At 39.4% G+C, this 53,780-nt stretch carries 44 protein-coding genes and 2 pseudogenes (1 of these 46 cut by a window edge); 25 read left to right on the forward strand and 21 right to left on the reverse strand.

Annotated features, from left to right (window positions below; translation table 11 throughout):
• On the forward strand, positions 1-704 hold the 3' portion of the coding sequence (locus tag AAA970_RS25755; protein ID WP_060690166.1) for a RepB family plasmid replication initiator protein. The gene continues 769 nt to the left of window position 1, outside the view; the window shows 704 of its 1,473 coding nt (coding positions 770-1,473); its start codon lies off the left edge, out of view; the stop codon is at positions 702-704.
• Positions 705-962: 258 nt separating this feature from the next.
• On the opposite strand, the gene AAA970_RS25760 is transcribed toward AAA970_RS25755, so the two are convergent.
• The 3 genes from AAA970_RS25760 to AAA970_RS25770 all read right to left on the reverse strand — a co-directional run bounded on the left by AAA970_RS25760 (position 963) and on the right by AAA970_RS25770 (position 3,710).
• Positions 963-1,181 carry a hypothetical protein gene (locus tag AAA970_RS25760; protein ID WP_338239799.1) on the reverse strand — a complete coding sequence of 73 codons (219 nt, stop codon included), beginning with the start codon at positions 1,179-1,181 and terminating at the stop codon, positions 963-965.
• A gap of 167 nt (positions 1,182-1,348) precedes the next feature.
• Positions 1,349-2,476, reverse strand: a complete 1,128-nt coding sequence (locus tag AAA970_RS25765; RefSeq protein ID WP_338235849.1) for a transposase — start codon at positions 2,474-2,476, stop codon at positions 1,349-1,351.
• Positions 2,477-2,843: 367 nt separating this feature from the next.
• Positions 2,844-3,710 carry an AraC family transcriptional regulator gene (locus AAA970_RS25770; RefSeq protein ID WP_338239800.1) on the reverse strand — a complete coding sequence of 289 codons (867 nt, stop codon included), beginning with the start codon at positions 3,708-3,710 and terminating at the stop codon, positions 2,844-2,846.
• 131 nt (positions 3,711-3,841) lie between these two features.
• On the opposite strand from AAA970_RS25770, the gene AAA970_RS25775 reads away from it, so the two are divergent.
• From AAA970_RS25775 to fbp, 6 genes are all read left to right on the forward strand, one after another.
• The gene (locus AAA970_RS25775) at positions 3,842-4,870 is read left to right on the forward strand and encodes an L-rhamnose/proton symporter RhaT (RefSeq protein ID WP_338239802.1); all 1,029 of its coding nucleotides are present in this window, start codon (positions 3,842-3,844) and stop codon (positions 4,868-4,870) included.
• Positions 4,871-4,905: 35 nt separating this feature from the next.
• Positions 4,906-6,192: an L-rhamnose isomerase gene (locus AAA970_RS25780; RefSeq protein WP_338239803.1), complete on the forward strand. Its 1,287-nt coding sequence runs from the start codon at positions 4,906-4,908 to the stop codon at positions 6,190-6,192.
• Between the two features lie 341 nt (positions 6,193-6,533).
• Positions 6,534-7,913, forward strand: a complete 1,380-nt coding sequence (locus AAA970_RS25785; protein ID WP_338239804.1) for an FGGY family carbohydrate kinase — start codon at positions 6,534-6,536, stop codon at positions 7,911-7,913.
• 4 nt (positions 7,914-7,917) lie between these two features.
• Positions 7,918-9,072: an iron-containing alcohol dehydrogenase gene (locus AAA970_RS25790; protein ID WP_338239805.1), complete on the forward strand. Its 1,155-nt coding sequence runs from the start codon at positions 7,918-7,920 to the stop codon at positions 9,070-9,072.
• Positions 9,073-9,121: 49 nt separating this feature from the next.
• Positions 9,122-10,405 carry a class II aldolase/adducin family protein gene (locus tag AAA970_RS25795; RefSeq protein WP_338239806.1) on the forward strand — a complete coding sequence of 428 codons (1,284 nt, stop codon included), beginning with the start codon at positions 9,122-9,124 and terminating at the stop codon, positions 10,403-10,405.
• Positions 10,406-10,745: 340 nt separating this feature from the next.
• Positions 10,746-11,753 (forward strand): class 1 fructose-bisphosphatase, encoded by a 1,008-nt coding sequence (fbp, locus tag AAA970_RS25800; protein WP_338239807.1) that lies wholly within the window; start codon positions 10,746-10,748, stop codon positions 11,751-11,753.
• Positions 11,754-11,903: 150 nt separating this feature from the next.
• On the opposite strand, the gene AAA970_RS25805 is transcribed toward fbp, so the two are convergent.
• Together AAA970_RS25805 and AAA970_RS25810 are read right to left on the reverse strand one after the other, a co-directional pair.
• Positions 11,904-13,031 (reverse strand): transposase, encoded by a 1,128-nt coding sequence (locus tag AAA970_RS25805; protein WP_338236619.1) that lies wholly within the window; start codon positions 13,029-13,031, stop codon positions 11,904-11,906.
• Positions 13,032-13,420: 389 nt separating this feature from the next.
• Positions 13,421-14,452, reverse strand: a complete 1,032-nt coding sequence (locus AAA970_RS25810; protein ID WP_338239808.1) for a LacI family DNA-binding transcriptional regulator — start codon at positions 14,450-14,452, stop codon at positions 13,421-13,423.
• 342 nt (positions 14,453-14,794) lie between these two features.
• On the opposite strand from AAA970_RS25810, the gene kduI reads away from it, so the two are divergent.
• Complete coding sequence (gene kduI, locus AAA970_RS25815) at positions 14,795-15,631, forward strand: 5-dehydro-4-deoxy-D-glucuronate isomerase (RefSeq protein WP_338239809.1); 837 nt, start codon at positions 14,795-14,797, stop codon at positions 15,629-15,631.
• Between the two features lie 43 nt (positions 15,632-15,674).
• Positions 15,675-16,466, forward strand: coding sequence for a gluconate 5-dehydrogenase (locus AAA970_RS25820; protein WP_338239810.1), 792 nt, complete (start codon positions 15,675-15,677; stop codon positions 16,464-16,466).
• 545 nt (positions 16,467-17,011) lie between these two features.
• Here AAA970_RS25820 and aldA read toward each other — a convergent pair.
• On the reverse strand, positions 17,012-18,478 hold the full coding sequence (gene aldA, locus AAA970_RS25825) for an aldehyde dehydrogenase (protein ID WP_338239811.1): 1,467 nt from the start codon (positions 18,476-18,478) through the stop codon (positions 17,012-17,014).
• Between the two features lie 1,039 nt (positions 18,479-19,517).
• Here aldA and AAA970_RS25830 point away from each other — a divergent pair.
• From AAA970_RS25830 to AAA970_RS25860, 7 genes and pseudogenes are all read left to right on the forward strand, one after another.
• Positions 19,518-20,288 carry a (Fe-S)-binding protein gene (locus AAA970_RS25830; protein ID WP_338239812.1) on the forward strand — a complete coding sequence of 257 codons (771 nt, stop codon included), beginning with the start codon at positions 19,518-19,520 and terminating at the stop codon, positions 20,286-20,288.
• Complete coding sequence (locus AAA970_RS25835; RefSeq protein WP_338239813.1) at positions 20,278-21,654, forward strand: lactate utilization protein B; 1,377 nt, start codon at positions 20,278-20,280, stop codon at positions 21,652-21,654. The genes AAA970_RS25830 and AAA970_RS25835 overlap by 11 nt, the downstream gene beginning before the upstream one ends.
• Positions 21,632-22,216 (forward strand): LutC/YkgG family protein, encoded by a 585-nt coding sequence (locus tag AAA970_RS25840; RefSeq protein ID WP_338239814.1) that lies wholly within the window; start codon positions 21,632-21,634, stop codon positions 22,214-22,216. The genes AAA970_RS25835 and AAA970_RS25840 overlap by 23 nt, the downstream gene beginning before the upstream one ends.
• Before the next feature lie 847 nt (positions 22,217-23,063).
• Positions 23,064-24,650, forward strand: a complete 1,587-nt coding sequence (locus tag AAA970_RS25845) for a BNR-4 repeat-containing protein (protein ID WP_338239816.1) — start codon at positions 23,064-23,066, stop codon at positions 24,648-24,650.
• A gap of 513 nt (positions 24,651-25,163) precedes the next feature.
• Positions 25,164-26,936 carry a sulfatase family protein gene (locus tag AAA970_RS25850; RefSeq protein ID WP_338239818.1) on the forward strand — a complete coding sequence of 591 codons (1,773 nt, stop codon included), beginning with the start codon at positions 25,164-25,166 and terminating at the stop codon, positions 26,934-26,936.
• 65 nt (positions 26,937-27,001) lie between these two features.
• Entirely contained in the window at positions 27,002-28,891 is a 1,890-nt protein-coding gene (locus tag AAA970_RS25855) for an ulvan lysase-like protein (protein WP_338239819.1), read from the forward strand.
• Between the two features lie 259 nt (positions 28,892-29,150).
• A pseudogene (locus AAA970_RS25860) lies at positions 29,151-30,107 on the forward strand (glycoside hydrolase family 2 protein); the annotation flags it as partial.
• A gap of 344 nt (positions 30,108-30,451) precedes the next feature.
• Here the strand turns inward: AAA970_RS25860 and AAA970_RS25865 are convergent.
• The 4 genes and pseudogenes from AAA970_RS25865 to AAA970_RS25880 form a co-directional block, all read right to left on the reverse strand.
• Positions 30,452-31,204: pseudogene (locus AAA970_RS25865) on the reverse strand (IS256 family transposase); the annotation flags it as partial.
• Positions 31,205-31,390: 186 nt separating this feature from the next.
• On the reverse strand, positions 31,391-33,736 hold the full coding sequence (locus AAA970_RS25870; RefSeq protein WP_338239820.1) for an nSTAND3 domain-containing NTPase: 2,346 nt from the start codon (positions 33,734-33,736) through the stop codon (positions 31,391-31,393).
• Positions 33,737-33,916: 180 nt separating this feature from the next.
• Positions 33,917-36,052, reverse strand: a complete 2,136-nt coding sequence (locus AAA970_RS25875) for an AAA family ATPase (RefSeq protein ID WP_338239821.1) — start codon at positions 36,050-36,052, stop codon at positions 33,917-33,919.
• Between the two features lie 203 nt (positions 36,053-36,255).
• Positions 36,256-36,378 (reverse strand): hypothetical protein, encoded by a 123-nt coding sequence (locus tag AAA970_RS25880; protein ID WP_338239822.1) that lies wholly within the window; start codon positions 36,376-36,378, stop codon positions 36,256-36,258.
• A gap of 40 nt (positions 36,379-36,418) precedes the next feature.
• On the opposite strand from AAA970_RS25880, the gene AAA970_RS25885 reads away from it, so the two are divergent.
• Both AAA970_RS25885 and AAA970_RS25890 read left to right on the forward strand, forming a co-directional pair.
• Entirely contained in the window at positions 36,419-36,853 is a 435-nt protein-coding gene (locus AAA970_RS25885) for a recombinase family protein (protein WP_338239823.1), read from the forward strand.
• 148 nt (positions 36,854-37,001) lie between these two features.
• Complete coding sequence (locus AAA970_RS25890) at positions 37,002-37,262, forward strand: hypothetical protein (RefSeq protein ID WP_338239824.1); 261 nt, start codon at positions 37,002-37,004, stop codon at positions 37,260-37,262.
• A gap of 73 nt (positions 37,263-37,335) precedes the next feature.
• On the opposite strand, the gene AAA970_RS25895 is transcribed toward AAA970_RS25890, so the two are convergent.
• The 8 genes from AAA970_RS25895 to AAA970_RS25930 all read right to left on the reverse strand — a co-directional run bounded on the left by AAA970_RS25895 (position 37,336) and on the right by AAA970_RS25930 (position 46,957).
• A complete protein-coding gene (locus AAA970_RS25895; RefSeq protein WP_338239825.1) occupies positions 37,336-38,577 on the reverse strand; it encodes a type 2 periplasmic-binding domain-containing protein in 1,242 nt (413 codons plus the stop codon).
• Between the two features lie 424 nt (positions 38,578-39,001).
• Positions 39,002-40,249: a leucine-rich repeat domain-containing protein gene (locus AAA970_RS25900; protein WP_338239731.1), complete on the reverse strand. Its 1,248-nt coding sequence runs from the start codon at positions 40,247-40,249 to the stop codon at positions 39,002-39,004.
• Positions 40,212-42,137 (reverse strand): hypothetical protein, encoded by a 1,926-nt coding sequence (locus AAA970_RS25905; RefSeq protein WP_338239826.1) that lies wholly within the window; start codon positions 42,135-42,137, stop codon positions 40,212-40,214. The genes AAA970_RS25900 and AAA970_RS25905 overlap by 38 nt, the downstream gene beginning before the upstream one ends.
• Positions 42,125-43,165 carry a LysM peptidoglycan-binding domain-containing protein gene (locus AAA970_RS25910; RefSeq protein ID WP_338239827.1) on the reverse strand — a complete coding sequence of 347 codons (1,041 nt, stop codon included), beginning with the start codon at positions 43,163-43,165 and terminating at the stop codon, positions 42,125-42,127. The genes AAA970_RS25905 and AAA970_RS25910 overlap by 13 nt, the downstream gene beginning before the upstream one ends.
• Positions 43,153-43,878 (reverse strand): hypothetical protein, encoded by a 726-nt coding sequence (locus tag AAA970_RS25915; protein ID WP_338239600.1) that lies wholly within the window; start codon positions 43,876-43,878, stop codon positions 43,153-43,155. The genes AAA970_RS25910 and AAA970_RS25915 overlap by 13 nt, the downstream gene beginning before the upstream one ends.
• Before the next feature lie 213 nt (positions 43,879-44,091).
• On the reverse strand, positions 44,092-44,391 hold the full coding sequence (locus tag AAA970_RS25920) for a hypothetical protein (protein WP_338239829.1): 300 nt from the start codon (positions 44,389-44,391) through the stop codon (positions 44,092-44,094).
• A gap of 717 nt (positions 44,392-45,108) precedes the next feature.
• Positions 45,109-46,014: a ParB N-terminal domain-containing protein gene (locus AAA970_RS25925; RefSeq protein WP_338239736.1), complete on the reverse strand. Its 906-nt coding sequence runs from the start codon at positions 46,012-46,014 to the stop codon at positions 45,109-45,111.
• On the reverse strand, positions 46,007-46,957 hold the full coding sequence (locus tag AAA970_RS25930) for an AAA family ATPase (RefSeq protein WP_060690540.1): 951 nt from the start codon (positions 46,955-46,957) through the stop codon (positions 46,007-46,009). The genes AAA970_RS25925 and AAA970_RS25930 overlap by 8 nt, the downstream gene beginning before the upstream one ends.
• A 547-nt stretch (positions 46,958-47,504) precedes the next feature.
• On the opposite strand from AAA970_RS25930, the gene AAA970_RS27890 reads away from it, so the two are divergent.
• Positions 47,505-47,600, forward strand: a complete 96-nt coding sequence (locus AAA970_RS27890; protein WP_420916755.1) for an ATP-binding protein — start codon at positions 47,505-47,507, stop codon at positions 47,598-47,600.
• 102 nt (positions 47,601-47,702) lie between these two features.
• Here the strand turns inward: AAA970_RS27890 and AAA970_RS25935 are convergent, their stop codons facing one another.
• From AAA970_RS25935 to AAA970_RS25945, 3 genes are all read right to left on the reverse strand, one after another.
• Positions 47,703-48,362: a replication initiation protein gene (locus tag AAA970_RS25935; protein ID WP_420916756.1), complete on the reverse strand. Its 660-nt coding sequence runs from the start codon at positions 48,360-48,362 to the stop codon at positions 47,703-47,705.
• The gene (locus AAA970_RS25940; protein WP_338239831.1) at positions 48,281-48,661 is read right to left on the reverse strand and encodes a RepB family plasmid replication initiator protein; all 381 of its coding nucleotides are present in this window, start codon (positions 48,659-48,661) and stop codon (positions 48,281-48,283) included. Before AAA970_RS25940 ends, AAA970_RS25935 begins: the two co-directional genes overlap by 82 nt.
• A gap of 413 nt (positions 48,662-49,074) precedes the next feature.
• Positions 49,075-49,377: a helix-turn-helix domain-containing protein gene (locus tag AAA970_RS25945; protein ID WP_338239738.1), complete on the reverse strand. Its 303-nt coding sequence runs from the start codon at positions 49,375-49,377 to the stop codon at positions 49,075-49,077.
• 519 nt (positions 49,378-49,896) lie between these two features.
• Between AAA970_RS25945 and AAA970_RS25950 the strand changes: the two genes are divergently transcribed.
• The 6 genes from AAA970_RS25950 to AAA970_RS25975 all read left to right on the forward strand — a co-directional run bounded on the left by AAA970_RS25950 (position 49,897) and on the right by AAA970_RS25975 (position 53,737).
• The gene (locus AAA970_RS25950) at positions 49,897-50,676 is read left to right on the forward strand and encodes a hypothetical protein (protein ID WP_479531374.1); all 780 of its coding nucleotides are present in this window, start codon (positions 49,897-49,899) and stop codon (positions 50,674-50,676) included.
• Between the two features lie 40 nt (positions 50,677-50,716).
• Positions 50,717-51,160 (forward strand): hypothetical protein, encoded by a 444-nt coding sequence (locus AAA970_RS25955; protein ID WP_338239740.1) that lies wholly within the window; start codon positions 50,717-50,719, stop codon positions 51,158-51,160.
• A 1,132-nt stretch (positions 51,161-52,292) separates the two neighbouring features.
• Positions 52,293-52,514, forward strand: a complete 222-nt coding sequence (locus tag AAA970_RS25960; RefSeq protein WP_338239833.1) for a hypothetical protein — start codon at positions 52,293-52,295, stop codon at positions 52,512-52,514.
• Between the two features lie 31 nt (positions 52,515-52,545).
• The gene (locus AAA970_RS25965; RefSeq protein ID WP_338239834.1) at positions 52,546-52,914 is read left to right on the forward strand and encodes a hypothetical protein; all 369 of its coding nucleotides are present in this window, start codon (positions 52,546-52,548) and stop codon (positions 52,912-52,914) included.
• Positions 52,911-53,468, forward strand: a complete 558-nt coding sequence (locus AAA970_RS25970; protein WP_338239835.1) for a relaxase/mobilization nuclease domain-containing protein — start codon at positions 52,911-52,913, stop codon at positions 53,466-53,468. Before AAA970_RS25965 ends, AAA970_RS25970 begins: the two co-directional genes overlap by 4 nt.
• Positions 53,423-53,737: a hypothetical protein gene (locus tag AAA970_RS25975; protein ID WP_338239836.1), complete on the forward strand. Its 315-nt coding sequence runs from the start codon at positions 53,423-53,425 to the stop codon at positions 53,735-53,737. The genes AAA970_RS25970 and AAA970_RS25975 overlap by 46 nt, the downstream gene beginning before the upstream one ends.
• Positions 53,738-53,780: the final 43 nt, after the last annotated feature.

The raw sequence follows: 53,780 nt of genomic DNA on the forward strand, positions 1-53,780 counted from the left end.
TTTTTCATGTTCGCTATAAGCAGGGCAGGCATTTTAAGGCGGATAGCGCCATGAAGGATCCGGAAGTCGGAGAGCTTTCGGTAGTAACGGATCAGTTGGTAGAAAAGTGGGTGCGTGCGCTGGTGGCTCGTTTTAAGCGTATTGGCCGAAGCAATTGGCATCAATTAGTGCTTCAGTTAAAGAATGAATATGATAATGATCGTATTGAGAAAAATATTGATTATTTATTATGCCAACAACAAAGGATTAAAAATCCTCAAGGCTATTTAAGAACTGCTATTAAGGAAAATTACGCAGAATCCGTACCACAGACAGAATTATTCGCCGTGGCACCAAAAGCTACAAAAGCGCCGGTTTATGAGGCGCCTAAACCTAATTTGGAAAAGCGGGAGTGGGAAGTACATAAGGAAAGAATTGCGGAGGAGTTTAATCAATATTGGAAGGATTTGTGTTTTCAGTATTATAATCAGTTAGGAGAGGATTGTTTGGATGATTACCTGGAGTATTTGCAGAATGAAGCTCCTGCACTGGAGCGAAAAAGTTTGTCTTCCTGGGAGATGCAAACGCCTTCTGAGGAAGCGATCCGTTTTTTTGGCCGATATTTAATAAAGAACTTTGGAACGCCGCAGGAAAGGCTTTATCAGGTAAAAGGCCTGAAGGCTTATGCCAAAAAAGTCTATCAGTTTGATGTGGACGCTTTTTAGGGAGCAAGAAAAATTTTGGCTACTGTAAGCGCTTATAGTATATGTTTTTAGTCGCCTTTATTCGTTCCTCAAAAAAGAAGTCCAACAGTTATTTCACTTGATTCTCTTCCTCCATTGGAGGTCCCCGACACATAAATGAAATATGATAAAAAAGGATTTAGCTTTAGGCTAAATCCTTTTTTATTCATCATAGGTGGTATGATGGCGGTGTATTCAAACTCCAAAATTCAAAATAGATCCTGCGGATATTAATATCTTCTAAGATTGCTCACCCTTTAGCCTTTTTTGCTCCGCAATCGCCCAGGCTTTGTTCTCCTCCGAGGTCATTGGTCGCATTTCTCCAGTTTCATTTTGCATCAGAAAGGTGGAGATATACAGCGGTTCTTTGGGGAATTTTTCTCCTTCCTTTTGCATTTTTTCTAAAAACAGATCCAAATTCTGATAAAAATAAGAATTGATTAAATTATCAGGAATCATGCCGTTAAGTTTTTCTGCCTCCGCAATATTGGCAAAGGTATCCTTCTCAAAATCTATTCTTTTTGCGGACTGATAATCAGCTTCTGCTACGGATTGAAGTGCCGTAAACTTCTCATCATCACTACCGGAAAGCTGATAAGATTTAAATAATGCCGCTGATCATACAGCTAGACATTTATTGATTTGGGGCAAATTTTCCGATCATGGCTTAAGAAGTGAATCAGGATATACTCGCCCCAATTTTCTATTCTGTAATCAGCTTCTGCGATGCATTCGACTCCTTTTCGAAAAACGGAAATGGATCTGTACCTTTTACCATTGGCATAAGTTTTCAGACGAACATTTTTGTACTTTTTTAACCCATGAGCTATGGATACCGAATATGCAAAAACGACAATAGCCATCATTAACCGACATCTATCTGCTCCCTGAACATTCATTTTTTCAAGGTCAAAACCATTGGTCTTCAAATGTCTGAAACATGTCTCAATTTGCCATCGCTTCCGATAGTCCTCAGCTACTTTATATGCGTTTTTAGATAGATTTGTCAGAAGGAAAATCACAGGTTCCTTTTCCGCATCTTCACTTTTCTTGATGACCATCCGGCAATTGTCTCCGGCTTCAAACTTCATCTTAGCGGACATCGTTTTGCCCTTCACCTTACTATTTATGACTTTTGAAATCATTTGCGCTTTCGTCATAGATTTTTCATTCCACTGATTCTTAAAGTTGCATTCTTTTACCCGAAGCACATATTTAAAGCCGTTATCCTCAAGGTATTTGATGAATTTCTGTCCTGCGTATTCACGATCAGCCAAGAGAATTTTGCCTTCAAGATTGAATAACTTTGACGCCTCTTCAAGCAACTGAATTCTTTCTTCCTGATTACTGATGCCCTTCTTTTCCAGATTCATGAAATAGATCGGCACCGCTACTCCATTATACAAAATGGCCAAGGTCATGAAATGAAAAGTACGATCCCCTTGCGTCCAGCTGGTGCCATCGACCATCAAAAAATCCCCACCTTTGTGCATATGCATGGCGGATAATTGCAATAGATCACTCCATAAATGGGTGTCAGAATATTCCGTAAATATGCGGGTTAAGCGTTTGTAATGGCCAGAGGCGGAAGTACGCTGATTATCTAAAATGCTACCGATGGAATCTTTCACTTTATTAAGACAAACGGTTCCTTTTCGGATGATGCCTAAACTTAGGGCGAGTACATTTTTCCAGCAAGCTTTACCCCATTTTGGAAATTCTTGCGTAAGTTTGCTGTGAAGCGAATTGAACATAGATCTTTGTTGGCGTTGGAACCCAAAGTTACTATTGTTGATTCGCTTTTTACGTTTTTAGGCAAAAATGTCTAGCTGTATGGGCCGCTGATGATAAACCGGTTTTAATATCAACGATAAACCAAATATTGAATACAAGTTCAGTATTTTTCATAGTGTTCTTATTCTAAAAAAAGTCCTACAATACTAGTGATAAATGAGCAAAAAGGAGCTGTTGTGAATCATTTTAATAGCAAAAGTAAATTGTTGAAAATTAGCCAAAAAATGCATAATAGTGACAGATCTGAAATTTGTTGAGTACCTGATTTAGGCCTGAAAAACCATCGTTTTAGTTTTTCAGCCAGTTTGAGGCGGATTATTCATGCTCTTAATTTGATCTGAGTTGAGAAGGGCTTTGCCCCGTTTTTTGTTTAAATAAGCGGCTGAAGTAATGAATATTCTGAAAGCCCAGCATATAGCTGATTTCTTTCACGGATTTATTCGTGCTCAGGAGTAATTCTTTCGCTCGTATTAGTTTTAATTGTAAGTGATACTGGTGAGGGGACAGGCCGGTAAGATTTTTAAATATTCTTCTGAAATAGTCAAAACTGATGCAGTGCTTTTCACACAGCGCTTTTAAGTCTACCTCTCCGTCTACATTCGCTTTTATTTGAAATTTAGCCTGATCGATTAATTTTTCAATGGGCTTTCCCTTAATGGGTTTTTGTCGGTTAAAGGCCCTGACATATCCTAATAATTTCAATACCAGACCGGAAGCGATTTGCTGACAGGCAGGCAGATCATTTTTCAACAGGTCTGCAATTTTTTGATAACACTCCAGTATTTCTTCATGGTGCCCACATTGTATAAGCCAGGAGCTTTTTAAGTCAAAGGTTTTGGCAATGAAATGCGGGACAAGCGCTCCGCTGATACCGATATAATTCTCGGTCCAGCCGGTAGATTTTTCGGGTCGATAGCGATGCCATTCTCCCTTGGGAATAATCATCAGTGTGCCGGATTGAATCGGATATTTACCATAATTATTCTCCAATATCCCCTGACCCTCTGTGATATATATAAATTGGTCTTCATTTAATATCCTTCCTTTTTCCCATGTAAAATAATAGCCCAGGGGATGATCCTTCGCAGGATAATCCATCCCCTGCGTGAGTATCGCTTTACCTACCACATTTAAGCACATTCCCCACGCATGATCCTCTTCACTGATAGTGGTATAGATTGAATAGTCTTCCATAAAAGTTCAAAAAGTATAAATGATTGCTCATTTTGTGTATTGAGATAGCCTTGGCTTCCTGATACATTTGGTATATCAAAGAAAACAAATTCTTGGATTTATATATTTTTTGAAGCGTTAATTTTTTTATCATGAATGAATTTGGTGCAATTGGGTTAATCGCTGTTGGAAGTTTTGGAGCCGCCAGCTTCTATGTTCCATTGAATAAAGTACAAAAATGGTCATGGGAGGTTTATTGGATCATTCAGGGGATAGCGGCCTGGATGGTGGCGCCTTGGTTGTTTGCAGCCCTTACTGTTCCCACAGGAAACTTATTAACTATTTTAACGGAAGCTCCGGCAGATGCCTGTGCCTGGGCCATATTTTTCGGAATGCTTTGGGGAGTAGGAGGCCTTACCTTTGGCCTGAGTATTCGATATCTGGGCATCGCCATGGGACAAAGTATCGCCCTGGGTTTTTGTGCGGCCTTCGGTACATTGATTCCACCATTAGTGGCTGGGGAAAATTTGCTCAGCTCGAAAATGGGTATTCTGATGATTGCAGGAGTGGCGGTTTGTCTGTTGGGAATTTCTTTAATTGGTTATGCCGGTGCATTGAAAACAAAGGGTCTGAGTGTTGAAGAGCAGAAAGAAGCGGTGAAGGAATTTGCACTGAAAAAGGGACTATTAATTGCCTTTGTAGCCGGTTTAATGAGTGCAGCCTTTAGTTATGGATTTGAGGTAGGAAAGCCCATTGAAAATATTGCCTTAAAGTATGGGACCAACCCATTATTCCAGAGCAACCCAACTTTAATATTTATTCTTGCGGGTGGATTTATGACCAATTTTATCTACTGTATTTATTTAATGGTTCGTAATAAAACTTATCAGGATCTTTTGCAGATGCCGTTGAATAATAATTTATCCAATGTATTTTATTGTGTGGTGGGCGGAATGTTGTGGTTTTTACAGTTCCACTTTTATGGCATGGGAAAAAGCCAGTTATCTTCCGGATTTGCTCCTTTTGCATGGAGTATTCTAATGGCATTAAATATTGCACTGGGGAATTTGTGGGGAATGTTTTTGGGGGAATGGAAAGGCGTTAATTTCAAAACTACTGTCATGCTGATTCAGGGAATAGTGGTACTTATTCTAAGTACCTTCATTATCAGCTTTGGCTAATTTTTTTATATCATTTTTTATCAAATTATACAGTTATGTCTAATAAGGAACAATATATTCACGAGGCGTATGAATTAGCAAAAAAACAATATGCAGCCCTTGGGGTGGATGTGGAAGCAGCCATCAAAAAAATGGAAGAAGTAGTAGTGAGTCTTCATTGCTGGCAAACGGATGATGTGGGTGGTTTTGAAACCCCTGATGCCGAGCTTTCAGGTGGTGGCATTCAGGCTACCGGTAATTACCCGGGCAAAGCGACCAATATTGCTGAAATGCGTGCCGATCTGGAGAAGGCCATTAGTCTGATTCCGGGGAATTTGCGTCTGAATCTTCATGCCATTTATGGTGATTTTCAGGGAGAATTAGTGGATCGTGATCAAATTGAACCAAAGCATTTCCAGAGCTGGATTGACTGGTGTAAGGAGCATAATCTGGGTATGGACTTCAATGCTTCCAATTTTTCGCACCCCAAAGCTGATGGTGGTTTTACTTTATCGTCTAAGGATCCTGAAATTCGTGCATTTTGGGTGGAGCACCTGAAGCGTTGTCGTGAAATTTCTGCGGAGATCGGCCGTCAATTGGGCTCTCCATGTGTACATAATTCATGGATTCCGGATGGGTCGAAGGATATTCCGGTTGACCGGAATTCGCATCGTGCCTTATTGAAGCAATCACTGGATGAGGCTTTGTCGATCAAGTATGATGCAGACCATATGCTGGATGCTGTTGAAAGTAAGCTTTTTGGAATTGGTGCTGAATCCATGACGGTGGGGTCTCATGATTTCTATTTGGGATATGCCATCAAGAATAACACCTTGATTTGCCTGGATAATGGCCATTTCCATCCAACCGAAGAAGTGGGTGATAAGATTTCAGCCTGTTTACAATTCGTAGACCAGTTATTGTTGCATATGACCAGACCCGTTAGATGGGATTCTGATCATGTGGTGACGTTGAATGATGATATTAAGCTGATTGCTTCTGAGATTATCCGCAATAACTTTTTGGGGCGTGTAAAACTAGGTTTAGACTTCTTTGATGCATCCATCAACCGAATTGGTGCCTATGTAGTCGGAACGCGAGCGGTTCAAAAAGCTTTTATGATTGCGATGCTGGAACCAACGGAACAATTGGTTCGCCTGGAAGAAGAGGGTAAAGGCTTTGAACGCCTGGCGATGCTGGAGGAATTAAAAAGCAAACCATTTGGAGCAGTGTGGGATTACTATTGTTTAAAAATGGGTGTTCCGGCAGGGGAAGATTATATTCAGGATGTGCAGGAGTACGAGAGAGAAGTACTTGCGGCCCGTTCGCATGAGTTAGTTTAATCCATAGCTTTTTATCAATAAGGGTTCCCTTAGCGTGTGTTAGAAGATCCAAATTCCCTAAGAAAATTAGATTAATGCCGCAGTGATATCCGGTTATTTTGAGCGGATAGCATCTGCTATTGTTGAAAAATAATCTAAAATCACAGCTAATAGTTGGCGTTTGTTTTGTTTGGTATGACTTTTAACACACGCTTAAATATCAAAATTACTCGAATTAATTTTTGACATCATAGTCGATAGCTCATCATTAATGAATCATTCAGTCGGTCCCAATTTATATGAATTGAATTTATTGGGTGAGCAATATTTTGATCGGGGAACCCTTTTTAACAGCTTTCGATATGCAAGAAAAAGTAATCGCAATATTTGATATTGGTAAAACCAATAAAAAAGTATTACTGTTTGATAGTGCCTTTCAATTGATTCATCAGGAAGAAAGCGTTTTTGCTCCTATTCAAGATGAGGATGGGGAAGAATGTGATGATATTCAGTTGATCACAGACTGGATGGAAGCAACGCTTCAGCAGCTGATTGATGAGGGGTATTTAATTGCCGGGGTAAATTTTTCTACCTATGGAGCAAGTTTATTACATCTGGATCAGAATGGAAAGGTCTTAAGTCCTTTATACAATTATCTGAAAGAAATTGACCAGAGTGTTCAGCAATATTTCTTCGATAATTATGGGGGAAGTGCAGCATTTTGCCGGAGAACTGCCAGCCCGGCATTAGGTGCCATGTTGAATTCCGGCGTTCAGCTATTATGGTTGAAAAACCAAAAACCTGAAATCTGGAGCAAGAGAGTGGATAGTTTGCACTTTCCTCAGTATTTATCTTATTATTTCACCAAGCAACTTTGTGCAGATCCTACTTCTAATGGTTGTCATACGTTTTTGTGGGATTTTGATCAGATGGAATATCACCCATGGTTGCAGCAGGAAGGGATCATTTTTCCATCGCCTTTACCCAATAGCACCTGTTTTCCGGTAAAATTCGGGGGGCAGGAAATTCTTTTCGGAATCGGTATTCATGACAGTTCAGCGGCTCTGGTTCCGTATTTAAGTTCAGAAAAAGAGGCCTTTGCATTAATTTCTACCGGAACCTGGTGCATTAATATGAATCCTTTTAACAACGAGCCCCTTACAGAAAATCAGCTGAAGGAAGATTGTCTTTGTTTCTTAACTCCGGAACAAAAACAGGTGAAGTCCTCCAGGGTTTTTCTTGGTCATTTTCATAATGTCTGGACGCAAAGGCTAAGCGAATATTTTGAGGCGGATCCTAAATTTTATAAAGTATGTGATGCTTCTGAACGCCAAATAGCGGAGGTAAAAAATATGTTTTCTAAGGAATTATATTTTTTCCCTTCAGGAACGGAAGCGGTAGAGGAAGCGCTGAAGCAGGTCGATCTATCGGTCTTCAAGAACATTGAAACCGCCTATATCAGACTGGTGTCGGAATTAGCCACCCTTTGTGTGAATGCCATTCAGCATATTTTACCGCAGCAGGACGAAACCAAAAAATTCTTTGTAACTGGTGGCTTTGCCAGAAACCCCATTTTTATTAAAGAAATAAAAACGGCTTTCCCTGAGAAAAGAATTTGCCTTTCTGAAATAGATAATGCCAGTGCCTTAGGGGCGGCCCTGGTGCTCGCACCTGCCTTGAGAGGATTTAGTACAGATGCTGTTCAGTTGGAAAAAGAAATTTCTGAAGCGGAAAAGGTATAATTTTATGAATACTTCAAGAAGAATATATTTACCACCATTAAGTATTGTGGGGCCGGATGCCCTTCAGGATCTGAAATCAGAGTTGGAGGAAAGCACTTTTCAAAAAGCTTTATTGGTGACCGATAAAATACTAGCGGACATTGGGCTTGCCGGAGAAGTAGAGCAGATGCTTTCGGCGGCAGGTCTGGAGTATGAGCTGTTTACCGATGTAAAGCAAAATCCCACCGTGGAAAATGTACACAAGGGTTTGGAAAAGCTTCAGCAAAGTGCCTGTGATTGTATCATTACCCTTGGAGGCGGATCTCCACAGGACTGTGGGAAAGCCATCGGGATTTTAGCCACAAATGGAGGAAATATCCGAGATTATGAAGGTATTCACCAATCAGCAAAACCTTCTTTGCCCATAATTGCCATTAACACCACCGCCGGTACGGCCAGTGAAATCACGATTAATTATGTGATCACTGATGAGGAACGCAAGGTGAAAATGGTGATGGTAGATAAACATTGCCTGGTTCAAATTGCGGTAAATGACCCAAAGCTGATGATGAAAAAGCCAGCGGCTTTAACCGCTGCTACGGGTATGGATGCGCTTACGCATGCTATAGAAGCTTATATCACCAAAGGGGCTTTTGAGTGGTCAGATACCCTTGCATTAAAAGCCATTAATCTAATCTCAGAAAGCCTGGCAGATGCCGTAGCGGATGGAGACAACTTAGATGCCCGTTCCAAAATGGCCTGGGGACAATTCATTGCAGGGCAGGCTTTTTCCAATTGCGGCCTGGGTTATGTGCATTCCATGGCTCATCAGTTGGGGGGAACCTATGATTTACCTCATGGGGTGTGCAATGCTATTTTATTGCCACATGTCATTTCCTTTAATGCGCCTTCTTGCTCTGAGAAATTAGGAAAAGTCGCGGAGGCTATGGGTTATTCCATTGAAGGGCTCAGCTTAAAGGAACAGGAAGATTTGCTCATTGAGGCGATCAATAAATTATCTAAGGAAGTGGGAATTCCTGCAGGACTAAAGGAGTTGGAAGTTAAACCGGAGGACTTTTCATTAATGGCCGAAAATGCGCTGAAAGATGTTTGTACCGGAGGGAATCCAAGAGAGGTGAACCTGGAAGAAACGGTTCAAATATTTGAATCGGCCTATTAATATTCGGTTCAATCCTTCATAATTAGATTAACAATATAAAAGATATATAATGAAAACTAAATCAAATACAGATCCCCGGTCACATATTGTACAGGTGATTACTAAAATCTACCTGGATGGGATGACCACCACTTCCGGCGGGAATATTTCCCTTTTGGATGAGGAAGGAAATATGTGGATTACTCCTTCCGCTATTGATAAAGGAAAGCTTACAGCAGAAGATATTGTTTGCGTGAAAAAGGATGGATCCATTGAAGGTAAACATAAACCTTCCTCAGAATATCCATTTCACCGTGCGATTTATGAAGCCAGACCGGATATTAAGTCGGTAATTCATGCTCACCCACCGGCATTGGTGACTTTCAGTATATTAAGGCAAATTCCGGATACTTCCATTTTGCCACACGCCCAAGAGGTTTGCGGTTCCATTGGTTATGCGGACTATGCCTTGCCCGGAAGTAATTTATTAGGGGAGAAAATTGCGCAAAGTTTTGCTGCGACGGAAGATATGGCCGTGATCATGGAAAACCATGGAGTGGTTTTGGGTGGTTCAGATCTTAGCGATGCCTATGCAAGATTTGAGATGCTGGAGAATTGCTGTGATATTATTTTAAAGGCCAAAGCCATTGGTTCCCCGAACTTTCTTTCCGAAGAAAAAATTTCGCAACTTAAAGCTCAAAAACAGTTAGCTGTCAATACCACTGCATCCTCTCCAAGTGAAGCTGTGGATAGTAAAGCAGAGGTGGTTGAATTTATCCGTCGGGCAAACAGACAAAAACTGATTTCGGGTTCTTTTGGGGCCATTTCTGTACGAACTGCCTCTAATAACTTTATCACTACCCCCTCCGGTATTCCATTTTGGATGATAGAGGAAAGTGATTTGGTAGAGATTGTAAATGGAGAAGTTTTGGGCAATCAATTGCCTTCAGATGTTGCCGTTCTTCACCAGGAAACCTTCATTGAAAATCCGGAGATTAATGTGATCATCTCAGCTCAATCTCCCAATTTAATGGCTTTTGCCAGTACAGCTAGAAAGTTTGATGTCAGAACTATTCCTGAAAGCTGGATCTTCTTGCAGGATGTTCCCTGTCTTTCTTTTGAGGCAGCTTTCTCAGGGAATAATACTTTGGCGTCCACTTTTGCAGAAGATACGCCGGCGGTCTTGGTCGCAAATCATTCGTTCACAGTTACCGGTAAGACGATTTTACAAACCTTTGACCGACTGGAGGTTGCAGAATTTTCCGCTAAGTCTTTAGTAGCAGGTGCTCACATGGGTGATCTTGTCCCTATTGGTGACGAACATATTGAAGACCTAAGAGAGAAATTCTTATAGTTTTTTCGGGCGTGTTAGAAAGCCCGAATTCGCTATGAAAAATGGATTATTACGGAAGCGATCCTTGGTTGTTTTGATTGAATAACATCGCTATTGTTGAGAAATAGCCCAAAATCGCTTCCCATAATTCCAATTTACTTCGGAGGATTGGAAATTCGACATGGCACGCCTGTTTTAATACTTTTTTGGATCAGGGAACCCCTCACTTTTCCTGTATTTACTAAGTGCTATTGTCACAATAACATATATAATATAAAAAGAGAAATAATATAGATGAGGATAAATCCGGCCCAACCGGTGCTCCTAATTTGTATCACCCTCTAACTAAACAGCACAACAAATGGCCCCTCTCCCTAAAACCCTGGAAAAATTTACGGCGCCTATCGGAACTCCGGTAGATCGTTTTATCTCAGAAAAACAAGAGCATTTCCCATATGCAAAAGGGGAGTTGTCCCAGCTTCTGCGGGATATTGTTTTGGCATCCAAAGTGATAAATCGTGAAATGAATCGGGCAGGATTAACGGAAATCAGGGGACATGTAGGAGCGGAGAATGTGCAGGGAGAACAGCAACAGAAATTGGATGTTATCGCAGATTACCGTTTTCGTATGGCGCTTCAAAAGGGGGGCGAAACCTGCGCCATAGCCTCGGAGGAAGAAGAGGATATTATCGATACCCAACATTATTACTCCAAATATGTGGTGACGATTGACCCGCTGGATGGAAGCTCTAATATTGACTCTAATGTTTCGGTAGGGACTATTTTTTCCATTTACAGAAGGGTTTCGCCCATAGGAACGCCTCCGGTGAAGGAGGATTTGTTACAAAAGGGCTCCCGACAGGTCGCCGCCGGTTATGTTTTGTATGGCACCTCGACCATTTTGGTTTATACCACGGGTCATGGCGTAAATGGCTTTACTTATGATGGCTCCTTGGGGGAATATTTCCTGTCACACCCCAACATTACTTTCCCGAAAGAGTCGAAATTCTTTTCCGTGAATGAAGGGGGCAGCAATACTTTTGATAAAAAGCTCTCTGATTTTTTACAATACTGCAAGGATGAAAATTACTCCGGAAGGTATATTGGCTCACTGGTGGGGGATTTTCACCGCAATTTATTGAATGGGGGAATCTATCTTTATCCGGAGTCTGGACAATATAAGCAGGGGAAATTACGCCTGTTGTATGAATGTAACGCGCTGGCTTTTTTGGCTGAGCAAGCCGGAGGGATAGCAACAAATGGAATAGAGCGGGTATTAGATATTAAGCCGGAGGCGCTGCATGAACGGACGCCATTTTTTGTGGGTTCTAAAGGCTTAATGCAAGAGTTAGCAGATTACCTGACCTAAACCGAATGATGTAGACATAGGCCGCGATATTCCCGCTTAAACCCTCTTTTAGCTGCTGGCGCGAAAATGAAGGAGCCGATGCCTTTTTGCGTTTTTGTGATGAGTCAGCGTAATCAGGTGCAAACAAGCCTGCCCAAATTGGGCATACAACTAGACATTTATTGATTTGGGGCAAATTTTCCGATCATGACTCAAGAAGTGATTCAGGATATACTCGCCCCAATTTTCTATTCTGTAACCAGCTTCTGCGATGCATTCGACTCCTTTTCGAAAAACGGAAATGGATCTGTACCTTTTACCATTGGCATAAGTTTTCAGACGAACATTTTTGTACTTTTTTAACCCATGAGCTATGGATACCGAATATGCAAAAACGACAATAGCCATCATTAACCGGCATCTATCTGCTCCCTGAACATTCATTTTTTCAAGGTCAAAACCATTGGTCTTCAAATGTCTGAAACATGTCTCAATTTGCCATCGCTTCCGATAGTCCTCAGCCACTTTATATGCGTTTTTAGACAGGTTTGTCAAAAGGAAAATCACAGGTTCCTTTTCCGCATCTTCACTTTTCTTGATGACCATCCGGCAATTGTCTCCAGCTTCAAACTTCATTTTAGCGGACATCGTTTTACCTTTCACCTTACTATTGGTGACTTTTGAAATCATTTGCGCTTTCGTCATAGATTTTTCATTCCACTGAGTCTTAAAGTTGCATTCTTTTACCCGAAGCACATATTTAAAGCCGTTATCTTCAAGGTATTTGATGAATTTCTGTCCTGCATATTCACGATCAGCCAAGAGAATTTTACCTTCAAGATTGAATAACTTTGACGCCTCTTCAAGCAACTGAATTCTTTCTTCCTGATTACTGATGCCCTTCTTTTCCAGATTCATGAAATAGATCGGCACCGCTACTCCATTATACAAAATGGCCAAGGTCATGAAATGAAAAGTACGATCCCCTTGCGTCCAGCTGGTGCCATCGACCATCAAAAAATCCCCACCTTTGTGCATATGCATGGCGGATAATTGCAATAGATCACTCCATAAATTGGTGTCAGAATATTCCGTAAATATGCGGGTTAAGCGTTTGTAATGGCCAGAGGCGGAAGTACGCTGATTATCTAAAATGCTACCGATGGAATCTTTCACTTTATTAAGACATACGGTTCCTTTTCGGATGATGCCTAAACTTAGGGCGAGTACATTTTTCCAGCAAGCTTTACCCCATTTTGGAAATTCTTGCGTAAGTTTGCTGTGAAGCGAATTGAACATAGATCTTTGTTGGCGTTGGAACCCAAAGTTACTATTGTTGATTCGCTTTTTACGTTTTTAGGCAAAAATGTCTAGCTGTATGCAAATTGGGGCTACTATCAATCAAAGAAAATAAATTGAAATTATATTACTTGCGCTCAGTTAAAAAAACATAGCGGTGAATAATTCGGCTTAGAGCATATTTAAAAACACACCATCTGGCTGCAAATTCGAATTAATGGAAGGTATTTTGGATAATTTCTCAACAATAGCGCTGCTATTTTCTCAAAATAATCGGGTATCGCTTCTGCAATAATCAAATTTTCGCTACGAATTTTGGTTTTTAAACACGCTTTTAAAGTACAAATTGCTTAGGGCAAACCAATAAATGCTGTGGTGAATAATTCGGCTTATTTTACCTTACGTGAAGATTCCCGAATAATGATTTCACTCTTCAGAATAGCGGTCTCACTCAAATAGCTGGCGACCTTTTCTTCAATTTGTAGTAATATTTTTCTGGTGACGAGTTTTCCCATTTCATAGGCCGGTTGATTGACCGTTGTCAGAGAAGGGGTAATTAATTCCGAAACGGGTTCGTTACTAAAGCCGACCACCATTACTTCCCCAGGAATTTGAATCCGTTTTTCTTTTAGCGCTTTGATAGCCCCAAAAGCCGCCATATCATTCAGCGCGTAAATCGCATCAGGTACCGCTTTCTTTTCCAACCATTTTTTGACGGCCAAATAGGCAGGTTCGGTTTTTAAATCGGTATTTAAAATGGAAAGATGCTCGTTTATATCATAATCATTTTTTCGAAAGCTCTCTTTAATGCCCAAAATGCGGTTTCTATAGATCGAAGCAGACTCCGGCCCGCTTAATACTAATATCTTCCGGGCACCTTGTTCTAAAAGATGATCACACAATTTTTCCGCTGTTTTAAGATCATCCATAATGACTTTGGTCGTCTCTAAAGATTCTGCATAGCGGTCAAAGAAAAAAACGGGTATATGCTGGTCAAGCGCCTTTTGCAGGTGATCAAACTCCCTGTCCTGCATGGCAGGTGAAATAATAATGCCATCCACCCGGCTTTTTAACAGGGCTTCTACACTGTTGATCTCCTTTTGAGTTTCATCCTTTGATTGGCAGATGATTACATTATAGCCCTGTTGCTGGGCAATGTCCTCAATACCTGCAATCACCGTCGAAAAAAAATAGCGGGAGATATGTGGAATAATGACGCCTATCGTTTTTGATTTGCTCGTCCGCAGGTTTGCGGCCAAATGGTTGGGCTGATAATCGAGCTCCTTCGCTTTGGCTTTGATCTTTTCCTTGGTTTTACTGGAAACCCGTGGGTGATCGTTCAGTGCTCTTGAAACAGTCGAACTGTTTAGATCGAGTGCCCTGGCAATATCATGTATAGTAGTCGCTTTTTTGATTTCCATCCTTTTTCGCTTGCTTTGATCTTTAGGAGCGTGTTTAAAAGCATAACATCCGCCTACAAATTCGAATGATGGAAGCGATTTTGGATCATTTTTCAACAATAGCGCTGCTATTCACTCAAAATAATCGGGTATCGTTTCGGTAATAATCAAATTTTCACTTTTAAACACCCTCCAAAAGTAAGCAGGAAATTTTTAAAAACGCGCAATCGATTGTTTTTTTGTGAAATTTGCCTGCTGACATTTGGAATGATCCGAATAGATCCTCTATATTTAGGATATAGGGGAGCGACTTTCCTCATTTTTAAGAAATAGTGCAATCGATTGCCAAAAAATATAATTTTTATGAAATACGAAGTAAGATATTCCACTCATCCACAGGATGCCAAAAATTACGACACGCAAAAATTACGTGATCAGTACTTGATTACCTCTTTATTTGAGCAGGATGAGGTGGTGATGGTGTACACTTTTGAGGACCGCTTTATTGCCGGTGGCGCCATGCCGGTAAATCAGAAACTAAAATTGGAAAGTTTTGATCCATTGAAAGCGGGTTTCTTTCTGGAAAGAAGAGAAATGGGCGTGGTGAATATTGGGGGAAAAGGGCAGGTGATTGTAGATGGTGTGGCACATGCGCTTGATTATAAGGAGGCATTATATGTTGGAAAAGGGAAGGAAGAGGTTTATTTCGTAAGTGAAAATCCAGAGCAGCCAGCCTTCTTTTATATCAATTCTACGCCTGCTCATCAGGCTTTTCCAGTGCAAAGAGTTAGTCGGGAGCAAGCAGTAAGAATTGAATTGGGTGCAATGGAAACCGCTAACCATCGCATTCTGAATAAGCTTATTGTCAATGAGACGGTGGAAACCTGTCAGTTACAAATGGGGATGACCGAGCTTCAGCCAGGAAGTGTTTGGAACACCATGCCCGGCCATGTGCATGATCGTAGAATGGAGGTTTATCTGTATTTTGAAGTGCCGGCGGATCAGGCGGTTTGTCATTTTATGGGAGAAGCACAGGAAAGCCGACATATCTGGATGCATGATAAGCAAGCGGTTATTTCTCCGGCCTGGTCGATGCACTCTGGTTCCGGTACTTCTAATTATTCTTTCGTTTGGGGTATGGCAGGTGAGAATCTGGACTATGGGGACATGGACATTATTCCAATAGTGGATTTAAAGTAATTTTTAAGCAATAAAACAATCGATTGCCAAAACAAACGATGCTATGAAAAACGACTTATTTGATTTAAGTGGAAAGAATGTTCTGGTTACCGGAGGCGCACATGGATTAGGGATGGCGATGGCGGAAGGATTGGCCGCAGCCGGAGCTCAGTTAATTATTAATTCCAGATCCTCGGCGAAATTGGATGCTGCCAGGGAAATTTACCTGGAAAAGGGAATTCATGTTAAAACCTATGCTTTTGATGTGACGAATGAGGAAGAGGTGAAGGAGTATGTGGAGAAAATTGAAACGGAGGTTGGGGCGATTGATGTTTTGATCAATAATGCCGGAATCATTAAAAGAGTTCCCGCTTTAGAGATGGAGGTTAGTGAATATCGCGAAGTAATTGATACCGATTTGGTCGGTCCATTCGTGATGTCCAAATATGTAGGCCAACGGATGAAGGATCGTCAGGCAGGCAAAATCATCAACATTTGTTCGATGATGAGTGAACTCGGCCGTAATAGTGTAAGTGCTTATGCTGCCGCAAAGGGAGGGTTAAAAATGTTGACCATGAACCTTGCAACCGAATGGGCCAAATATAATATTCAGGTCAATGGAATCGGGCCTGGTTATTTTGCCACCAGCCAAACAGCTCCAATTCGTGTTGATGGTCATCCGTTTAATGAATTTATTATTAACCGTACGCCTGCTGCCAGATGGGGAGATCCCTCCGATTTGGCTGGAACGGCGGTTTTTCTGTCTTCCAAAGCGTCTGATTTTGTAAATGGTCAGATTGTCTATGTTGACGGCGGAATTTTGGCGACCATTGGTAAGCCTTACGGAGAGGATTAACCCGAATTATTCACCGCTAAATTTACGGAGTAAACACAAGTAGTTTATAATCAGGTGAATAAAAATCGTTGTCTTAGGTTTAAAATAGCCCATATTTGGGCAAGCTTGCTTTCTCCTCATTCATCTGTTTGGTTGGAAAAAACTCAAAATAGGAAACTATTCCTTGATTTTTCCCGGCTTACAGCTGAACGAGGATTTAAGCAGGAATAATACGCCTTAAGAGGTTGTTGAAAAGCCAAAATTCGTGACGAATAATTATTACAGAAGCGATACCCGATTATTTTGAGAGAATAGCAGCGCTGTTGTTGAGCAATTATCCGAAATCGCTTTCAATAATTCGAACTTGAAGCCGGATGGTGTGCTTTTAAAATGCTCTAAACAAGCTCCAGGTGTTATCCTGAATTATTTCTGCTTGGCGTTTTTTCAAGCAAGCAGCGAAACAAGCTCTCCCTATTTAGGCAATAAAAAAATCAAAAAAACCACTCTAAACATGTTAATATTGATGTTATAGAGTGGTTTTTGTATTTAGGGATAAATAATTCAGCTTAATTTTGCTGTATATACATTACCTTGGTTTGAAGATACTCTTCCAGCCCATGTTTTCCGTCTGCTCCGCCAATACCTGATTTTCTGAATCCGGAATGGAAGCCCTGTATAGCTTCAAAATGCTCACGGTTGACATAGGTTTCTCCAAATCGTAACTCTTTGGTTGCTCTTAATACTTTATTGATATCATTGGTGAAGATAGAAGAGGTAAGCCCGTATTCACTATCATTGGCAAAATCCAATGCCTGATCAAAAGAACTTACTTTCATCACCGGCAATACGGGGCCGAAAGTTTCCTCCTGAATGATTTCACTATCCTGAGCCACATTCGTAATCAGCGTGGGTTGATAATAATAGCCTTTGTCAAAATCAGGATGTGGCTGCCCTCCGCACAGAATCTCTCCTCCCTGTTCCACAGCGCGCTTCACCATGGCGTCAATGTTTTCCAATTGTTTTTTGCTGATTTGTGCACTCATATCGGCTTTTTCGTCCGAAAGGGCATCACCGACCCGAACCGCTTTCATGGCCGGCACCAGCTTCGCCATAAAGGCGTCATATACTTCTTCCTCTACATATACCCTTTCAGCACAGTTACAAACCTGCCCGGAATAAATGACTCTGGAATCAATAATGGCTTTAACCGCAAGATCCAGATCCGCATCTTTACATACAATGGCCGGCGCTTTTCCGCCTAACTCAAGAGATACCTTGGTAATATTTTTGGATGCGGCCTCCATCACTTGTTGTCCGGCACCAACTGAACCGGTGAGGCTGATAATCCCTACATCCGGATGTTCACACAGTACCTGCCCTACTTCACTACCAAAACCGGAAAGAATACTTAATATACCTTTAGGGAGTCCGATATTTTCAATCAGTTGTGCAAATTCAAGACATACCATTGGGGTTTCCCGGCTTAATTTCACAATACAGGCATTACCGGTAAGCAGGGAAGGGGCAATTTTACGAGCCATTACGAAGAAGGGGAAGTTCCAGGGACAAATGCCCACAGCAATACCAATCGGTAGTTTATGGAGCATCATCTGCTCACCCGGGCGGTCACTTTGAATAATCTCACCTTCATAGGAACGCGCCAATCCGGCATAATAATCGTAATAAACTGCGGTAACATCGATTTCCACCTGTGCTAGGCTCAATACTTTTGCCTGTTCTGCGGCCAGGGTTTCCGCTAGCATAATGCGGTTCTCCCGAATTATCTGCGCCATTTTTTTTAGATATTCCGCACGTTCAACCGCAGGCAATAATCCCCAGCTTGTTTGTGCAGCCTTAGCCTCCTGTACCGCTAAGTGCGCCTCTTCTGTTGAACATCTGGGAGCCATGGCAATTACCTCCTCCGAACAAGGGTTTAATACCTCAAAATGTTGTGCAGTATCGCTCATTTTACCAGCAAGTAGCTGTTGATAGGTTTTAACCTCCTGTCCGATTATTGTGGTTTGTTGTGACATAGTAATAATTAGATTTTAAAAAGTATATCAAGTTTTAAAAAAACAATAAGGTCTTATATATTAATCTACTTCTGCTCAATCCAAAAATCGAGTTAGGACTGAGCAGAAAGAGGGATTATGGTATTACTTAATATTTCCAGGGTATAATGTATCTTTATTCAAAATTTCGTATCCGTTAAAGCATGTTTAAGAGCCATAATTCACAGTGAAAACTTGATTATTTCAGTAGCGATACCCAATTATATTGAACGTATAGCATCGCTATTTTTGAGAAATTATCTAAAATCGCTTCCAATAATTTGAATTTGAAGCTGAAGGGCGTGATTATAAACACGCTCTAAATCAATAGTATACAATCGAAATGTAAATCGGAACAGATTATAGTAGTTTAATGAATATTATAAGTTTGACATCGTAGGGTTATATACAAATGTAAACAGTTGATATTATTCAAAAATGATGATTTATTTCAGGGGAACGGGAGTTGTCCAATGGTAATTCATTTTTCCACCTTTTAATTTAATGCTTTTCAAGCAAGGGGTGGTTGCCCTTAATCCATTAATGGAATATAAATCAAATTTCATAAAAAATAAAAAGAATGGTCATTAAAAAATTATTTTCTGTAGCTAGGACCCTGATTTTGGATGATAATACTCACAAAAGAAATTGGAGTGCATTTTTTTTTAGTTAGGGAGCCTGAAGGCAATATTTTAAGATAATGAGGTAGCCGCAGCAGAAAGAGGTAAAATCGTCTTTTTTAATGGAAAAATTGCCTACTAATTGCTTGAAAGTGTCGGCATATTAGTTTTTTCTTTAAATTGATGTTAGCGGAATAATTTGGCGAGTCACCAAATACTGTACTCCTTCGGGTAAAGTATGAGGCTTAATTTTTAAGCTTGAGATAGTGATTAGTTTTAAGTTTTACCTGTTATGGGCTAACCGAATTTTATTCCGGATTAATAAGTTAGGAGATGACTATTTTTTCTACTAATGGTATTTGCACCTTCAATGAGGGTGATTCATTTTTATTTTCATTGTAATGAATATTGGTCTTTTTATTCCATGTTATGTGAATCAGTTTTATCCGGAGGCAGGTAAAGCTACTCTGGAGATATTAAAACATTATGGAGAGGTTCATTATCCTTTTGGTCAAACCTGTTGCGGACAACCGATGGCGAATGCCGGATGTGAAAAGGAGGGGCTTGGGGCCTTAAAACTTTTTTATAAGCACTTCCGGGACTTTGACTATATCGTTGGGCCCTCGGCCAGTTGTGTATTGCATATTCGGGAACATGGCGCAAAGCTCTTTCCTGAGGCAAAGGATATGCTTCCAAAAGTTTATGATTTAACCGAATTTCTGGTAGATGTGGTTCGGGAGAATGATTTGGAGGCTTATTTCCCGCATAAAGTTATTTTGCATAAATCCTGCCATGGACTAAGGGGAATGCGCCTGGGCCCATGCTCTGAGCGCGTGATGAATCAACCGTCAAAGCAAGATTCACTCTTGCAGCAGGTAAAAGGGATTGCTCTGATGCCACCTAAAAGAAAAGATGAATGCTGCGGTTTTGGCGGAACGTTTAGTGTGGCAGAGCCAGAGGTTTCTGTCAGAATGGGAAAGGACCGGCTTAAAGATTATATTGATTCGGGGGCAGAATATATTACTTCAGGGGATATGTCATGCCTGATGCATTTGGAGGGTATTATTCAGCGAAATCAATTACCGATAAGGGTTATACATTTAGCAGAAATATTGAATAGTCCGACCTCACCGATGATTCAAACCACAAAATATCATGTCAATGAAATTTAAAACACATCAGGAGGGCGCAAAAGTCTTTAATCAAAATCCGGATCGTGTAAGTTGGCATGATCAGGCATTATGGTTCGTGAGAGAAAAGCGGGACAAGGCCGCTCATGGCATTCCGGAGTGGGAAGAATTAAGGGACAAGGCCTCACAGATTAAGGCCCATTCCTTATCTCATCTGGAGCAATATTTGGTGCAATTTGAGCAGCAAGCCATCGCCAATGGGATTCAAGTCCATTGGGCTGCGGATGCTGAAGAACATAATACGATTGTTCATGGCATTCTGTCCAGGCATAAAGCGACGAAAGTTGTCAAGAGTAAATCCATGCTGACCGAGGAGTGCGGTTTGAATCCATATTTGACAGCCCAGGGAATTGAGGTCATTGATACGGATTTGGGAGAAAGGATAGTACAATTAGCCAAAGAGCATCCCAGTCATATTGTATTGCCGGCCATTCATAAAAAGAAAGAAGAGGTGGGCGAGTTGTTCCATGAGCATTTGGGTACAAAAGCCGGCGCTTCTGACCCCACTTATTTGACAGGGGCGGCACGGGAACATTTGAGAGATAAATTTCTAAATGCAGATGCAGCCATTACCGGGGTCAATTTTGGAATTGCAGAGACGGGAGGATTTGTGGTTTGTACCAACGAGGGAAATGTGGACATGGGCGCAAATTTGGCCCCCGTGCACATTGCCTGTATGGGCATTGAAAAACTGATCCCAAAGGCGGAGCATCTAGGGGTATTTTTGCGACTATTGGCCAGATCAGCCACCGGTCAGGCGATTACCACCTACAGTTCTCATTTTCATCGTCCTGCTGAAGGAAAGGAATTACATATTGTACTGGTGGATAATGGCAGGACGGAACAATTGGCCCGAAAGGATTTCCGGAAATCCCTGAATTGTATTCGCTGCGGGGCTTGTATGAATACTTGCCCCATTTACAGGAGAAGCGGAGGACATAGCTATACTTATACCATTCCTGGACCAATAGGTGCAATTTTATCCCCCGGAAAAGATTTAAAAAAACATGCTTCACTGCCTTTTGCATCCACCCTTTGCGGCTCCTGCAGTGATGTATGTCCGGTAAAAATCGACATTCATCAGCAGCTCTATAAATGGCGGCAACTGATTATGTCGGAAACAGCCTATGATGCCGGTAAGCAGTTGGGCATGAAGGTGGCCGGAAAAGTGATGGGGCAGCCCGTGCTGTTTAAGTGGGCAGGGACTATTGGAAATGCATTGCTGAAGGGCCCGAGATCATTGATTTATAATAGTTTAAATACATGGGGCAGAGAGCGGGAACTGCCAAGCCCAAGCCAGACATTTGAAGCGTGGTATCAACAAAATGAAGAAGAAAATGTCCAGTAAATCTAAAATTTTAACCGCTATTGCAGCCGCTAAAGCCGCACCCCAACCGCTGCCGAAAATGAACAATTATGCGGGATTATCAGAGGATAAATGCCAGTATTTTTTGGATGCATTGGAAGGTTTGGGTGTAGAAGTCATTATGGCGAACCACAAACAGGAACTTGTTTCCCTGATCAAGCAGCGGTCGGTTGAGGGCCCCGTTTATTGTGGGATAAAGGATATTGGTGTAACCGCTCTTGCTGAGGGGCAGGACTTGTCCTCCTTAAATCTTGCTGTGGTGGAAGGTAAATGGGGAGTAGCAGAAAATGGCGCGATTTGGGTAGAAGGGGATGATTTGCCTCACAGGGCCTTAACGGCCATTGCCACCAATCTGATGATCGCTTTGCCTTCGGATAGGATATTGTGGAATATGCATGAGGCCTATCAGAAAATTGCTCCACAGCAGCAGGGCTATGGGGTTTTTATTTCCGGTCCTTCAAAAACCGCAGATATTGAGCAGTCCCTGGTGAAAGGGGCACATGGTGCTAAAAGCCTGACCGTTTTTATTTATAATAAGGAATGATGATTTGGGGTATTTGAAAATAAATTAAAATACCCACTTGTTGACTAAATAGTGTGTTTAAAAGCCAAAATCGTCTCCAATAATTCGAATTTGCAGCCGGATGGTGTGCTTTTAAACGCGTTCTAAGCTAAATGCAATAGCCGGTATCAAATAAGTCTATTCTATGGCTGATGCCGGCCAAACCTAATCTATACTTTTGCGAATACCTTTTTTTGATGCCCTCTTGATTTCAGGTTTATTGCTTGTGTTCAGGAGGGCTTTTTGTTGCCTTTGCATCTGGACTATGCATAAATCCGTTAACGTATTTTTAGTTCATTTCAAACATCTTTTTAGATTTTACTAAGCCTTAAATCGGGTTGGTTGGCTTTCTCCTCAATCATCTGATTCGTAAGAAATAATTGTTAATTCCCGCCTTGCCGCCAAACGAAGATTTAAGTATGAATACTCCGGGCTAAGCTTTCTCCATGTGCAAAATGTCACTATAATACTATTCTTATTGGAGATAATAAATGTCTGCTAAATGCCTTTAGAAGATTATCTGAAATTCAAAGCAGTAAAATAGTTTAGCTCGGAAAATTGAAAAGTAAAATAGTCCGAATCTGTGGTAAATCTATGCAGCCTGCGTTTTTTCAGCTGTTTATAATCGCTTATTCGGGTAAATTATAATGTAGTGATTTTCAGTTTGATATTGATTTTCAGAAGGCTTGTATAGCCATGAGAAGCCTGATTATCCATTCAGTGATTTTGGCTTCAAAAATTCGATATAGATATTTTTAATAAAGTTGCTCAATTTTCATTTTATTTTTTTTATAAAAATGAAATGGGCGTATACCTCAAATTTTTTATTATGATAAAGCTCAATTTACAATTATTCCTTTTTTTAATCGGTTTTGGTGCTTTTGCTCAGTCGGCGAGTTATAACAAAACCACGGTGGTTTCTGATTGCTGGAAAACGAACCCGGTGATCGCCACTGCTACCCAACAAAATTCCATAGCGGTTTTTGAGAATTTTGTCTACATGGTTTACTATAATACCGATAGGTATTTGTGCATTGCGCGTAGCGATAATTATGGGGACGGAGGCTGGAAGACCATACAATTGAATCATCGTTACGAACAACGAAATGGAGTATGGGACAGTCATAATACGCCCAATATTATCATTTCGCCCATTGATAAGCGGATCCATCTGTCCTTTGATATGCACAAGCATGAATTAAGGTATATGCTTTCCTGGGCCAATACAGCGACCATAAGCAATGATCAATTCACGGCAAGCCGGTTTAGTTCAGTACGGAATTATATGGAAGCCAATAAAACCATTATTAAGGATGTGACTTATCCCCGTTTCTTTGTAGGCAGAAATCAAAATCTTTTCTTTATGTACCGCAAAGGTGGAAGTGGCAATGGAGATACCTATATGGTCAAATATAATAATGATGCTACCTGGGATCAACCTTTTGAAATTATTGATGGTAATGTTGGAACGCATAATGGTAGCAGTAGTCGTTGCGCTTATTTTAATGATGTTCAGTTTCATGCCGGTAAAATTCACCTTACCTGGGTATGGCGGGAAACACCTGACGCGACTACCAATCATGATCTCATGTACGCCTATTCCGGTAATGACGGCCAATCTTGGAAAAACTCCCAGGGGGAATATCTTTCCATGCCCATGAACCTGAATAGCCCGGGCTTAAAAGTAGCCACTATTGAGACCAATACCGGTTTGACAAATCATAATGGCGCTGCAGTAGATGGTGATGGTAATATCCACAGCATCCTTCGTATAAACGGATCCTATTATCATTATTTTGGGCTCAAAGGAAGTGATGGTAATTTCACATGGACTAAACAATTAGCGGCTACCTTTTCAGGTGACCGGCCCAAGTTATACTGTGACCGTAGTACCAATACCCTTTATTTGATGGTCAGGCAATCTTCCAGTCTGAAGCTTTTTGCCACTTCATCAAATAATAGCAAGTGGAATCAGTGGAAAGAGGTCAAGTCTTTTGCTGATAAATTTACTTCTACTACGAATAGTATTATTAATACCGCTGGAAATGAATTGCTGACCATGGCCGTTTCCTCGGATGAACGGCTTCAATTAATCAACTGGGCTTTAACACCAGCATCCGGCGCGGCTTCCCGTACGGGAGAGATCCCTTCTCCTTTTTTGTTGGAAGAGGAAAACCGGAAGGAGGCAGTGCTTTACCCTAATCCATGTCAGGCGTTTTTTAGCCTGAGGTTGGAAGATTGGGAATCACCCGATATCACCATGTTTGATCAGTCAGGCAGAATGGTTTATAAGGAGGAAGCTGTAGCGGGAAGCCATGAGGTTGCTGTCGAAAAATTTCCCCCGGGTATTTATTGGGTTCATGTTATTGATCGCAAAGGCGATAAAACATTCAATCAGCGGCTAATCATAGAATAAGAATAGCACATTTCCCACCCATAAAAGGGTGGGATTTTTTTATCCCCGGATTTTTTGGAGCAAATCGATCCAATATCCTTTCCTTTTAATCTATAACGCTCATTACCTGTTGGTTTATGATTAGAAATTAAGCTTGTTTAGGGGAGCAAGAGGATGGTGGATGAAAAAGGACCGGTATTTGATTTTGGTTTTGAATGTGGGAATTAGCCGGACTGGTATTCTTTTGTCCGGATTATTCACGCTGTAAATGCTCGTTCAGCTGCAAGGCGGAAAAAATGAAGGAATAGTTCCCTTTTTCATTTTTTCCAAGAAAGTAGATGCATGGGGAGAAAGTAAGCTTGCCCAAATTTTGGCTACTAAAAAATTAGGGTGGCTAATCTTATGAGGTCGAAAATAATAACTGAAGTTGAGTTGTTTAAGCTGATGGTGAATCATTCGGCTTAGCGTTACCGCTGTATACATGGCGTCAAATGCTTTGATTTTTGAATAGGTACGGATTTAAATCCGATGGTAATGAAGAAGTTTTTATATAAATGTTTAGGGCTTGGCGCTAACAGGATTGGTCTTATTATCCTCATATTTATCATAATATTGACTGCTTTCCCGGCATGTCAAAGCCGAGTAGGGATGGAGTCTAATGGTGATGATTCAGCAGGGGAGTATAATATTCTATGGCTCGTCACCGAAGATATGGGGCATTATATTCCGCCTTTTGGAGATTCCACGATTCAGACCCCTAACCTGAGCAGACTGGCGCAGGAAGGCGTGATATTCAATAATTTCTATTCTACCTCCGGGGTATGTTCCCCGAGCAGAGCAGCCATCGCAACGGGAATGTATCCATCCGCTATTGGCGCTAATCATATGAGAACAAATTCTTATATGGAAGTGACCGGTCTTCCGGCATATGAGGCCGTGCCTCCGGCAGAGGTTAAAATGTTAAGCGAATTACTGAGGAGGCAGGGGTTCTATTGTTCGAACAATTTAAAGACCGACTACCAATTCCGCGCACCACTTACGGCTTGGGACGAATCGGGTCCCTATGCACACTGGCGTAACCGGTCAGCTGGGCAGCCTTTTTTTTCCGTATTTAATTTCACTGATACCCACGAGTCCGGACTTTTCGAGCCCTATGGTTTTCGAAATATAGAAACCCGCCATTATCACAGTGGTGATACGAGTTATCACTGGGCTGCGGGTCGAATGTCAGAACAGGAATCAAAGGTTCATCTTTCAAAAGACACGAAATTCGATATCCCTCCCTATCTGCCTGACACCGAGGTGGTGCGACGTGATATGTGGAAAATGTATAACAATATAGCCGAAATGGACCGGCAGCTGGGCGCCGTCCTGGCGCAGCTAGAGGAAGATGGTTTATTGGAAAAAACGATTATCTTCTTTTATGGTGACCATGGAGGTCCTCTTCCCAGAGAAAAAAGATTGGTCTATGATTCCGGATTGAAAACACCGCTGATTATCCGCTTTCCTGATCAATACCGAGCCTCACAAAAGGATAGTCAATTGATTAGTTTTATTGATTTGGCACCTACGCTATTGTCTCTGATCGGCATGGAGCCTTTGGACTATATGCAGGGGCAGGCTTTTCTGGGGCACTTTAAATCCGGACAAAAAAGAACTTATATCCATGCTGCTGCCGATCGATTCGATGGGTTTACAGATGCTATCCGGGCAGTAAGGGATAAACGCTTTAAATATATCCGGAACTTTCGCCCTGAGCAGGGCTATTATCTGCCAGTGACTTACCGGGAGCAAATTCCCACGATGAGAGAACTACTGGCCTTAAAAGCTTCCGGAGACTTGAGCGATATTCAGGCGCAGTGGTTTCGGGAGCGTAAGCCCCGGGAGGAACTTTTTGACTGCCTGCAGGATCCCTACGAAATTAATAATTTGGCAGAAGATCCTGCATATGAGGCTAAACTGAAGGAGTTGAGGGCTGAAATGGACCGTTGGTTGGAAGATATTGGAGATGATCCCGAATTACCGGAGGCAAGTCTGATCGACCAACTATGGAATGGTCAACATAGTCAGCCGTCTACCATGACGCCGGAGATTACCCAAAATCAGGGACTCATTAGTATTTCCTGTTCTAGTCCCGGCGCCTCTATTGCCTTTAAGATAAGCGGGCCAGATCATGAAAACACAGCACAATGGAAAATATATCAGACACCCCTGGCATTGAATAAAGGAGAGAAGCTTCAGGTTCAGGCTCATCGGTTGGGTTATCTGCCCTCCGAAATTGTGCAGTTTAAGGCTGATAATTTGTAATCAAAGGTATTATTTAGAATTTTATTATTTTGAAAAGGAGAGATTTTTTATATCGTTCAACATTAATGGGTTTAGGTCTTGGCATTCCCTTCCATTCTTTATTAAGCGGATGCTCTAAAGCTGATGGGAAAGATCAATTCAATGGTTTTAAAACGTTTTCCTTTGAATTATTGCAAAAATGGTGTGACGGAATGATCCGGATGCAGATTAATAATCCATCTGATTTAAGCGTTCATGGGCTAATCAAATGTCCGGCAGACGAGGTAATTCATGCTCGCTGTCAGGATGCAGTATACCCGATGTTTTATATGGCCAAAATGACAGGTGATAACAAATATCTGGAGGCGGGAATTAATGTCTTTGAATGGGCGGATCGGAATGTTAGTCTTCCGGATGGAAGCTGGACAAATGATCTTAACCCCAAATCCTGGAATGGGACCACTGTTTTTGGTGCAATTGCACTTGCGGAGACATTGAAACATCATGCAGATTTGCTGGATCAGGAACGTTATTTTTTGTGGCGCAACCGGCTTAAGGAGGCAGCGGATTTTATCTATCGGAAATTTCCGAAAATTGATGTGACCAATGTTAATTATGGTGGAACAAATATTTACGCATTGCACTTAGTGGGCGAGCTATTGGAGCAGCCCAGATATATTCAAAGGAGTAAGGAACTGGCGGTAGAAATTAAATCCTATTTTACCCAACCCAATGGATTATTGTTTGGAGAAATAAAACCATCGGCGAATAAAACAAGTGCAAAAGGCCTCCCGGGAGTAGACTTGGGCTACAATGTGGAAGAAACCTTGAATGCATTGGTGCTTTATGCCTATGAGGTTCAGGATGAGGAGCTCTTATCCCTTTTAGAAAAATCATTAAACAGCCACCTGCAGTTTATGATGCCCGATGGTGGTTGGGACAATAGTTGGGGCACCCGGATGTTCAAATGGACTTATTGGGGCAGTCGCACCTGTGATGGTATCCATCCGGCATTCAGTATGATGGCAGGCCGAAATCCTGCCTTTGGAACGGCAGTGATCAGAAATACGGAATTACTGGATCGTTGTACTTCCGACGGCTTACTCCATGGTGGGATGCATTACACCTCACACGGAATTAAGCCTTGTCTGCATCATACTTTCACCCATGCCAAATCTCTGGCCTTTATGCTGGATAACTGGTCTGACTTACCGGAATTGAGTACCAATACGCCCTTACCGAGGGAAATTGCATCGGGAGTGAATTATTTCGAAGAATTGGATGTGGCATTAATTTCCAGAGGAAAGTGGCGTGCCACCGTAAGTGCTTACGATGCCGAATATTATCACAAAAAGGATTTCAGACAGGCCACTGGTTCCTCGCTTTCCGCTTTATACCATAGTAAAATTGGTTTAATTTGTGCAGCGAGTCTGGCGGTTTACAAAAGGATGGAACCACTGAATCAACAGGAGGCTCCCGGAGCGGACATTGCCCTGACCCCCCGGATTGAAACGAATGCCGACGGGGATTGGTACACTAATTTATTTGATTTGGAATCTTCCTTTGCCACCGAGGATAATGATCAGCATGTCGCGGTAACAGCCACCGTACAACTTAAAAATGAGCAACGAAAAAGGGTGGCGGTTACGGCTGCTGACTTTAATATTGATTATCAATTTACAGCTGACCATTTAAAAATTACAGCAGCCACCGAACAAAAAATTAATCAACAGACCGCCCTGGTTTTGCCTATTATTTCGCCTAATGATGAAATCGTGGAGCAACCATCGCCAGGGGTGCTGATCATAAAAAAACCGGAAGGACAGTTGAGAATTTCGGCCAATGTGCCGGTCAATATTAGAGAAACCGAAAAAAACAGAACATTTAATATGGTACCCGGAGTGGAAGCAGTTCCCCTGGATCTGTTTTTTGATGCAGAAAAAGGGCAAATAGAGGTCAAAATGGAGGTGATATAAATCTTTAAAAAACGCCAATTTCTGCTTTAATGAAGCCCCTGGGAAGGATTTTTTTGCTTTGCCAGGGGCTTTTTTTAGGTGTGGGAAATCGGCTTTTGCTCTTTATTATCCAGTTTATATAGAAGACCTCGTTTTTCAAAAGACTGTTGTTGAGGGTGTTGGACTATTTTTCCTTTATTACAGATTTTTTTAAGCGGAATTTTTGACAGATTTATTCTGATTAATATTAGTCAGAGGTTGTGTAACCCATTTTTTTATGATGCTTTTTTGGTTAAAAAATACCGTTTGCTTTTTGATTATTTTCCTGCTGATTGGTGCTTGTACAAACAAGGTGAACCTAGTGGATATTAACGCAAGCCCTCGTGATAAATATAACTTCAATCCTGAATGGAAATTCCTAAAAGCTAATCCTGAGGGCGCTGAAAAAGTTGCCTTTGATGATGGAAATTGGGGTACGATTAGCTGTCCGCATACCTTTAACGATACCGATACCTTCGATGATTTTAGCAAAGGAAAGCACGACGGCGAGTCCAATCAATGGCGCGGAACGGTGTGGTACCGAAAACATTTTAAAATATCTGATACTGACAAAGGGAAAAAAATTTATATCGAATTTGAAGGGGTTCGTCAGATTGCCCAGGTTTACCTCAATGGTCAATTGTTGGGGATGAACCAGACAGGTTTCATCCCTTTTGGCTACGACCTGACCCCATACCTTGTGGAAGGTGACAATGTGTTGGCGGTGAAAGTGAACAATGATCGTGGGGATCATTTCAGAGACAATTTTCCTCTGGTTTGGAATCATGAACACTGGCACCCGATGCATGGAGGTATTTATAGAAATGTTTATCTTCATGTGATGAGTCCTTTGCATGTAACGCTCCCGATATATGATAATTTGGGGACAACCGGAACCTATGTATATGCAGAGAATATCAGCGAACAGTCTGCAGATGTGTATGTAAAAGCAGAGATAGAGAATGAGCGTGGTGATGATCAGCAATTTTTGTTAGAAAATCATATCATAGACAATGACGGGAATTGGGTGACTTCGGTCAGCTCAAAGGAGACGATAGCCGCTGGGGAGAAGCGCGTGATTAGCGCTCAAGTGACCGTCAAAAATCCTAAATTATGGTACACTAGATATCCATATTTGTATAAAGTATTGACGGTAGTGCGACAAGGAGAGACGATCGTGGATAGCAACGAATCACCACTGGGCATTCGCTCTTTTGAATTTAATCCCGATACTGGTTTCCATAACAATGGGGAGTATGTGAAGCTTCACGGCTGGGGACAAAAACCGACCAATGCATGGGCCGGTCTTGGCGCTGCTTTACCAGATTGGTTGAGAGATTTTACCTATCAATTGATGGATGAAGCGGGTGGTAATTTTATCCGTTGGGGACACTGTGCGGGCTCGCCTGCAGAGATTGCGATGGGCGACAAATACGGCTTTGTGACCATGATGCCGGGAGTGGCGGGCGAGTCCGAAGACGAAGGGGAGACTTGGAGAATCAGAATGGAGGCTTTCAGAGACATGATCGTCTATTACCGAAGGAATTCTTCTTCCAGTGCTGCCCAAAAGCCCAGAGCCCCGTCACCAACCGCAAGTTTAGGCGCATTCATACCGCGGTGTTTCAGTTCGAGTAATACCTCTTTCCAGCTTTGTTTTGACTCTCTGACCCCATCTTCAATCGCTAAAAAATGCTTCCTGCCTTGACCGTCAACTCCAATAACGACCAGTGCACAAAGTTTATCATCTTCCTTCCTCAGACCACTGTAGATGCCATCAACCCAAATATAAGCCCACTCTCTATCTTCTAAAGAGGCTTTTCGCCAGACATCGTATTCCTTTCCCCATTCTGTTTTTAAACGGGAAATAGTGCTAGAAGACAAACCGCTGGCTCCGGGGCCTAAGAGCGCCTCTAAGGCATCATTCATTTCTCCTGTTGAAATCCCCTTGAGGTAAAGCCAGGGTATCGCAGCCTCCAGGGATTTCGATTTTCGAACATATGGCGGAACCAGAACCGATTGGAATGAAACCGGGGCTCCTGTTTTGGAACGAATCTTTGGAACTCTGACCGTTACGGGGCCAATACCTGTCTGAACTTCTCGTTCCGGCAAATGACCGTTTCGGACTACTGCGGCTTTTCCATCATCAGTTTTAAGGTCGCGGAATTGCTTTAAATATTCCTCTAACTCCGCCTCAACCGCAAGGCGTATGATTTCTTTAGCTCCCGCCCGAATCGTCTCTGTTAATAGATCGTGAGTTGTTTCCGTAATCGGTGGGATTTGATTAATTTCGCTCATGGTGGCAAATTTTTGGTTAGTTTTTTATTCGCATTTAAATCAACCAATTTTGCCGCTATTTTTCAACCCCCAAACACCACTTTCGGGCATATCTCATAGCAGGATGAGATACCTAATAGTAAATTATTAAAGCAACCATTATTCAATAAGAGTATTAATTAATTGTACAAATATATAAGTAAAATATTATTCACCTATCTTGTATTCCAATTCACAAAATAAGTCATCAATTTCTTCCACTTCGTTTACTTTTTCAGAAGCAATTTTATTATATGATTCTTGATATTCCTCACTTTCAATTTCAGCTAGATGAGTTTGCTCTATATTTTCTTTTATTTTATTTAACCAGTATGATCTCTCTATCTTGCATTCATATTCAAAATCAATTTCGGATGAACAAAATAATACTGATTTTAAATCATCTTCGACAGAATAAATTTTTTCATAAATTAAATCTATTTCTTCTTCAAGCTCAATTTCATTAGATTTTTCATCTATAAGGTATTCTTCTTCATGTTCCAGCACTTGACCCATAACCTCAATAAGTTTTTTATAACCTTTATTTGACTCTGAATAGGATAAGTAGGCATGATCATACATTTCAAATATATCAGGGATTTTCATAGCGTCATAAGCCTCTGTAGTTGCACACATAAGTGCCTCTATAATTGAAATGAAATTTTCTTTTATATATTTAATAGATTGTGAATTATCCCCAATATTCATTAGCAGATATTCCATTTTATATTGAACAACATCGATACTTAAGTTCAAATCAAGTGACTGAAGGTATTTTAAGACCAAGTTGTCAATGTTAATATCTGGGCAATAAAGTATTAATAAGTATATTATTTCTACTATCTCTCTATTCTTATTTTCTCCTTTCGTATTCTTAATAAAAAACAACCTGTTTGACTCAATTTTCTTCCTTATAATTATTTGTAGTTCTTTCTCAAGAGGTATCAATTTTCTCTCTGGTGAAAAGTGATAAAGCTGTTCAATGTATATGACACTAGATATAATACTCTTTCTTTCTTGATATGAATCAGATACTAATCCTATCAAAAAATCACCTAAAGATGGGTTTATAAATGAATATTTTCTTTCGTTTTTACTATTCATAATTATTAATGAACTTATAAATCCATTGAGTAATATTTTAATAGAATTAATAAATTGATCGGAGGTGATAATTTGATTGTGTTCAGTTTTTTCGTAATTCAATCTATGCTCAAAGGCTTTTATTAGGCACTTTTCAGAAACGCCTCTTTGAAAAGTGAAAAGGGTTAATAATAAACATCTGTCCAGATATGATATTTGATTATTGAAAGAGTGCCTCCAAATTTCTTTAGGATTATTAAGATTACTAAGAATATATTCTCTATATTGACTGGTTGAAAAACAATCAATTTTAGATTTATCAGTTATAAATTCAATAATTCGAGGTGTATAGTTTGTATGTTGTATTATTTTCCAGTAGAATCGTTTTTCAATGAGGTTATTAAAAAGCGTATGATTTACGTTATTAAAAAACAAATGATTATATAATATTAAAGCCTTCTCGTATTGAGTATAATCAGTTAGTTTAATTTCAAATTGCCTATTCCCTATTTTTGAATGACTGATCTTTTCATACTTTTCTATTGCATGATTTAAAATAACAGTACGAGTTGTAAGTATAAGATATTTGTTTGAGGTACTTTTTATTCGTTCAACAAAGGATGTTAGTTGTGTTTCTGTTTTTTGGGCGCTGATGATTTCATAATAATTTGCACCTAGGAAATCATCAAAGTAGAAAAGTTGCTTATCTTCAGATTCAATGTTAATTACATCCTCAGCTTCTTTAATATTTTCCACTTTATAAATTTTAAACCCATTTTTCGCTCTATCAAATAATATCATGTCAGCTAGCGTCGTTTTACCAATACCTGGTTGACCTGTGATTAGTAGTAATTTTTGTTTACTTAATATCAGATTTGCCTCCTTGATTTGTTTGGTTGCAACATAAAATTTAATTTTTTTTTGAATTGATTCTAAATGATATTTTGTTCTTCCTTCAATAGCATTATTGAATATACTTTCTAAAATTGAAATGCTTGAAAACCATAACTTAAAATGGCTTTTTTCAACTTCTGGAAATCTTCTGAGTAAGTCATTCAAATCATCTTTACCATAAATATCATTTGCTGTTTTTATGTATGGTTGAATCAATAACTTGATTTCATCTTTCTCCTGCGCTGATAAAGGTAAAGAAGTCACAACAATGTATCTTAAGGGCTGTAACTTCTTTACTTTTTCAAATTCTTTATTTTTTAAAGTGTGTTTTAGTTGAGCAAATGAGGAGCCCACATAATGTTTAGCTTGAACAATAATTTTATTATTATTTGTATTTGAAGAATAACGAAGATCTATTCCTTTGTCTTTCCCTTTCTTGAAACTTTGGAATGTTAAACCTAATTTTTTATTAAGTAAGTCAAGAGTGATTTTTTCAAACTCCTTATCATTAAGTGTGGAAAAGTCATATTCGTTCATGAAGTCATTCTAGTGAAGTCGGTTAAAAAATGAGGGCCTGGTGATAACAAGCAGAATTAGAATAGTCAGTACCCATGTTTATTACTTGTGCCATCATGGGCATCATCTCTTCTATGCGAAGATAAAATATTATTCTAGGTCGCTCAAGCGCATAGTTTCTCGAAGTATTAGGGTTGTGGTTTACTTAAATATTTGTTCAAAAATTTGACTTAATTCACAAACTTCTTTGCCTTCAATTCTGGTCTTTGGAAGAAATGAACTCAAATCCTTTATTTCTTTAATTTTTTTAATGGCATTTAATGCTTTGGAGGGCTTATCTTCTCCTGTCACTCTTTCTGGGTAATAGTCCTCGATCACTCCCTTACTAAGGATAAAAATGTTTATGTCTCTGAGGTCTTTCAACAACTCATGCTTAAGATCTAAATCCCCTTCAGGATACCCAAGGATTTGTCTTCTCAAATTATTGGACTCCTCTGCAAACAAAAAGTCAATATCAGAAATATCATCGTCAGATATGGGACCTCCTTCCTTAACTAAAGTTGCTAGCTCTTTCAGACGTGAATACTTTTGCTTCCAATTATACCTTCTCGTTAATTCTTTAATTTTTGACTTTTTCAGATCAGAATCAAAATCACCAGATTCAGATATGTCATCTAATTTTTTGAGCAAATCTTCTCTTTTTGAAAGAATTTCTGCGCCGATCTCGTATTTATCGAATCCGTCAATTAACATATCTAAATCAACCAAGGAAAATACTTGGACTTCAAAATGTCGATAGAAATCCGCGTATTTTTTAATGTTTGATTTACCACTCATTCTAATAATTGGAATATTTTGGTTGTCAAAATCCCAATTAGGGTTCATGGTTTTGGATAACTCTTTGAGATAAATAAAATCAGAATCACCTTCAACCAGTAATACTTTATTTGCGAAAAATGCTGGAGTGCTATTTTCATAGCATAATATTTGGAAAGCATCTTTGTAAGATATATCACGTTCTAAATTCACCGCAATAAGTTTTCCAAATGGCTTTTCTTGATCAGGATATACTTTTTTGACTTTTATAAATGTTCCAGTAGAATTAGCTGAGAAAAACAAAGGAGAATGAGTGGTAACGAACACTTGATTTAGTTCATTGGACAAACTCTCCAAGGCTTCAAAAAGAATTTTTTGTGCATTTGGGTGAAGGTAGAGTTCAGGCTCTTCAAAAAGGAATATATATGGCTGAGAATTTATGTCGAACGTTTCTCCTTCGTTATTCTTTTCAAACTTTTGTTTTTTATGTTCCTTGAGCTGATCTACGTAAGTTCTTAAAAGAGAAAATGTAAGAGCCCTTTTAATTCCATCTCCTTTAGTTTCAATTGTGTCTTTGACTCCATCGTTGATAAATATTTTGGAGTTGCTAAAAACTTGCTTAAGCTCTGGCTTAGGGACACTGATTTCAACTTCTACCTTTGGAAAATTCTCCTTAAGGTATTTTTCCATTTGATTCTCAATGTTGATTATTTGTTGAATCCTATCATCTGAAACGCCTTCTTCGGTTTCAACAACATTGAGTAATCCATGCAATCTTTCAAAGGAGTTTGAGATCTCTTCAAATTCTTCCGTGTTTTCAAGAAACCTTAGAAGGATGCCTAAAAGCTTACCGAAAGTTGTAGATTCTTTGGTTTTAATATCATCTTTTAAATCTTTGACAGCTGCGATATAAATTGGTTCTGGTAAAAAGTTTGCGATACTGTTATCAATTCCTGTTGGGAGGTTAGATATCTGCATTTCAAGACAGTTACTATTAAGATTATTAACTATTAATTCTATTTTCTCTTTCGCGGCCTTTTGAGTTTTTAGATTGGATAATTCTGACTCATATTCAGGTAAGAAACCTATTAAGCTACTCGAAATATCGGCCCCCTTTTTTCCTTTTAGAAGGTTGTTAATACTGTCTTCAGATAATCTTGTATCTTTAGGGCTGAGTTTCTTACAATAGAGCTTCGATTTTCCATCAGTTTCATAAAGTCTCACCAAGCTTAGCTTACCATCTATGATTAAATCTTCAATTTTTGATTTGTGCTCTGGCGAAAGACGGAGTAGATCTTCATCCGAAATATTAGAAAATTCGAGCTCTATTAATATCTGATCTTCTGAATTGTAAAAATCTGATGGTGTAATTGCGCTACCTGAAAAGAATAGACTTATAGCGATTAAAACCGTTGATTTACCAGCGTTATTTTCTCCTATTACGCACGTCAAAGCTGAAGGGAAAAAGTCTGCATCCTTTATTCCTCTGTAATTGTCTATTGTAACTCTTGTAATATCCATTTTGGTCGGTTATAGCTAACGTTTAATGTAAAAACATTTTACATTGTGTTTGTGCCCAATATGGCATCATTATTCTATTCGAATATAGAATATTATTTTAGAGGGAGCAAGTCCCTTAAGTGCGAGAGTAGCATCTCGAAGCATTAGCAAGTCGCAAGGTGGTTTACCGTGAGGTATGCACTGAAATTGCCATAAGCCGGAGCTTATAAGGCACCGTAAAAGCAAGCCAGACTAATCCCTTCCGCCTTGCAGAAATCGGCCGTTTTCAGATTACTCGATTCTTTCTTATCTACCAACGTAAACATTTTTCGTTCCTGAGTGCTCATTTTCAAAATATTGATGATTTAACGAAAGGTCATCATTGAAATGCAAAAAGGAAAGATGGAGATGGCGGGATGTTTACGATCACTCCAACACTTAGTAGAAATCGTAAAAGACCTTTCCGATCGAGATGTTGGTCTAAAAGTACTTACCGGAAAAGGCGCCAGCATGGATACCACCACTGCAAGCGGAAAGTTTGTATTCAATATTTTCGCTGCCCTTGCAGAATTTGAAAGAGAACTGATTCGAGAGCGCGCCATCGCAGGTCTTCAAGCCGCCAGAGCAAGAGATCGAAACGGAGGCAGGAAGTACGCCCTGACAAAGCATCAAGTTCAAATCGCCAGTGCCGCCATGAAAAGTCCCGATACCAAAGTCAGTGATTTATGTAAAGAATTAAATATTTGCCGACAGACACTTTACCGCTACGTCGCCCCTGATGGTACCCTAAGAGCATCCGGTAAGAGCGTCTTAAATTCTTGATATATTTATATTTTTAGCTAAAACTAACCGTAATAACCACAAAAACCGCCTTGAGGAGCGATCAGGGCGGTTTTGGCGGGATATGCAGTTATTTAGAACATAGGCCAACGACAGCCTCCAAAGCAAAGTACTGGCAATGGTCCTTGCGATGGCAGCAGAAATAGAAAGAGACCTAATCTCAAAACGTACCACAGAAGCATTGGCCGCTAAAAGAAAAATGGGTATCAAACTCGGCAGGCCCAAAGGCCCAGGTAAAAGCAAACTCGATCCGTTCACGGAAGAAATTCAGGCCCTGCTCAATAATGGCTCCACACAAAAGTTCATCGCCAAAAAGTACAATACCACTCCGGCGAACCTACACAACTGGATGAAAAAAAATAAGATCAAAAGGCTGGATTTGGGCGGTTGAAGGAAGTGTTACATTTCACCCCGTTCTGTAGGGAAGGCTTTTGTAGACACATTTTAGCTTATTTCACCTTTCGCTATCTCTTATTCTCAATTAGTAGTTCCTTATCTAATTTTCTTCCTATTTCCCTGAGTTTAGGACTTAATTGGTCGTCTGTGGTCGAAACTGCTTTTTGAATTATTTTGTAAAAGTTTGGATACAATGGTGCTTCTTTGAGTATATCTTCATTTTTGAATAAGCTCTTCTTTGTCGGCAGTAAATAACGAGGCGCTTCACCCCATTTTGGTATTAAAGCTTCTTTATATATTTCATCACTTATCATAAAATGGATAAAATCAGATGCATCCTTGAGCTTTTGACCAGTTAATTTAGAATCTATGGATAGTACATCTACCCAGCTGATAGGATTTGAACCTTTATCAGAAAAGTACCATTCTTTAATAGTTAAATTACCTTGGTTAATACAAGAATCTTCTTTTGAACATGATTTAATATTCTCGTCAATCAAATAATACAAAAGCTCTGAGTATCCAACCATTATTCTTCCCTTATTTCTGGCAAATTGACGCCCGTAAAACCCTGTGTTATCATGGTAATTATCATTCCTACCAAAATCTTTGTAGGATACATCAATTACTCGGTTTAAATTGTTCAAAACAGATTTATTAATATTGTCTACAGATACATACTTTCTAGCTTGGTTATAGTCACCTAATTCATCCATCAGAGCATCAAAATAGTGCTCGCCAATTGTTGATGTACCTTTTAAGTCTATAAAAATGCTATTCTGGATATCATCATTCTTGGAAAGAATTCTTTCAATATCAGATAAATTTGAAGTTTTAATTGCTTCTGAGTCATTGTTCTTTAAGTATAAGAAATTACCACAAGCCCAATGTGGATATCCAAACCAATCATCATTGTTGAGTTTAGCAATTGAAGAAACTGACAATAAACTTTGTTCATTGGGAATTAGCTCGGCTGGCAGTTTTTGTAATTTACCTCTTTTAATAAAATCCAGTAGCAGGATTGCATCAATCTCGTAAACATCTGCTTCGCTTTCAATAATACCTTTCCCCTCATGGTCATAATAATTTAAGGAATTTAGTTCAACTTTAAGATCAATTTCAGGAAATTTTTCTTCATACAACTTTTCTATCCGACAATAGAAACTTTCTGCATTTGGAATATAAGGATATAGAGAAACCTTAAGTTCTCTTTTATCCAATGAAAGCTCAGGGGTTTGATTAATATTCTTACCTGTGCCACATCCTAACAAAATAAATAGGCTTATTAGTATTGTTGTAATTTTATTCATTGTTTTGGTTTTTAATGAAGGATAACATCTATATATTGTATAGATCACTTAGTGATCGATAGCCAAACAATACGATCATATGACTGATAGCCACCAAGCAAAACATACCTTACCATTACGTATAGACGTCCAATACTGTGGCTAAATACAATTTATAAAATACTAAAAATCCAACCAATAATACTAATGTAGGAGCTCTAAAAATTGTACCTTAAGTAGTGGGTGATTTACCTTTCAGAAAACCTCCTTTAAAATCGGAATCAATTGCACTTTCACCCTCTATTTAACATAAAGGTAACTATATCCTCGCTAAGAATTGTATTATTTCGATAATTTTTGACCCAAAAAAAGAAAAGCCCTCTCCAAAAATGGTTGAGGGCTTTTGCTATCAAAATGGAATTATTTGAATAATCTTTTCCGTGATTTAATCATCAATCGGATTACCACCCAAATTCACCCCTTTTAAATTGGGATTCTCTCGAATAAATTTGGACATAAATGCCGGGAACGCTTTGATTTTGTTGCCCCGAAGATTGAGGTGCTTCAACTTTTTACAATTGACAATATCTCTTGGGATTTCCTCAATGAGGCCATCAGACAAGACGCAAAATTCAAGGTTTTCCATATTACCAATTCCTTTAATGGATTTGATTCGGTGATTTGTAATCCATAAATCATCACAAGTACTATAGAAGATACCTTCTGGGGCTATTTCCCAATGGACGTTTTTTGCGGAGATCGTTCCTACGTTCATTCCTTTTGGAAAATGCTTAAAATTAAGACAGCTGTCCAAATAGATAGTAGCAAATGAACGATGCTTGGCAAATTCGTCCGGAAGGCCTTTTAACTTTACGCAGTTAATGGCATCTATATCAGCACCATGATCCTTATATTTTACATATAGGTTAGCAGGTAGCTCTTCTAAATTTTTGCAGTTATTGATTCTTAAAAAATTTAGTTCTGGCAATCCTTTGAAATCTTTAGGAAAGTGCGATGCTGTACTATTTTTTAAATACAGACGCGTGAGCGATTGTAGCTTGTCAAGGTTTTCAAAACTTTCTAAAGTAGTATTTAAAAATTCAAGATTTTTGAACCGACCAATATCATCAGGAAGGCGCTTCAGAGGTGGTAGTGCTAAGTTCTCTAACTGAAGACATTGATACAATACCGATGGAAACTCTTTCATTGGAGGGCAACCTCCTAGGTATAATGTTACTAGATGAGGAAGGTCAACGATATTCTTTGGAATCGAAGTAACTTCTGATCGATCTATTGCCAATACACGTAACTCCTTGAACGTAGAGATATAATGAGGAATCTCTTTGATAGGATTATCTCGTAAGATGAGGTACTTTAAACTGTCTATCTCTGATACCCACTCAGGAATTTCTTCAATCGCATTACCACTTAAATCAAGATCTACGAGCTGCTTGAATGCTAATATTTCTTTTGGAAATCTCTTTAAACGTTTATCATCTCTAATTCGCAAATCATAGACATAACCCTCTTCATTCTTTTTACAAATGAAGTATAAATCATGCCTTTCTTTTAGAATAGAGATCGCTTCTTTCTCTGATAAATCGTCAATACCTTTATTTGTATTGCAGGAAAACGATAGCATTATCAGTAGTGCACTAATTAGACTCCTTCTCGACATATACTTGATTCTCATATACTTTATTTTCAAAAAATAACGGTGTTAAGATATCCTGCTCAAAGTTTGATGTCATCTCTTTCGGTTTTTCAGCCATCACTCCATACATAAATTTGGAAATACTGCCCTCGACATCTTCCCATTCTAATTTTTTATTAGGAATCTTCTTCGCATGCAATACTTCCACAATTCTTCTGATATCCCCCAAATAAAGGCGTGCCTGTTCCTCATTCAACTCCCTTAACTTACACTCACTCCATTTAGCTTTGGTATAGTCCCCTACTTTCTCCGCATAAGCCACCACCGCATCTCTGATTTCCTTACCAAAATTCAGGATCATCTCCTGATAATGGGTTTGGTAGAGTTCTTTTTCCAAAGGACCTAAAGCGGTTTGGGGAGAAGGATTAAAGGCTACTTGCAGGAAGTTCAGGTCTGTATTTCCTTTGATTTTAAAGTTTTCCCATTGACTGGCGGCTCTTTCTCTTAATAGACCGGAATATTTAATCACTGCCGGATCATTGCCATGATTTCTCAGAATATCACTGGTGGTTGGTCGTTTGGTTGGCGTGGTCTTCTCTTCGGGATTATTAATTTGAGCATTTCTTTGTCGGTCTTTTTCGTCCTCCAAAGCTGCTTTTTCAGCATCTGAGATATAACCTTTAATGATGTCCTGTTCTTCCTTAGTCATTTCCGCCATTACTTCTTTATGGATACCATTGTAGACGGTGGAAATATAAGAGATCGTATTCGTTCCTAATACTTCAAAAACTTCCTCTTCTTTCATGAGAGAGGCATTTCCATAATCATTCCCGATTTTGATTTCTTGCCCTTTGGAAACTCTGAAGTACTGCAGGAACCATTCTTTAATATCATTGACGGGCTGTACAATATGCTGCCACTCCAGCCTTACATAAACGGAGGCTGACATATTCACCGCGGTTTTTGCTGGGACTTTATCTTTAAAGGCATCCCTGATTTTATCGGGGATACTGTTGAGTTTATCCTCTATTGTTCCGGTACCGGAAAAAATCCAGTCAATTTTTTGCCCTCTTTCCGCCAGGCTTCGGACAAAGTCATTGTTGGAAGGAATCGCCATGGTCATGGAAATATTAATATATTCCCCTTCATTATCCCGGTTACCATTGAAAATGATTTCCTGAGCGGTTAAATCCAGCGTAACGAGTCCATCAAACAAATCTACCGTCACGAAATATTCTCTTTCCCGTTCCGTTTCGTTGGCCTCTGTAGCTTCTTGTTCGTTGGCCAAAAGGTTTTTCCATCCCTTACGTTTGTCGGCCTGAGACTCCGGTGTTTCTATGCCCTGGTATTTTGTTTTCTGAACAGCTCCTCCGGCCATTCCGGCTTCAATGGAGGCTACATTATTCACCCCCGCCTCCCCGGAAAGGGAATAGTCGGTTAATTGTTTATGGGTATACCCTTTTTGTAATTCCTTCCAAAATTCATCACTCTGTTTCCCTGCCCAAAAGTTTTCTCCCAATTTTAGCACATCTAGGAATTCAGCGGAATTAGCATCCACTAACAGGTGAACGATGGATTTTGCGAAATAAGCCAGAAAGTGATTGGGTGAATGATATCCTCCATTCAAACTATTAAAATGTTTGGGATTCATACTTTTCCCACCAGCCACATTTACCCCTGCGCTGGCCACGCTTTGATTTCCCACACCGGCATGGAAGCCTAGCTGTGTCTTCATGGTTACCCCAAAGGCCCGGTCGTCTCCGGACTGCATACTTAATACTCCGCCCATGGATATGCCGATATAAAACATGGCGTAAACATTACCGGTAAGCTTCATGGAAACGGCCAATTTCATTTGATAAGTTCTGGTATTATCATCACGAATTTGGTCCATGGTCACCTCCCGGATATAGCCTACAATATCCAAAAAAGTTTCTGCCTGGAAAGGGCTACCTGATAAGTTCCCTTTTCTGCCTTTACTAATTCATAAGCGTCCTCTCGTGGATTATACAATTGGTACAATTCCCCAATTAAAGGAACATAACTTTCCGGAAGGTGAATGTGATCTCCCGGTTGCAATTGCATTTGTCTGCCAAAGGAATCTTCAAAGGTGCCGTTGGCAGGGTTCACCATGGTCCACAAATTGGCTTTGAGTAGCATATCCGTAGTGGTACGGCAGCGATTGGCGATTCCGGAAAGCGTGTCTCCCCGGGTGGCGACGTAACTGAATTGTACCTGATCCGCCTCATTGGCTCTAAAACCCAATATTTCCCCTAAAGCATGAGGATTTGGAGCGTTAGTACCGGCCAGTAATGGAGGGCGTTTCTGCTTCTCATAGATTTGATCCAGACGCTGAGAAGGTGTTCCGATATATTCATGAGCGACCCATTTTTGAAGAAAATGACTGGGCAGCAATGGGGCGATATCCTGATAATCGAATAGTTTTTCAATATCCGTTTCAAAGAAGGAATTATTGATGGTATGATACAGGTTCAGAAAGTGCTCCGCAGCTAATGGGTTACGCTCCAGTTTTTCCAGCTGGCTGGTAATATTTTTCTTTAAACTTTTTATTCTAATCAATCCGCTAAAGGCATTACCACCTCCTCCCAATCCGGCAGTCATAGGGTTGTAGGAATAATCCCTAAATTGATAGTAACTATTAATCTCTGCGTTGATGGTTCTAACAATGCCTTCATAATCAAAGTCCGGAAGGTCGGATTGATTATTAGAAGTTTTATAACCCAATAAGTCTCTTTCTCCGGGCATATGCTTGATCAGGAAAGCGGATAACTCTTGTTGATATTGCTCAAAAAACACCCTTTTAAGCTTTTCCATGCTTGGAGGATGATCAAACACCTGGTTCAGCTGATCATTTACCCGATCACTGTCATTACCTTTAAAGAAGTAAACGATAGTGTCCAGGTGTTGAAGCGGCTGCACTTTTAGTACTTCCACAAAAGTTCTAAAATCCCCCAGCCTTCTTGCTCTTTTTCTTCTGCTAACTGTTGAATTCTTTTTTGGAAAGCATAGCTTTTCGGATTTTCTATATTGGCAGATTCAAACAAAACCTTAGCCATTTCACTATAATCCAAATCCCTCGGCACATCTCGCATGTAGGCATTGAGCACCAGTTCAGCTTCTTTTTGCTTTTTATAAACTTCCTCAGCTCCTCTTTCCTGCTGCGCCAATTTCACTACATCCTCAATAGCCACATAATCATCTGGTATAAAAACACCATCAAAAAGCGCTACTTCCCCGGTAAATAGGTTGGGCTTTTGAAAATACAAATTTCCATAGATACCAATCATTGGCTGGGCATCCAATAACTGGTTTTGGAGTACAGTTAAAAGCAGATCGGCATATCCTGAACTATCACGACTTCCAAAACCACGTTTTTGGATATTAACCTTGGTCTCTTCTCCAGCCATCGCAGTCGTTAAAAAGACAAAGCCTTTTTTTACATTGTCATCTGCAATTTCAGAAACAAGTTGAATTTGAGCAGGCTGGGGAGCCAGGTATACGCGTTGAATATCCGGCAAATATTGCTCTTGCGCTACAGCGATTTTATCCGGAACTGCTTCTAGTTGCGGAACAGCTGTGGCGAATGAAAAATCATTGGATTGTTCCTCGTAACTGGTCTCCTTTTTTTCTTCAAGTGAATAACTCATACATGTTATATTGTAGCTGAAAAAGTATTGAGGTCATATAAAAAATGCTGCACCCATTGCTCCGGCATATGCATAGGGGCTAATAACCAGTGCATTCCCTGGCGGAAGCCCCTATTTTGATTATTCCTTTTGAGACAAGAAAGCTCCTTTGAATGATTTGTATAATTTCCACCTCCGGTAGAAGACTATAAGCTTTCATTAATTCTACAAAACTTAAAGCCGTAGGCAATTTATAATGTTGGAAGGAGGAAGACCAGGGAGGAAGTAAAGATCAGTGCTTATTTCACTATAAAATCCGGCATGAAGATGAGGCGCCAGGCCTAATAGTAACAAAAATCTTTCCTCTAAGGAAGGTTTGTTCTCTTTTAGCCAAAGTACATATGCACTATCTTCTTCTAAAAATGGTCGCTCCAGCTTTTTAAAAGCGTTTGGATCAATCAGGTCGTGATTTTTCGAATAAAGGATCAGGTTTCTTAATTCATTTATATCTCTATTGATGTCTTTTATTTTCATGCCTTTATTTCGTGAAACTATATCATTTTTGAGGCTTCAAATATAATGTTTTCGAGTTGACCTACTATGGTTTGGACGTGATATATCGAAAATTATTGCATGTTACTGTTGTCAATTAAATGGTTTGGTACAAAATCTCAGATAAAAAGAAATGTCTTAATACCCCAATTTTAGTAAAGTGCCAATTTCCGAGATTGCTAGCATATGATAATAAATGAAATTTAAGATGTTATTTCATTAAGCGATGATAAAAAATTACCATCAAGACTGTCATGCAGATGAGTGAGTTTGATGGTATTTTTCATAGGTTGAATTTTTAATCTAGCTTTTTTGTTGTCTCTTTGGTGGTTTTAAAGAAGGTGTATTCCCTGGTGTTTCTTTATTGTCCCTTTGTCTTTTGTCCGGTTTTCCCGTAGACTTAGCTATCCGTTTTGGCCCTGGTTTAAGTCCCATAAATTTATCGTTTTGTTATTTTATAAAATCGGAATTAATAATAAAAACAACAACTCGAAAAACGCAACATTGAGTAATTAATAAAATCCTTCTGTAAAACCTGAAGATGTTTTTGATATTTTAGTAATTCTCGTTATAAAAACACAGTCTAATGGTGGGTTTATTACTAAATTTTGGAATGTCAATCCGAAAAAGTGTAACCACCATGCATGGCGAACAAAAAAAAGCAAAGTGACATAAATGTCACTTTGCTCTGTCGATATTTTAAAGATGTTGATTGATCTTTTCGATTTGCTCAAGATAAAACTCCCGCAAAGATCTCATCGTATTCTGATCAGCCTTTTTGATCAGCTGATCTACCTCTTTGGTGGATTTCTGCATGTATTTCTTCCAATGATCAATAGGAGAGGAATTTACTTTTTTCGGTCTTGGCTGAGTACTTAGCCTCATTTTTATATCTGCTACCGTTTGTCCCCCTATTGCCCATTGGATTATTTTATCAAGTTGAGCTCCATCATACTGGCCAATGAATTCAATTTCCGGGGTTTTTATTGGTGCTTCACCAAACAAAATCAAGTCTTTCAGTTCAGCATTCAATTTTTCGATCCCCTCAGCAAAATTTCCATTCCGCTTGATGGTCCTGGCATTAACATTGAATTTTTCAGCCAAATATTCTGCCGTATTTTTTTGCTGAGAAGCATCACCACCACGGCCACTCTTCAAGCGATTGTATTTCCGTCCACGGATGAAATAAACTTCCTGCTTGCTCAGGTTACGACGCCCCATCTGAAGTTCATCCATCCAGTCTTTGACCTCCTCAATATTATCGAAATGCATTTCCTGCACATCAAAATAAAGGTAATCTTTAGGATCTCGTCCCTCGGTACAAATCTGAAAACGGTGATGTCCGTCAATCAAAACGTACTCTTGATGTTCATTCACCCAAACGGTTAATCGGTCCCGACACCCCTGATTTTTTTCAATATCCTGCTTCAGGATTTGATATTCTTCAGGACGCAGTGGTCGAATATATTTTTTCAATTCATCTAGGATAGTGATCTTCTCCACCAGCTGAATCACTGATTGATTGATCAAATCATTTCCTAGATTGAATTCTACTTTTTCAGCTTTGGAGGTCTGTCTTTTGGCGGTAAAACTTTTCTTAGCCATTGATCAATTCATTCGTAAGTGCAACATAATCCTGGGCTCCATTGGAATTTTTGTCATAAGTAATCACATCCATTCCTTCATAACAAGCTTCGGCAACAGCCACATTCTGTCTGATTTTTTGTTCGAAGATCTTGATCATAGGATACTCTTCCTCCAATGTACTCATAAGTCCTTCATGCAGTTTGGTGTTTTTAACCAAGGTGAAGAAAAATCCTTCCACCTTCAGGTGTGGGTTTACCGAAGATACTTTCTTTATCAATCTAACGATATTGGAAAGCCCGTCGATAGAATGAGGTTCAGGTTGTACTGGAATCAAAACAGAATGACTCGCCATCAGACAATTCACCGTCAGAATATTCAATGACGGAGGACAGTCGATCAAAATAAAATCAAAATGAGGCCTCAAGTGGTTAAAAACTTTAGAAAGGCGCTGATTCCCTTCAACATCATCACTTTGAAGTTCTGGCAAAATACTTTCCAAATTTAAGTTTGACGGTGCCAAATACAGTAAGTCATCTATCTTGTAAAGCAGTTCACCGATTTTATAGTCATGCCCATCGCGCATTGCATCAGCGATTTGTCCCTCAAGTTCATACAGTCCAAAATGTCGACTCGCTGATCCCTGGGGATCCATATCTACCAAAAGCACTTTATAACCTAAGTTCCGCAGTGCACTGCTGATATTTACTGTTGAAGCTGTTTTAGCGACCCCTCCTTTGTTATTCGCAATGGCCATAATTTTTGCTCCTCCCTCGTCTTGATAACCGTAACGCTTCAAAACGGTGATTAATTTTTGCAAATTTCCATCACTGAGTTTTTGATAACCACCAATTGCTTTTTGTAGGGACCCTTTTGGGATACCGGCTTGCAGTTCAATTCCGGAAATCGAAAGGGCTTCGTTGTTTTTTAAAAACTTAAAAATAGATCCTGATAGTTCATTCATATCGCTGATGCTTTGTGCTTAAAGCAAATGTAGAATATTTTTATTCTAAATTGAAAATATTACCTTTTTTTTATTCTAAAAAGGTGTGCTTGTAATAGAATTAAACTTTGTTGTTGTTATATTCTACAAATAATGATTTATGCAAATCATGCTGTCCGATTATTGGGGGGATTCATGGCCCAGTTTTTTTTCGAAATCAGACCGACTTCTTAGTTATTATTGACGAAAAGTGAACAGGAATAACCAAAGAGCAACAACAGATGGACAAAATCAAAATGAGTTCAAAACTCCAAGTGAAAGAACCCTCAATACTCTCCCCAAGAAAGAAATTGAATTATTGGATGACTATTGAATAAACTCATGGTATTTGAAAAAATTTGATCACCCTTAATAGAACTAACGCTTAAAAATGAAATTCAATAAAGCGAACAGTAATAATCACAAAAACCAACTTGAACATCGCTCAGGATAGTTTTGGTGAGATATGCGGTAATGCGGAACATAGGACACAGTGAGAAATATTCCCTGATACCTCTTAATAGCAGCCCTGATTGACCGGTTGACTCACAAAACTCATTTGGTCAATATGGATGGGGAGTCTTATCGATTAAGAGAGACAATGAATCTTACACAACAGGCATAATTTATTGAAAACAACCATGGGCTTTTAGCCTATTTATTTTACTGTTAATGGTACCCTTTTCGGTTGGAATGGTGATACCCATTTGGTTGGAGATTACACCTCTTATTTTGGTCGATATGAAGCTAAGTTAAACTTCCAGTTTCTTTCTTTAAAGCCGATATCAAAGTTAAAAAAATATTCTAAATACTGTTGCACAAAAGACCTCATCACATACCAATCATTTTTAACCTCTCCGTTCTGTTTAGCATCATATAAAGCTTTATGAACTTGTGATTTTAAATATTCCTGTTGCTCTACATTAAGTCTTTTTTTAACCCTTTCCCATGAATCTCCATCAAATACCATCTTACCTTTTTTATTTCCAGCATCTTTTGATATCGAATCTTGAGAAATAATAAATTCAATAGAATCCAACTTACGCCCTACTCTAATTTCTTTATAATCGATGGTTAAATCTGTCTTTTCATTAATTTCCTTTTTTGACTGTTCCAAAACTTTTCGTTTAAAATCATTCGTCCTCAACAATGTAGTTTCTAAATACAATAGCTCACGTAACTCTTTAATTGAAATAATAAAATGCTTTTTATCACTCCACCTAGAAACCAACTGAAAAATTTTTTTTGTATGTTTTCCTTTTAAAGCCACAATAGAACTCAACTCAAACAGGGTAAAATTGCCTTTTAAATTATGTAGGAAAGATGAAACCGCCTCATTAAACTGAAAGGTGATTCGACCAGAATCGTAATCAATTTCACTAAATATTGGCTTATGGTTCCACTTTCCGTTTTCTCCTCGAACCTCCAGAAAGTGGATGCTAATGCAGGCAAATTTTCAGACCTATTTCCTCTAATAGCTGTTTCAATTCGGGTATGATTAACAGACTTCCCTCCAAGGTTTTTTAATTCTTGAACAGAAGTTCTATACTTACCCGTCCAAGGATCATTTTCACCTACCTTCGATAACATCACATAAAAGATGTCTATTTGAAGAGGAATAAAATCAACACGACCATTTGTAAGGTCATTAGATTGAGCTACTTTGATTTGGTTTTGTTCGGTCATATCACAAGTAAAATAATTGTTGCGACTTTTCAAAATTTAGGTCGCATACAAATAGTCGCAGAACCATACAAACAGTCGCATTTCCACATACGTTTGGTCGTATAATACTCCGTTTCTACATACAAATAGTCGCACTTAAGCATACATTTGGTCGCAATCGCGAGGCCTATTTATTTGTATTTCAGTAAGTTACAACCCCCTCAATATTACAATAATAGATACAATAAATACAATCAAGAAAGAGAAAAGCAAGAATATTGTACTTTTTCTGGTAAAAAAATAAATATACCTCGCGATTGCGACTAAATGTATGCTTAAGGATACAAAAAATAACCATTGACATACATTTAGTCGCATTTGAATAATCTCAAGCTCTTCGCTATCACTATTTCTAGAAAGTAACTAGCTTTAAATTAGTCAATTAATAATTCTCCATCTGGAGATATTTGAAGTTTGATGTCAACTTCAATACCAGCAGATTTTAATGAAATTACTTTCGTGCTTTTGTCAATTTCAATTTCTTTTTCTTTAAATGAAATACTTAAATCTAAATCAAGGATATCAGCAAGCTTTCTAAGGTTACTTATTGAAGGTTCGCTATGCCCTGTTTTCCAATTACTGATTGTTGTGGCTGATACCCCTAATAATTCAGCCAAGTGTGCATTGGACAATTGCTTACTCTGAATAGCTTTCTTGATAATTGTATTTAATTCCATTACCGAAAGTATCAAAATCAATTTGATTAATAAAAAACCGCTAAATAATTTTGGATATATCAAATTTAAATTGATATTACATCAAATTCAATTTGACAAATAAATAAAAAGGAGGTTAATGTCAGTTTACCCTTTCTTTCCCTTTAGAAAATGAGTAGATGCAATCCATCTATTTAACTCTTACTAGGGCCATGTTTTTTATTACTTTTGTTATATTTACGTTGTGTATAAAAAATTATTCATTAAATTGTCGAAAATAACACTGATCAAAAGACGAAAAATCAGTCGAGAATAAATAAAAAAAGCCGCTAGCTTGGAACTAAACGGCTCAAAATTTAATAATAACTTATTTAAAAATGGAGAAAAAAACCCATTTAACCAATCTAGACGGTACTTTTTTAAAAAAGCGAGCCGCAAATTTCCGAAGAATTAAAGGAATGGATTCAGCCACTTTCGGAAGAGCAATTTCAGCAGCTCAAGGAAAACATTGAGCGAGAAGGGGTAAGAGATCCTTTAACGATGTGGAAAGAAAAAGGCCTATTGGTCGATGGACATCACCGATTTAAGATTATTCAGGAATTAGGTTTATCCTGGGAAACTGTTCCGGTAATATATCAGTCTTTTGATTCTATTGAGGATGTCAAAGATTGGATGATCCTCAATCAATTGGGACGCAGAAATTTAAATTCGAATGAGCTTTCCTATTTGCGTGGTAAGCTATACAATCGTGAGAAAGGAAAACGAGGGGGACAAGAAGGAAATTCCAATTATTCTGGAAGAGACGAATGTGCCAATTTGACACATTCGTCTACAGCTGAAAAAATTGCTAATGATTTTTCTGTAGGAGAAAGAACGATTCATAGAGATAGTGATTATGCTAAAGGTGTCGATATTATTGGTAATGAGGACCCAAACTTGAAAGCTGATATACTTTCCGGAAAAAAGAAAGTATCGAAAGCTATAGTCCAAAAACTTGGAAAAAAAGGGAAAGTAGATGGACGTACCAGTCTGAATGAATTAATTGAAATTTCAAGGGGTGAAGCTGAGGAAACCATGAAAGCCAGGAAGGAGGAAGAGAAAAAAGACGCCAAAGAGGAATTCATCAAGAACATGACTGAGATTCATGATTACAAAGAATTCTATGTCATAAGGGAGCAAATCCTAACTTTATTTAAAGATCACCTGGATGACATTGAAAGCGCTGTGCCCGATGAAACAAAATATTTATTAGGGATAACGAATCGGCTTCACGTTTTGGTCGAGCATCATTGGGACAATGTGGTGTCTAAAGAAAAATAGAGTATCCTGTACGTTTTATGGAATTTAGGTATTTTCCCTTATGCTTTTTACGCAATGTATAAATCATAAAGGTTTGGTAGGTCTTGCTGCCTCTTGGTTAAAGAGGCGCAAGCCTTCAAATCAGATCAGTTGTACCGAAGTATTTACTGAATTGGTTACCATTAATAATACTGGTGAGATTCCTGACGTGATTGGCTTCAATTATTGGACTTCCGTTGTGGTTGAGGTAAAAACGAGTAGGGCTGACTTTTTGAGGGATAGGAAAAAGCCCTTTCGACAGGAGCCAATAAAGGGCATGGGAGAGTTCCGGTATTATTGTGTTCCAAAAGGATTAGTGAAGAAAGATGAATTACCCAACAGTTGGGGTTTACTGGAGTATGATTCTGGTAAATTGGTCTGTTCGCTACTTCCTGAAAGAATGAAAAGTAACGCTGTTGAGGAGCGGATATTCTTATTGTCTGCTTTAAGGAGATTAAAAAAGTAGTTCTGCCAATTTGAGGCAGGAGACACAAATCAGAACGCATGGACTGAAGGGAGGAAAAAGGGAGTATACCGGTTAGTGCTAGTATTCCAATTATTTTCATTCATTTAAAAATTAGTTTCATGGAACAGTTTATTGAAGCTTTCAATATTATCTGCCTTGTTGGGCAGGGATTGCCCTTCCAGTTTTTATTTTTCTTTGTGTTCAAATGGCAGGCGTCTTCTATAAAAAGTTTGAGGTTCTATTACTGAAAAAAAGCTGTAATTCGATCCTGTATTTCTGCTCTTTTGGTGGATTCCTTTGTTGGTAGCTTTCGGGGTAATGATTAATCTGTATCAGCATTTGCCAAGAATGATTTTCTATGGCTAACGGATCATTTGGCCGACTATGCAGATAGCATGGTTTCTCTTATTTGTATCTTCCTATTGGCTTTTTGTCTGGGTGGGATTGGTGATTTCTCATTACTGGGCCGTTAAATTGGTTTTTTCCATTATACAAGACCGCTTTAAAATTGATCGAGATTTACTCCAAATTATTTTTATGCTGGCTTTTTTAAGCGTATCTATTTGGTTGTGCTATTGATTCCCAAAGCCCTATTACTGTAATAATTCTTTCTATAGCCCTTTTTAATTCTCTCATATTAAGCCTGAGATTTCCGCAATTGGTTCCAGCTATGAGAATGAGTCCGAGGATGCGGTTGGGAGAATGCAGGCAATAAATTCCGCGATATATGGAGGAGATAAAAAAAGCAGTAAGGACTAAAGGGGAGAAATGTAACCCATTTTCTCTACGGTTTTTGGGAAGTCCGGACTGTTCTTTCTTGGGGCAGATCCTCCCGGACTTCCGAAATCACTAAGGTTTAGGAGCCGCTTTGCGGCCAGAGTTAATTGAGGTCACCAGGGAGGCAAGCTCCCATGACCTCAGGTTGGAGTCCTCTCCCCACCCGCTTTTTTTAGGCGTCGCTTTGCGACAATGCTTCTAATGAGCCACGGAGGCCAATACAAAAATTGGATTTTTGTTGTTGCAGGATGTGCTTTTGAGTCCCTCAAAAGCTATCCCTGCCGACGAGTCGGAATATTTGGCGCAACTTAACTGAAAATAGAAATGAGCAAGCAAGAATTAAATACCCGGCTTTTTGAAAGAGAGAAGTTCCGGAATTTTCAGGACTGAGCAAAGTTTGGAAATGGCGAAAGATGATGTTCATCGGAAAGAATACATCCAATACCTTCAACGTATTTGCCCGGAAAGACTACATAAAGAATTGGCCATTTTATACGGTCATAGTCTGAAGGGAAAAGAGCGTCGAGAATTAGGGAAAGTAGTAGCAGCGTATTTGACCACACTTAACCGAAAATAAAGATGAAAAGAAAGCAGCAAAAAAGCCGCCAATGGTTGCCTTGAAATTCAGAGTTTCTCAGGCAGAGCACGAGCAAATCAAACTGATGCAAAGCCAGCATAATCCGGAGAATCTTTCGGCCATGCTTCGACAATTTGTGATGGATGCTGTGAAGGAAGAAAGAGTTTATCAAAGAGATTCGAAGCAGGATGTTATGCAGTCCATTCATTTGCTAGGAACGGTAATGAGTAACTGTCATTTTTCTTTAGAGGAATGTAAAGGAGGTATTTTATTGGGCTATCAGCATGGCCGGATAAAGGAAGAACAGGTTGAGTTACTATTAAAGGTGATAGAGACTTACACTTCTACGCTTTGTGAACTCACATTGGCCTATCGGAATTTAGTTTCGTCACTGATATGAGTGCCCAGGCGAAAATACTCAGTAGTGCCGGAGGGAAATTTAATGCGGTACAATATAACGACCGGAAACGTGACGGCGAAAAGGCGGAATTGCTTAAAGTAAAGAATTTTGGGCAGTTGGAAATGATGGGTGATAATGCTCGCAGAAAGACTATGTTAAACCTTCAGGCAGTTTCTTTCCGAAATGAAAACGTAAAGAATAAGCAATTTCATGCCGTTCTCAGTGTGAAGGGCGATGCATTGTCCCATGAGCAATTAGCGGAAATGGCGGAGGACTATATGAAAGAAATGGGCTATGGTAATGTTCCATACTTGGTATTTGGTCATTATGATACTGCAAACAATCACGTTCATATCGTCAGTACTCGCGTGGATATGGATGGTCAAAAGATTGATGATAGCTTCGAGCGTTTGAAATCTCAGCAGGCGATGCAGAAGATTCAGAATATTAGTCCTGAGCTGGAGTTAAAGCGGTTCATCAGGATATCTCAAAATATTCTTTCTCTACCATGGCGCAATATAAAGCCCTGGGGGAAGCATCCGGATATATCATGAGGCTGAAAGGGGAGAAGATGGAGTTCATTAAGTACGGCAAGGTGCAGGGGACCGAAGATAAGGCAGTGCTGGAAGAGCGGATGAAAGCTTATAAAAAGGATCAGAAACGTATCAAGCAGCTTCGGGCGATCTTTCATAAATATAAGCCGGCCATGGAGCACGAGGCTTTTCAAAAGTTTCTGCAGGAGAAATTTGGTGTTGAGCTTTCCTTTCATGTTGGGGAAGGAAAAAGAAAGCGTATGGCTACACGATATAGATCATGCCAGTAAATCAATATATAAAGGTGGTGAAGTCATGCCTTTAGAATCCTAT

It is taken from the genome of Persicobacter diffluens (genome assembly GCF_036244895.1).
GTDB lineage: Bacteria > Bacteroidota > Bacteroidia > Cytophagales > Cyclobacteriaceae > Persicobacter > Persicobacter diffluens.

Bases quoted from the DNA above. Each gene is read 5' to 3' on its own strand.
- AAA970_RS25760 (WP_338239799.1), bottom strand. From the start codon at position 1,181: ATGATTCCTGATAATTTAATCAATTCTTATTTTTATCAGAATTTGGAT.
- AAA970_RS25765 (WP_338235849.1), bottom strand. From the start codon at position 2,476: ATGTTCAATTCGCTTCACAGCAAACTTACGCAAGAATTTCCAAAATGG.
- AAA970_RS25770 (WP_338239800.1), bottom strand. From the start codon at position 3,710: ATGGAAGACTATTCAATCTATACCACTATCAGTGAAGAGGATCATGCG.
- AAA970_RS25775 (WP_338239802.1), top strand. From the start codon at position 3,842: ATGAATGAATTTGGTGCAATTGGGTTAATCGCTGTTGGAAGTTTTGGA.
- AAA970_RS25780 (WP_338239803.1), top strand. From the start codon at position 4,906: ATGTCTAATAAGGAACAATATATTCACGAGGCGTATGAATTAGCAAAA.
- AAA970_RS25785 (WP_338239804.1), top strand. From the start codon at position 6,534: ATGCAAGAAAAAGTAATCGCAATATTTGATATTGGTAAAACCAATAAA.
- AAA970_RS25790 (WP_338239805.1), top strand. From the start codon at position 7,918: ATGAATACTTCAAGAAGAATATATTTACCACCATTAAGTATTGTGGGG.
- AAA970_RS25795 (WP_338239806.1), top strand. From the start codon at position 9,122: ATGAAAACTAAATCAAATACAGATCCCCGGTCACATATTGTACAGGTG.
- fbp (WP_338239807.1), top strand. From the start codon at position 10,746: ATGGCCCCTCTCCCTAAAACCCTGGAAAAATTTACGGCGCCTATCGGA.
- AAA970_RS25805 (WP_338236619.1), bottom strand. From the start codon at position 13,031: ATGTTCAATTCGCTTCACAGCAAACTTACGCAAGAATTTCCAAAATGG.
- AAA970_RS25810 (WP_338239808.1), bottom strand. From the start codon at position 14,452: ATGGAAATCAAAAAAGCGACTACTATACATGATATTGCCAGGGCACTC.
- kduI (WP_338239809.1), top strand. From the start codon at position 14,795: ATGAAATACGAAGTAAGATATTCCACTCATCCACAGGATGCCAAAAAT.
- AAA970_RS25820 (WP_338239810.1), top strand. From the start codon at position 15,675: ATGAAAAACGACTTATTTGATTTAAGTGGAAAGAATGTTCTGGTTACC.
- aldA (WP_338239811.1), bottom strand. From the start codon at position 18,478: ATGTCACAACAAACCACAATAATCGGACAGGAGGTTAAAACCTATCAA.
- AAA970_RS25830 (WP_338239812.1), top strand. From the start codon at position 19,518: ATGAATATTGGTCTTTTTATTCCATGTTATGTGAATCAGTTTTATCCG.
- AAA970_RS25835 (WP_338239813.1), top strand. From the start codon at position 20,278: ATGAAATTTAAAACACATCAGGAGGGCGCAAAAGTCTTTAATCAAAAT.
- AAA970_RS25840 (WP_338239814.1), top strand. From the start codon at position 21,632: ATGAAGAAGAAAATGTCCAGTAAATCTAAAATTTTAACCGCTATTGCA.
- AAA970_RS25845 (WP_338239816.1), top strand. From the start codon at position 23,064: ATGATAAAGCTCAATTTACAATTATTCCTTTTTTTAATCGGTTTTGGT.
- AAA970_RS25850 (WP_338239818.1), top strand. From the start codon at position 25,164: ATGAAGAAGTTTTTATATAAATGTTTAGGGCTTGGCGCTAACAGGATT.
- AAA970_RS25855 (WP_338239819.1), top strand. From the start codon at position 27,002: ATGGGTTTAGGTCTTGGCATTCCCTTCCATTCTTTATTAAGCGGATGC.
- AAA970_RS25870 (WP_338239820.1), bottom strand. From the start codon at position 33,736: ATGAACGAATATGACTTTTCCACACTTAATGATAAGGAGTTTGAAAAA.
- AAA970_RS25875 (WP_338239821.1), bottom strand. From the start codon at position 36,052: ATGGATATTACAAGAGTTACAATAGACAATTACAGAGGAATAAAGGAT.
- AAA970_RS25880 (WP_338239822.1), bottom strand. From the start codon at position 36,378: ATGAGCACTCAGGAACGAAAAATGTTTACGTTGGTAGATAAGAAAGAA.
- AAA970_RS25885 (WP_338239823.1), top strand. From the start codon at position 36,419: ATGCAAAAAGGAAAGATGGAGATGGCGGGATGTTTACGATCACTCCAA.
- AAA970_RS25890 (WP_338239824.1), top strand. From the start codon at position 37,002: ATGGCAGCAGAAATAGAAAGAGACCTAATCTCAAAACGTACCACAGAA.
- AAA970_RS25895 (WP_338239825.1), bottom strand. From the start codon at position 38,577: ATGAATAAAATTACAACAATACTAATAAGCCTATTTATTTTGTTAGGA.
- AAA970_RS25900 (WP_338239731.1), bottom strand. From the start codon at position 40,249: ATGAGAATCAAGTATATGTCGAGAAGGAGTCTAATTAGTGCACTACTG.
- AAA970_RS25915 (WP_338239600.1), bottom strand. From the start codon at position 43,878: ATGAGTTATTCACTTGAAGAAAAAAAGGAGACCAGTTACGAGGAACAA.
- AAA970_RS25920 (WP_338239829.1), bottom strand. From the start codon at position 44,391: ATGAAAATAAAAGACATCAATAGAGATATAAATGAATTAAGAAACCTG.
- AAA970_RS25925 (WP_338239736.1), bottom strand. From the start codon at position 46,014: ATGGCTAAGAAAAGTTTTACCGCCAAAAGACAGACCTCCAAAGCTGAA.
- AAA970_RS25930 (WP_060690540.1), bottom strand. From the start codon at position 46,957: ATGAATGAACTATCAGGATCTATTTTTAAGTTTTTAAAAAACAACGAA.
- AAA970_RS25940 (WP_338239831.1), bottom strand. From the start codon at position 48,661: ATGACCGAACAAAACCAAATCAAAGTAGCTCAATCTAATGACCTTACA.
- AAA970_RS25945 (WP_338239738.1), bottom strand. From the start codon at position 49,377: ATGGAATTAAATACAATTATCAAGAAAGCTATTCAGAGTAAGCAATTG.
- AAA970_RS25950 (WP_479531374.1), top strand. From the start codon at position 49,897: ATGTGGAAAGAAAAAGGCCTATTGGTCGATGGACATCACCGATTTAAG.
- AAA970_RS25955 (WP_338239740.1), top strand. From the start codon at position 50,717: ATGCTTTTTACGCAATGTATAAATCATAAAGGTTTGGTAGGTCTTGCT.
- AAA970_RS25965 (WP_338239834.1), top strand. From the start codon at position 52,546: ATGGTTGCCTTGAAATTCAGAGTTTCTCAGGCAGAGCACGAGCAAATC.
- AAA970_RS25970 (WP_338239835.1), top strand. From the start codon at position 52,911: ATGAGTGCCCAGGCGAAAATACTCAGTAGTGCCGGAGGGAAATTTAAT.
- AAA970_RS25975 (WP_338239836.1), top strand. From the start codon at position 53,423: ATGGCGCAATATAAAGCCCTGGGGGAAGCATCCGGATATATCATGAGG.